Below are 44,143 nucleotides of genomic sequence, written 5' to 3'. Positions count from 1 at the left end.
CTCGACTTAGCGTCTGGGGAGCAAGCTCCTGTGGCTTTGACCGCTCCTGCTGTCAACGGTTAATTCCTTGGTGTAATGCCAACTGAATAATCTGCAAATTGCACTCTCCTTCAATGGGGGGTGCTTTTTGCTTGACTGAGTAATCTTCTGATTGCTGATCTTGATTGCCATCGATCGCCGGGGAGTCCGGGGCAGTTACCATTAGAGAGTCTAGAGAATTAATCCATCTTCGATAGAGGAATTATGGGGGAAGAACCTGTGCCGGCGGATAAAGCATTAGGCAAGAAATTCAAGAAAAAAAATGCCTCCTGGAGCATTGAAGAAAGCGAAGCTCTGTACCGGGTTGAGGCCTGGGGGGCACCTTATTTTGCCATTAATGCCGCTGGTAACATAACCGTCTCTCCCAACGGCGATCGGGGCGGTTCGTTAGATTTGTTGGAACTGGTGGAAGCCCTGCGGCAAAGAAAGCTCGGCTTACCCCTATTAATTCGTTTTTCCGATATTTTGGCCGATCGCCTAGAGCGATTGAATAGTTGTTTTGCCAAGGCGATCGCCCGTTACAATTACCCCAACACCTATCAGGCGGTTTATCCGGTCAAATGTAACCAGCAACGACATCTGGTGGAAGCCCTGGTTCGCTTTGGGCAAACTTCCCAGTGTGGATTGGAGGCAGGTTCCAAACCGGAATTGATGATTGCCCTCGCAACTCTACCACCTCCCTTAGACCGTCAGGACAAGCATACCAAGCCCCTAATCATTTGTAATGGCTACAAAGACCAGGATTATCTAGAAACAGCTCTGTTAGCCAAACGCTTAGGCCATCGTCCCATCATCATCATTGAACAACTACGGGAACTGGAATGGGTACTACACATCTCTCAGCAGTTAAACATTAAACCCATGTTGGGGGTACGGGCCCGGTTAAGTTGTCAGTCGCTCAAATCCTCGGAAATTTCCTCTGGCAACGGCGATCGGGCTAAGCTTGGTCTGACCATGCCGGACATTGTGACCGTAATTCATCGTCTAGAGGAAAATAATTGTCTCGATTGCCTGAAAATGCTTCATTTTCATCTGGGAACGCAAGTTTCGGACATTGCTCTGATTAAAGAAGCTATGCGGGAAGCCAGCCAACTCTATGTGGAATTGGTCAAGCTGGGGGCAAAAATGCGCTACCTCAATGTGGGGGGCGGTTTGGCGGTGGATTATGACGGTTCCAAGACCAACTATCCCGCCTCGAAAAATTACAACATGCAAAACTACGCCAACGACATTGTGGCGGCCATTCAAGATGCCTGTGAGCTTGGGCAGGTTTCCCCTCCCATTCTTGTGAGCGAAAGTGGGCGGGCAATTATGGCCCATCAGTCGGTGCTAGTTTTTGATGTGCTAGGCAGCAACCAAACAGGCTTCAGTGAACCCCATCCCCCCGATGAAAATGCCCATCCCCTGCTAAAAAATCTCTGGGAATGTTACGAAACAATTACAGCGGAACAATACCAGGAGCAATACCATGATGCTCTGCAATTAAAGACGGAGGCTAGTAGTCTTTTTAACTTCGGCTATTTAAGTCTGACGGAACGGGGACAAGCAGAGCAAATTCACTGGGCTTGTTGTCGTAAAATTTTTGAAATCACCAGACAACTAGAGTATATTCCCGAAGATTTTCAAGCGCTGGATAAAATAATGACCGATATTTATTACGTTAACTTATCGGTTTTCCAGTCAGCACCGGAATCCTGGTCTTTAGATCAACTTTTTCCCATTTTGCCCATTCACCATCTCAATGAGAAACCTAGTCAAAGGGTGATTTTAGCCGATTTAACCTGTGACAGTGATGGTAAAATTGACCGTTTTATTGACCTGTGGGATGTCAAGTCATACCTAGAAGTTCACCCCCTAGAAAATGACGGCAATCCTTACTATTTAGGTATGTTTTTAGTCGGTGCTTACCAAGAAATTATGGGCAATTTACATAATTTATTTGGTGACATTAATGTAGTTCACATTGCCACTACTCCCCAAGGTTATCAGATTGAATCGGTGGTGCGGGGAGATACCATGACGGAGGTTTTGGGTTATGTTCAGTACGATTCTGATGATTTACTCGAAGGCCTGCGGCGTCATACGGAGTTAGCCTTGAGCAATGGACAAATTACCCTGGAGGAATCTCGGCGCTTATTGGAAGATTATGAGCAAAGTTTACGGCGCTACACCTATCTAAGTTGATCTGGTAGAAAAAAACAATGGTTGGATTCTAAGCTCTGGAGTGGACTGGGATAGCGCTGAAATTGGATTAATTTTGCTTACTATCCCATCGCAATTTTGCTTAAACTCGACTATTTTTATTTGTTTTGATTGCAGAATCAATTTGGTTTCCTACGGCTCCAACAATTGTAAAAACTCCGCCTCAGATAGTAACTTGATGCCCAAACTTTCCGCCTTGGCGGCCTTACTTCCTGGTTTATCTCCCAAGAGAACATAATCAGTTTTGGTACTTACACTGCTGGTTACTTTACCGCCGCTCTGTTCAATTAATTCCTGAGCTTCTAGGCGACTAAGGTTGGGCAAAGTCCCGGTTAACACAAAGGTTTTGCCCTTTAACTTGCCGCTGTCAGTTTTGGTCTGGTCAATCCCTTGGTTTGCCAATACTAAACCCAACTCCTCTAAATCTTGAATTAATTGTTGATTACCGGGGTTCCTGAACCAATTAACCACGGCTTCGGCAATTTCTGGGCCAATGCCATAGACTCCTTCCAGGTCGGGAATGCTGGCTTGGCTTAGTTTTTCCACGGTGGGAAACTGTTGGCTGAGTAATTTGGCATTTACCTGGCCCACATGGCGGATACCTAAGCCAAATAAAATGCGGCTCCAGGGTTGGCTTTTGCTAACTTCAATGGCGGCAATTAATTTTTCGGCGGATTTTTGGGCAAAACGTTCTAATCCTAACAACTGCTCCACCTGTAAACCATATAAATCAGCAACGGAGTTGACTAACCGATTTTCCAAGAGCGTAATCACAACTTTTTCCCCCAAACCCTGGATATCCAAAGCGTTGCGGCTAGCCCAGTGAATTAAACTGCCTTGCAAAATAGCGGAGCAGGAACTATTGACACAACGGATGACAGCTTCTTCCAGGGGTCGGACCAAGGGGGAACCACAGGCCGGGCAATGGGAAGGAAAAATGTAGGGGGTGGTGTTTTCCGGGCGCAATTCTGTCATTACCCGGACCACTTCGGGGATAATTTCCCCTGCTTTGCGAATAATTACCGTGTCCCCCACCCGGATATCTAATTCTTGGATGCGGTCTTGGTTATGCAGAGTGGCTCTTTGTACCGTGGTGCCGGCTAACTGTACTGGCTCCATCACGGCTAGGGGGGTGACTGCGCCGGTGCGGCCCACATTAACTTCAATGGCTTTGACTACGGTGGGGGTTTCTTCGGCAGGATATTTTAAGGCGATCGCCCAGCGGGGAAATTTTTGGGTGAAGCCTAACTCTCTTTGCAGGGGATACTGATTAATTTTCACCACCACCCCGTCGGTCATATAGGGTAAGCGTTGCCGGGCGCCTTCCCAGTCTTCAAAATATGCCACTACTTCATCTAAACCTTTACAGAGCTGACAATGGGGATTAACCATAAAGCCAGCTTTTTTGAGATATTCCAAAGCTTGCCATTGACTTTGGATTTTGTCTTCTTGCCCTGGTAAATGGAGCGTATAGGCAAAAAATTGTAAGCGTCTTTGGTGGACTATTTTGGGGTCCAACTGACGGAGAGTACCGGCGGCGGCATTACGGGGATTGGCAAATAAGCTTTCTCCCTGGGCTTCCCGCTCGTGATTAATACGATTAAATTCTTCTAGGGGCAAAAAGGCTTCCCCCCTCACTTCCACCGTTGGGGGAGGATTATCTAAATTAAGCTTCACGGGAATGGATCGAATGGTTTTAATATTTTGGCTAATTTCTTCCCCGGTGGTGCCGTCTCCCCTAGTTACCCCCCGCACCAACAAACCATTCTCATAGGTCAGGGCGATCGCCGAGCCGTCAATTTTTAGCTCACAGACGTATTCAGCCTTTTCGATGGTTGGGGCAATGCGTTGCCAGCGTTCTTGCCACTGTTGTAATTCCTGCACATTAAAGGCATTTTCTAGGCTGTAGAGGGGAATATTATGGGCAACAGAGCGGAACTGACTGGCCGGTTGCTCCCCCACTCGTTGGGTCGGACTGTCGGGGGTAATTAACTCCGGATTTTCTGCCTCTAGCCTTTGCAGTTCCCGGTAAAGCTGGTCGTAAACGCTGTCCTCCATGACCGGCGCATCCAGTACATAGTAGGCGTAGCTGGCTTTTTGGAGTTGTTGGCGCAGTTGCAATAGGCGATCGGGGGTGGTCATAACTTCAATACTGTTTATTGTCCAAAAGGCTTACCCTGACAGTCCCCTTAGAAGAGTTCAGGGGATATATTTTGGCGATCGCCTTTCACTCCAAGGGCGATTAACATAGGGAATGTAGCATTTGTGCAACCCAAGCAGAGGGCTGTCCCCATGAGCGTCGCCACTTCTCCGTTAACTCTCAGTGAAAGTCAAAATTTTATCCTCCCCGGTCGTCATAGTTGGGAAGATTTTAAGACGATTCAGGCGGCGATGGAACAACGGTCAGGGCTACGTATCACCTATTTTGACGGAGTAATTGAGTTCATGACCCTGGGAGAGTACCACGAATCCATCAAAACCATAATCGGATTTTTGATTGAATATTATTTATTCTCTCAGGGTATTGAATTTTTTCCAGTTGGTAGTGCAACCCGTGAATCGAGGGAGAAATCGGTATCGTTTGAGCCGGATGAATCCTACTACCTTGGTGAAAAAAAGGAGCATCCTGATTTGGCAATTGAGGTCAATGTCACCAGTGGCAGTCCAAGCAAACTAGCAAAGTATCAACGGCTGGGCATTCAAGAGGTTTGGCTGTGGCAGGACGGAAAATTTTCTATTTACTCCCTAGAAGGCGAGCATTACCAAGAAACTTCAACCAGCAAATTACTTCCAGGTTTAAATTTTGCGCTGCTAGAGGAATGCGTATTGATGCCCTCTCGACTAGAAGCAATCCAAAAGTTTACAGCTCGATAAAAATAAACAGCGATCGCCATGGACAAGGCAGGGAACTATTCCGGTTGCCCCCTTTTATTGATAATCTTTCCTAGTAACTTCACTAAAGTAAAGAACGGAGTCGGGCAATTAGGTTAATCCCTACCTAAAGATCCGTGCCCTTTCTCCAATGCATTATGCGATCGTCCTTGTATTTTCGAGCTAAATCTCCCGGTTATCTTGCCTTGGGCCTTGTCCTGGGGGCAACGGTTTTATTCGCCTGTCTAATATCCAGTATTCTCCTGGGAGCGGCGGATATTAGTCCCCAAACAGTGTGGCAAGCCCTATTTCAATTTGACGGTTCCACTGACCATTTAATTATTCGCACGGTACGTTTACCCAGGGCCATTCTGGCGATCGTGGTGGGAGCTTCCTTGGCTGTGGCCGGGGCCATTACCCAGGGTTTAACCCGTAATCCTCTGGCAGCTCCCGATATTCTGGGGGTTAATGTGGGTGCGTCCTTAGCGGTGGTTCTGGCCACATTTATTGGTGGCGATGGTAGTAACCAGTGGGCATTTGCCTTCATTGGAGCGGCGATCGCCGCTGTAGTTGTCTATGGCTTGGGAACCCTTGGCCGCAGTGGTCTCACCCCAATTAAATTGGTCATTGCGGGGGCGGCCCTGTCGTATTTTTTAGGCTCTTTGACCACCGGCATTCTCCTGCTCAATCAACGTACCCTAGACGATATTCGCTTTTGGTTGGCCGGCTCCCTAGGGGGACAAGATTGGAATGGTTTAACGGCGGTTTTGCCCTACATCATGGTTGGTTTGGTCAGTTCCCTTAGTTTGGGTAGGCAATTAACCTTACTGACCTTTGGAGAAGAAGTGGCCCAGGGATTAGGCCTAAAAACGGCCTGGGTAAAATTGGGGGCGGCAACGGTTTTGGTGTTACTGGCGGGCAGTGCCGTCGCCCTGGCGGGGCCGATTGGCTTTGTCGGTTTAATTGTGCCCCACGTGGTTCGTTTTGGGGTCGGAGTGGATTATCGATGGATTTTACCCTACGCCATGGTGATGGGGGGAATTTTTCTTTCTGTGGCTGACATGGCCGCCCGATTATTGATCAGCCCGCAAGAACTACCAGTGGGCATTATGACTGCTTTGGTGGGGGCACCTTTTTTTATTTATCTTGCCCGCTCCCAAATTAAATAATCAAACCTAACGGGTCAACTCCAAAGACAACCCAAGGCCATTCCAGGCTAATTGATTGAATCCCGAATTTTATTAACTGTTTGTTCCATTTGTGCCATGTTTGCCCCTCGACCTTGGATTGTGGTCCGTCTCCGGTCTTTACCCCTATCGTTTCGCCTCGATCGCCATGTCCCCTTGGTAATGGGATTACTTACTGCTCTAGCATTATTACTATTTATTCTCAATATTAGTTGGGGGGAATATCCTGTCCCTCCCTTGGCGATGCTCCAGGCCATCTTTGGGCTATCTACCGATGCTGACCATGAATTTGTGGTGCGTACTCTGCGATTACCCCGGTCCTTGGTGGCATTGTTGGTGGGTATGGGTTTGGCGATCGCCGGAGGGATTTTGCAAGGCATTACCCGCAATCCTTTGGCAGCCCCTGAAATTATTGGTGTCAATGCGGGGGCTAGTTTGGTGGCGGTTACCTTCATCGTTTTGCTACCGGGTATTTCTCCTTCCTTGCTGCCAGTGGCCGCTTTTTGCGGTGGTTTAACAGCGGCGATCGCCATTTATGTGCTGGCTTGGAATCAGGGCAGTGCCCCCGTCCGGTTAATTTTGGTGGGCATTGGCCTAGCCGCATTAGCCAGTTCCCTCACCAGTTTGATGGTCACCTTTGGGGAAATTAGCGTGGTTAGTCAGGCCCTAGTTTGGCTCACTGGTAGCGTCCATGGCCGGGGTTGGGAACATTTATTGCCCCTGCTACCTTGGCTAGCCTTGTTTATTCCCCTCTCCTTGGCATTGGCCCGGGAGTTGGACACCCTAAACCTAGGGGACAATCTAGCCCGAGGATTGGGTAGCCGGGTGGAATGGATGCGGGGTCTTTTACTAGTTTGCAGTGTGGCCCTAGCGGGTTCCTGTGTGGCCACCGCCGGCAATATTGGCTTTGTCGGTTTGATGGCTCCCCACCTGGCCCGCCATCTGGTAGGCCCCTCCCATGGGGGCATGATTCCCGTTGCGGCCCTAACTGGAGCCTGCATTACAGAACTGGCAGATTTAATTGGTAGAACCGTTTTTGCCCCGATAGAAATTCCCTGCGGAGTAATTACGGCGATCGTGGGCGCTCCCTATTTTCTCTGGCTCCTATACCGAAATCGGAATCAATAGCCCCATGACCTCATTTACTTGTTTTTAGATAACGGTTTCCCGGGGTGAATTACACTGCTCAGTTAGAAAGCAAAAATTTCTTACTATTCCTAATTATTCTTAACAATTAATAGCCACTACAGCAATATTTGCAGGAAAAAGGAAGAATCCCCATGGCGACCAAGCATTTAACAGAGGACTATTCGGCATTAAAACCCATTTCCCTGTCCCCCAGTCCTCTACAATAATCTCTAATCTTATTAGTAGTTAATCTTAATAACTATGTTGGATGTTGCCACTCCCATTGCCCTCACTACCAGGAAGCTCAGCCTAGCCTACGATAGTCACCTAATTATTCAAGGGCTCGATTTGGCAATTAACCAAGGGGAAATCACCACACTGGTGGGACCAAATGGCTGTGGCAAATCTACTCTCCTACGGGGCATGGCACGACTACTCAAACCCCAGGGCGGCACCGTGTATTTAGAAGGAGAGGCGATCGCCCATCTGCCCACCAAAGAATTGGCCAAACGTCTGGGTATTTTGCCCCAAAGCCCCCCCGCCCCGGAAGGATTAACTGTCAGGGAACTGGTGGCCCAGGGCCGTTATCCCCATCAAAACTGGCTACAACAATGGTCAAAACAGGATGAATTGAAAGTAGAAGAGGCGATCGCCACCACCGATTTGCATCAATTTGCCAACCGCCCTCTTGATAGCCTTTCGGGAGGCCAACGCCAGAGAGCCTGGATTGCCATGGCCCTGGCCCAAGACACTGAAATTTTATTGTTAGACGAACCCACCACCTATCTCGATCTAGCCCATCAAATTGAAGTTTTAGATTTACTCCATTGGCTGAACCGGGAAGCAGGACGCACCATTGTGATGGTATTGCACGACCTCAATTTGGCCTGTCGCTATAGTCATCGCTTGATTGCCCTACGGGATGGAAAACTACTGGCCCAAGGACGACCCCAGGCGATCGTCACCGAAGAACTAGTACGACAAGTTTTTGGACTGGAGAGCCGCATCATCGCCGATCCCGTCACTGGCACCCCTCTCTGTGTACCCGTTAGCCGACACCTAAAATGAAAAGTAAACTAATAATTTTTACTTTCTGCCTGGTGCTATTTGGTTGTGCTAAACAAGTACCCGTTGAATTTTCCCCTGGGGAAACCATTCAATCAAACCTAACCCAGCGCACCATAGCCCACGCCATGGGCGTAACGGCAGTCCCCAATGAGCCACAGCGCATAGTGGTGTTGACCAATGAAGCAACAGATATGGTATTGGCCTTGGGAGTCACCCCGGTGGGGGCAGTTAAATCTTGGTCCGGAGATCCTTACTACGAATATTTAGCAAAGGATATGCTTGGAGTCCCCATCGTGGGAGATGAAATGCAGCCTAACCTAGAGAAAATTGTCGCCTTACAGCCGGACTTGATTATCGGTAGTCGGTTGCGCCAGGGACAAATTTACAAGTCACTGAGTGCCATTGCCCCCACAGTTTTTTCAGAAACCATTGGTGAATCATGGCAAGATAACCTACGTCTTTATGGGCAGGCCCTTGACAGAGAAGCCGAAGCGGAGCAACTTTTGAACGATTGGGACACGCGTGTGGCCCAAATGCGTCAAAAACTAAGTGCAAAAGATTTAACAATTTCCCTCGTCCGATTTATGCCAAGGGGAGCCCGCATTTATTTACAAAATTCTTTCCCCGGTCAAATTTTGCAGGCAGTGGGTTTGGAAAGACCGGCGAGTCAAGCTAACCATGGCTTTGCTGAACATGTTTCCTTCGAGCAAATTCCCCAAATGGAAGCTGATGCACTGTTTTACTTCATCTATACCGGAGATAGCGGGGACCAAACCCCCGGCAGCATAACGAATCCTTGGTTAAACCATCCCCTATGGCAGCAGTTGGAGGTTGTTCAATCGGGTAAGGCCTACGCTGTTAGCGATGTGGTTTGGACCACTGCCGGAGGTATCCAAGCCGCCCACCTGCTACTAGATGATTTGGAACGACATTTAGAGCCTTAGAACGTGTTTGGAAAGTTTTACTCCGCCCCCTAAATCTCCTCACTAAAGCTCCGGCAATACTAGGGGGCTTTCATTCAGTTTCCCCCCAAAGTTGGGTGGGCAGGGGGGCTTTTAAAACAGGCTCTTAGCATGGGTTGCCCCCCAAAAAATTGAGGGGAAAGGCATTTACCACTCAAATGCATAGCCAATGCGGAGAAATCGTCCCCGGGCGGCGGCATTACTCAACTCGTTGGGCTGGAGTTGGGACACCACCGGAAAGTAGTCAGTGTTTAACAAATTAGCAATGCCAATTTCCAGTTTCCCAGGGCCAACATTGATCCTACTTATGTAGTCCAGGGTGACATAGCTACTGACGGGGAGCTGGCCAAAAACAGTGTTATTGCTAAACACATCACGATCGCCAGAATAGAGGAGTTGTAGCCGGTTTTGCCAACCGGGGGTGGTTTGGTGTTGTACATAGGCTGTGAGCTTCACCGGTGCAATGCGAAAACCATCGAGGGGAGTATAGTTGCCGGTGTTCAAGCGGTCAATTTCGCCGGCGGACAAGCTAAATGTGCCCCCCAACTGCCAACTTTCCCCCACCCGGGCATCCATGGTGGCTTCCACTCCATAAACCCGTTCCGGTGCTCGCAAAATTTCCCCTGGAGCCGTGAAGGTCGTGCCCAAATCAGAGGAATTATAAAACCCCGCCAAAGAAAAGCGGAGATTTTGCCAATTGCCCCGCACACCAATTTCGTAATTGTTGACCCGCTGGGCTTCCGGTTGCAGAGTGGCTAGGGAAAAGCCCGCAGGGGCATTACGAAGCACTAGGCCCACGTCGGCTAGGGAAAAACCTTGGGCAAAGCTGGCAAACAAACTGATGTTATCGGTGACATCTACTACTCCCCCCAGGTTAAAAAGCGTTGCATCGTAGCTTAAGTCACCCCCTTGGACTGTATTGCCGCCCAGGGTAGTGAAATCATCCACCGACAGGCCCACTTGTTCATGGCGGATGCCCCCCAGTAGGGTGAGCCAATCGTTAGCCCGCCAGTTCAATTGGCCGAACAATCCCAGGCTGTCTTGGTTGAGAGATGGAACCCAAGTCCTTTTACCAGTATTGCGATAGCTTAAACCGCCACTGCTATCAAAAGTAACTGGATCAAAAATGTTCACTGGCTGAGCGGTACTTTCATTGTTGTAGTCCGCTCCCCACAGTAGGCGCAGATTTTTTTCTCCCGTTAGGGGGGTGTCCAGTTGTAGTCTGCCGCCCCACTCGGTGGAGTCAATTTCAGACTGAAAAATACTATTGCCCAAGCTAACGGAGGCTCGGCCGTCGAAAGGGAAAAACCTAGTCAGATAATCACGATAGTAGATTTGTCCCTTAAGGTTGCCATTGAGGACGTTACTGTGGCTGTAATCAAGGCTGACTACGGTGTTATTGCTGGTTTGGGGGGTATCAAGGTCCAGCCCGTCAATCGCTTGGGATCTCTGTCTACCGGCGATCGCCGTAATACTAGGATCAACGGTGAAATCAGTGTTTTGGGTGGCTTGAAAATGATTAATGGTAATTTGCAGGCGCTGTTCGTCAGTCATGTTGATGCCCAATTTACCCAAAACATTAAAGCTATCAGTGTCCGATACTCCTCCTTGGCCATTGGGATCGGGGGGAATGCGATTACCTAAGGCGTCAAAAAATCCCCCAACGGATTCATAGGATGCGGTGAAAGCGTAGTCAGCATAGTCAAGGGTTCCGCCCACATATTGTTCCACCATCCTCCCTAGGCTGTTGGATACACTGTCAAAATCGGTGTTGATGGCTAGGCGGGTGCTGGCTAGGAAGGGCTCAGGGGCAGGACCACGGGTGATGATGTTGATTACTCCTCCAGTGGCACCATCCCCGTAAATGGCCGTTGGCCCCTGGATCACTTCAATCCGTTCAATGGCACTGGGAGCAATGGTTTGCAAATCTCGGAAGGCATTACGGTTGGTGGTTTGGGGCACACCGTCAATCAAAACCAAAACGTTACGTCCTCGCAAAGCCTGGCCAAATTGACTGGCACTCCCGGTGCTGGGGGCTAAGCCTGGCACTAGTTGACCCAAAATATCCGCCAAGGAAGAGTAAACCTGGGTTTGTTGCTCAATTTCTGCCCGTTCAATTACCGTTACCGACCGGGGAATGTTAGCGATTTCCTCCTCTGTACGGGTGGCGGAAACCACAATTTGTAGGGCCTCACTTTCCTCTATCTCGGCGGTTGTCCCGGCAACCCCTGGTCGAATCAGCAATTGTAACCCTTGCGAGTTAGGCTTTACTTCGGCTTCCGGTGGCCCATTTACCCCCGTGATAGCTAAGCGCACTTGGTTATCGGTCATTTGGGTAACACTGACAAACGCAATGTCCGCAGTGGGGCTCACTTCTTCAAACCCCTGGCCCCCAGGTAAGGCCATCAAAGTATTGGGAAGATCAATAATTAAGGCATTGCCCACCGTTTGTAGGTTCGGAGAGGCGATCGCCCCTCCCGCTGTCACCAAAATAATTTCTAACCCTGGCCCCGATGGCTCTAGACGCACTTCCTGCACTTGTACCAACGATGTCCCCTGATCCAGTTCCACTGTCACAGATGGGGATGGCTCACTAATAATTTCTTGAGCCCCCAGGGGCATAGCCATCGTTTCCATCACTATTCCAAGGGCGATCGTCCAGCCAAATCGTACTAATCTTGTTTTCATGTCACGTCCTCCCACACGTCAGTTACTTGTTGCAAATCTTTCTTGATTGGCTAGGAAAATTAGTGTAGATAGTTGTCTCTGGCCTTGTCTATCCAAAAAACGGTCACGTTGATCCAAAAACGGACTTTGAGGCAAAAAAATCCCCGGCTAACGGGAGAAACTCCCCTAATTTTCTTTGTTTGGGTAGATGGAAATCCTCTGGCTTTAACCGGGAGAGACTATCAATTACTCAGCATCCACTGTTTAGGGCTGACACCAAACTGTTTGCGAAACGCCGCGGAGAAGTGGCCTAAGTGGCTATAACCCACGTTGTTAGCGACTTCGGCGACAGTGTAATTGCCCTGGGAGAGCAGATCTTTGGCCTGGTGAAGACGTTGTTGGGTCAGATAACCGATTACAGAGGTGCCAAACAGTTCCCGAAAACCACGGCGGAGGGTACGATCACATAACCCCACCTGCTGGGCCAACTCCAAAACGGAAGGAGGGCTTTCCAGTTGGGCAACTAGTCTGGCTCTCGCTTCGTAGATCTTCTCAATTGTTTTTGGTTTCAAAGTGCCAGAAAATGGAGAAGAATTTTGGTCGGCCATAATGCTATGCAATTGAAGGGCGAAAAGTTCAAACACCTTGGCTTGGAGAAAAAAACGTCGCGTCACTCCGTGAAATGGACATTGGAGCATCTGCTGAGCTACTGTCCGCATTTCAACCGTAATGGAGGGAAACCAAGCCATTTTCCACTCATCCTTTTTGAGTAAAGCTTGGCCTAGGGATAGGGATTGCCCAACTAAAAATTGTTCTAAAATTTGGGGTTCGAGGTGGACGTTAATGCCTTCTAGGTGGCCCAATTGGCCATACCGTGCCACATAACCAGGGGAAAGGCCACTCCCGGATACATAACCCTTCTTTGTCTCCAGAGTTGGATAGGTTTCCTCATAATCAACGGTCCCCGACAATAGGACGGTGAACTGTACTAAATGCTCGTGTACCGGTACTTTCAGTGCCCAGGGCCGGGTAAATTCCTTGTTGATCAAATCCAACCAAACCCCAGGGGAAAGTTCCAAGCAGCGGGTACGGCCATGGCCCAGGCAAGCGGGCAGCCAGCGAATGGTTTCAAAACTGTCAACTGGAGTGGTGGTGTAATACTCAGGTTCAAAGGGAATTTGACAAAGCTCATGGTAGTCGGACTCGGAAAGAAGTAGGGTCATGGGCAGATGGGAAGCTGAATAAGCTGAAGTAGATTGAAAGAATTGATCAATCTATTAGTCTACTCCTAATGCAAATTATTCCTAAATATTTGATGGGTTTAATTTATTGAGCAAAGCCCTAACGGGCAAAATACCAGTGCAGTATATTTGTTGGAAAAATGTGCTGTGGCGATTGGGACAACCTTGTGGATTATCTCAATAACGATGAGAGTTCAATGTCCCATAGGAGATGGTATTACTTGCTAATCATCCCCACGTTGATAAATCAATAGACCCCATAGCCCCAATAGAAATGCGAGCACTCCACAGTTCACCATTAAGAATGCCATGCCGCTGCCTGGGGGAGGTCCAAAAATTTCATTGATAGGTAGGATTAAAAAGTTACTCAAGTGAGTCAGCATTACCGATATCTGATTAGCTAAAATTCCTGCGGCCAATCCAGATAAACTACTGATAACAGTGCCGATCAAATAATCTGCAGCCAATACTCGGCCTTGTATTTCCCGTGCAACTTTCTCATACCAAATTGCTGTATATGAACTGGTGATTAAGGGACTTGGTAGTGATGCACCAACGTTAGCTAGTAGCCAAAATTTTGGTTGGGCAATCAGTCCCATGGCCAATCGACTGAATCCATTGATTATAAAGCCAATAAAAATACCAGTTGTTCTTCTTTTGAAGCCTCCCCAAATACTACAAATAGTTCCTCCAACAATACCCCCCACTCCTCCGATGGCCACAATAATCCCTAAAATCTCAGTGTTTCCTCCAGTTTTTGCTAGAATCATAGGCTGGTAAATTACTTCAGTGATTCCTTCTACAAAGCTAAACAATGAAAAAATGATCAATATCTTTGATAAATTTGGATGGTTATAGATATATTTAAGTCCAAAAAATATATCGTCAACAAAATTTTCTTTCAATCGTACAACAAATAAAGTTTGGTTGGTGATTTTAGGAGATTTAATTCCGAATGCTATTGGTAGAATCAAGATCGTTATAGCGGCGATCATGAACGTTGTCATGTCAATTATTGTGATGCCAGTTAGCCCCATCACAGGAAATAAGATTCCAGCCAAAGCGGGGGCAACAATTCCGGCGCTATATGCAGTAATGGCTCCCATACTACTAGCACGAGCATGGTGTTGATAAGGAACAATTAAAGGGACCAGGGTAATATAACTAAGGGTTTGAATGTTACCAAAACAACCAATAATAGATGCAATCAGATATATATACTTAACATTAAGAATCTGTAAAAAAGCTAGGATTCCCACAGAAAATGTACATACAGCAGAGCCGATATCGCTAACAATTAGCAATTTTTTGTGAGAAAAATAATCAGTAAGGATACCAGATAAAGGTGTAATGATAATTTGCGGGAGCTGATAAAAAACTAAAATCAAAGCCACTGACATAGCAGAATTTGTCTTTTGCCATATCCATATAGTCAGAGAAAAATAAGTCATACCGCTACCAATAGACGACAGAGCCTGTCCCAAGCAAAGAGTGACAAAGGTCTTCATTTATTTTTGTAAATTAATTATTTATCAATTTCTTTTAAGTAGCTGACACTATACTGCTTGACAGAAATAAGTTCATCTCCTGAATTTCTAGCAGTCATCACTGACCCATTGACTTCAACTCTTGCAAAATAAGCTCCTTTAACTTTATCGGGAGAAATAAAATCAAATTGAACCTCTACCCAATTGGGATCATGCTGATTATCATCCATGTTCAATATTTGAGCTGATTTTTGATAATTTAACCATTGCCAACCTCGTTGAGTCCAAATTTCACGCTCAACAATCTGGGCAAATTTTGTTACGCCTACCCAACCTCGATAAAATTTATAAAGTTGTTTAACTTGACCTTCTTGCCTTACCAGATTATCTAAAACTTCAGACTCAAGATGTCCCCAAACTTGCCCATTTGGAAAATCAATTAAAGTCGGAGCAAACTGATGTCCCCCAAAATGAGAGCAGCGCCATATTCTTAAATTTTTTGATGCATATTTTTGTCGTAATTGTTTATAAATAGGATAACCAAATCTCGAACAAGCCACATCAATGTTTCCATGAGTACATACCATCATATCTCGATCAACAACATCTGACAGTTTATAGTTACGAAAATTTTCTAACTCTGGAGATTGATAACATAAATTTTTGATAAGATCCCACCTTTGATCATCAGGAACTAAATATTCTTCTTTTATAAAACTGGAAAAGAGCAAATTAAACTTTTGGTAGTGAATAATACGACTAAATCCTGATTGAGAATACTCGTGATCTGAGGCGATCGCCATTGGAGATACTTTAACTCCTTGATCAGAAAGTTGATGAAAAAGATCATGAATTGGTTTAAGAATGGGGTCATGATGAAAGCGTTCCTCTGTCCAAGGTTGGGGTAATTCCATAATTAACCAACGATCACTTGAATTTGCTGTGCCGATAGGATCTTCCCCGTTAGATTTGGAAATAACGGAACAAAATTGACAATTAATCATGGTTTTTGATTGGTTAAGAGTTGTTTTTTTAATTCATTAAGATAAAGTTTTGTACCGAAAAAACCTGGTAAACCCGTGCATAGATAAGTTGGAATATAATAAACACGATTTTCTCGACTTGCTTTCATTGATTGTGTTATTGCATTTTCTGACCACTGTTGTTGTAAATTAGATAATTGATGCTCAGTAAAATTTTGTCTACTTTTTGATTTATTGAATTCTTGAAAATTATAACCTAAGATAATAATTGAATTGGCATTATTTAACTTAGGAAGAGATTCTAAAGAAAGGGGCAGTCTTGAATTTGTAGATGTACCTGCTCCTGGTAAAGAAACTAATTCAAATCCCAATTCTTCAATTAGAGAGCTACAAAGATCTTCATTATTGGCAATAGACAATTCCTGTAAATTTTGAGCATGAAGTAGAAGCATTTTGGGGTATCCTGCAACAATTTTGGAAAATTCCTGCTTTGCTTTTTCAATTTCTTGCTGAGTTTCTTGTAAAAGTTGTTCGACTTTTTCTTCTTGCTTAACAGCCTGGGCAATCTTCTCTAGATTTTCAGTAGGTTCATTCCAAGATAACATTAAGGTAGGTGCAAGTTGAGAAAATTTTTGATATTCATTTTTATTATGATCAGGACTCAAAATTAAATCAGGTTTTGCTTTAAAAATTCCTTCTAACGAAGGCATGTAAGCAATTCCTACATTGGCAATGGGTTTATTAATATATTGTCCCAAATAAGGAATTTGCTCGGTAGGATGATCATAATCTTCTTTATGAAAAGCAATGTGATCTGCATAGGCAATAGGTTGAATGTTTAACGCTAGTAAAGGTTCTAATAAATAGGGACCAAGTACAACAACTCTTTGAGGAATTCCACAGATTTCAGTTTCTCCCATTTTATGCTCAATTATCCGGCAACCTTTTTTATCTGATTGTTGTAGATGTGAAGATCGATCTATGTTTGTATTACAAGAAGTCAAAAGAGACGTCATAAAAATCATGAGAGTAGAAAAGTAATTTATCTTATATTTTTTCATACAATAATTTAAATATGTAAGTATAAATAGCTCTCCTCTGCTTTTTGACTGGAGCTAAAGAAGAGCAGATTTTTTTGAACTTCCTAAATCATTAAAAAAACAGCAAGTAACTTTTAATGATTTAAAACTGAACCGAAAATGAGCCAATAATAATAAATGGTTCACCAGGTTCAATTCCTGTTTGGTTACCACTGACTGCTCGGACGTAGTTAGCATTAGTAAAATTCCTCAAGTTTAGGGCAACTCGATATTTATCTCGTTGGTAAAAAATCGCTGCGTTTCCGATGATATAATCCCCCACTGTGTAGGTATTAGCTAAATCACCAAAACGATCGCCAACGTAATTAAAGCCAATTCCAAACCCTAGTCCTTGTAATGCCCCCGATTGAATTTCATAGGTCGTCCATAAATTCGCCATATTATAGGGAATACCAAATAGGCGGTTATCGACAAAATTAGGATCTGTATCCTCGGTGACTTTTGCATTGATATAAGAATAGTTACCAATAATTTTCCAGCCGGGTAAAATTTCTCCCACAATATCTAGTTCAATGCCTTGGCTTTGTTGTGTTCCAATGGTAGATAAAAATAGGGGATTAACTGGATCGCTAACCGCTACATTATTTTTACTAATATTAAAATAAGTTAAGGTTGTGAGAAGTTGTTGCTCAAATAGTTCCGCTTTAACGCCAATTTCAAAACCTTCTCCCCGTTCTGGTTCTAGGGGATTGCCACTGATATCTATTCCACTATTGGGAGTGAAAGATTGGGAATAGTTGCTAAAGAAGCTAATTTCCGGAATTGGACGATATAGTAGGCCTATCCTTGGTGTAACTGCACTATCTGTTTGTTGTGTATTTCCCCCTTGGTTAAAATCAGTTTGTAAATTATTTGTGTTTTGAGTGATAGTATCGTAACGAAGTCCTGCAACTAAAATTAGATTTTCTAATAAAGAAACTTGATCCTGTAGATAAATTCCCAAACGATTGGAACTGGTAAAAGTATCGCCAAAAAGAGGTAAATCAGAGCGATTAGGTTTGGGAATTGCATTATAATCGGGATCAAATACGTTAATTGACGTCGGACCACCAAAAAGCGTTAAAATACTCTCTTCAGACCAGTTATAATCAATTCCAGCTAAGAGCTCATGTTTAACTGAGCCTGTAGAAAATTTACCGACAGCATTGGTATAGAAAGAATAGGAGCCCTGTTGTCCGTCCTGGTCAGCAAAGAAGCGGGTAACCGTTGGCCCATTCACAATAGTAGGAAGAGCAATGACGTTATAGTCATAGTTGTAGCTCATATAGCGAAAAGCATTGCGTAACTTCCAATTTTCATTGAAGCGATGCTCTAGATTATATCCAGCGCTAATAAAGTTTTTGTTAACAATATCACTGGGATCATTAATTACCCGCGAGCGGGGTACTGGTGCAACCCCATCTCCGAAGCTACTCAAGCCAAAGTCAGCAGGATTCGTGTCATTAATATATTCAACAGCTAAACTTAAATCTGTGTCGTCAGTGATAGCATAGGTGACAATGGGAGCGTAGGCAAATCGTTCTAACGGTTGATTAAAGTCGCGAAAACTCGCTTCATTACTATAAACGCCGTTTAATCGATAACGTAAATTCCCACTGGGATTTAAACCACCTGAAATATCAAAACGGGGACGAACTAATCCTTGATTACCTAATTGCACTTCGACTTCAGCAAACGGTTCATTAAGTGGTTTTTTCGAGTTTAAATTAATTACACCTCCGGGTTCAATTTGGCCATATAAAATAGAAGAAGGACCTTTGAGCACTTCCACCTGTTGTAGGTGAGAAACTTCCGTAATCCCTTGAAACCCTCCATAAAGTCGAAAACCATCCCTAAGAATAGGAACCGTATCACTAAATTGATTGCCAAATCCTCGAATACCAAAGATAGTTTCTCTTCCCCCTGTAGTACCGCCAAAAGTCACACTGCTAACATTTGTCAACACATCTTCGAGGGTGATGGCTTGTTGGGAACGAATTACTTCTTCTGAAACAACCTGTGCAGAAAAAGGCGTATCCATAATGGGAGTGTCAGTCCCCGTGGCAACCGAAGTGTTGGGAACGAAAAATTCTTGGACTGCTGCTTCTTCTTCTCGGGTAGCAACAATTTCGATTTCTTCTTCCGATTCCACTGTGTTAATTGGAGGCGTTAGGCTCAAAATTAAATTTTCGGATGATGGTATCACCTGAGCGGCGGGAACAGTACCATTGCCAGTTACGGTAATGCGTAGTGAATTTGAACTTGTCTGTACGGCGGTTATTTGACTAATTTGCTCACTGGGATTCTCAACTATAAAATTTTCCCCATCTGGTAGCCTTAAAACTGCGTCTAAAATATCGATGATGAGAATATTGTCCTCACTAATAATTAAGGGTATTAGCTGGGATTGATCGGCCGTTTTTAAAATTAATTCAATGCCAGTTTGCGTATCTTTAAGTTCAATTTGGATAACTTCTTTAATTTGAGCTTGGGATATTTGCTGTTGCCAATTTTCTATCTTTACATTTGCCTTATATTCATTCTGTAACTCCTGATCTTCTAATTTTTCTTTTTCAGATAAATTACTTTCCCCTACTGATCCTAGGGCAACACCAGAATGTAAGGCCGTCAAACCAATCAAAACGGCGAGCGAAGTCTGTTCCAAAATTTTGATCATTTTTTGTGCTCCCCACACTTACTGATAATTAATGGATATATTCTAGGGGAAAGCCAAAATGTATTTCTTTGTAGGACGGACTTTTTTCTTTGTGAAACGGACTTTTTAGATCATAACTTTTCTTCTGTCAGAATGAAAAACTGCTTACTACTATTTGTAGAAAATTGTCTTTTGATGGGTTTTGGGGCTAACTCCAAATTTTCGTCTAAATGCCATGCAAAAAGCTTCTGGATTGGTATATCCTACCCTTTGTGCTACCTGGGCCACGGATAAGTTATTATCTGCTAATAATTGCTGAGCCTGTTGCATGCGATAATTATACAGATAACCAAATACGGTCGTGCCAAATAGTTGACGAAAGCCTTGTTTTAGCTTACGCTCATTTAAGCTAACTTGTCGAGATAACTGTGCCAAGGAAGGAGGATCAAGTACTTGTTTGACCAAGATTTCCTGTGCATATTTCACTCTTTCTAAATCGTCTTTTTTTAATTGAGATGCTTTTTTTTCTGATTTAGTAGCATCCATACAATTAAATTGCCAGGCAAATAATTCTAAAGCCTTACTTTCTAAATAAATTTGTTTAATTATGCCTTGATAGGGACATTGATAAATTTGCTGTAATATCTCAGTGACTTTAAGTGTGTTTTTACCTAGTGATAAGTGGAACTTTAAATCACGATCGCCTGTGATTAATTGGTTAATTAAGCTAGGAGCAAAGTTTTCACTTTGATAAAAACAACTGAAATAATCAACAGGAGCATAAACACTAACTAATTTTATTTCAGTATCACATGGCCATTGCTCGAGTTCTGATAAATTAGGTAAATGATAAAGATAATTTCTGCCCGCTAATTCTGTATATTTTGGCTCAATTTCTTTAGTTTTAAATGTTTCTACTACTGAATTTCCTGTAAGATAAAAGTGAGCAACTAGAGGAAAATTCTTCTTATGATTCCTCTTTAAGTACATAACTTCGGCAAGTTGTACCTGAATAATTTCAATTGTTAAGCCGTCCCTCAACTGGATAGATCGATTATACCCTTTACCCAGTCTTTGCGGTAAATTTATTATGGTTTCATTGTCTTGAAAATGTACTGTAAATTCATCAAAATCAACAATTTGTCTTGAAGTAGTTGGTTGATTTGGTAAAACAATCGTGGTGTTGGGATCAAATACATTAACATCTTTCATTTTTGCTTCGGGGTTTTATGAAATTTATCAAAAAGATACTCTGAAGGTAATACCGAAATTAAAATCATCATTTTACTGTGTATGCCCAGATTTCGAATTGTGCTTGAGACGATAACTCCACCTTTAATGAATCGTAATATTCATAACAAAATACTTCAAATTCCTTTATGGCAAGATTAAATGCTTCATCTGGAAGGAGCCAGCATAATCCATAGGCATGTGATCTGTAAAAATGGAGTAGTTCTTGCACCTGATTGCTTACCGTCCATTCCTTAGCTGTCAAATAATTACACTGATACCCTTTATTTAGTAAATATTCATCTATATTAATTTTGTTAGTTACTTCTAATGATTGTTGTGAAGGCTTTGGCTCTTGATACTTAAGCAAAATAGTTTTGAAATGGTTCTCAAATTCTAGATGTGCAGGGGGAGTAACCCATTGAGCATTTAAATAAAAACCATTTGGTTTTAGGACTCGATCAATCTCATCTAAAAACATACCTAAATTGGAAACAGAATGAAGCATATGAACCGTTAACACTACGTCGAAGCTGCTGTCTGGAAAAGATAGTTGCGATGCATCTTCATGGATCAACCTAAGATTCGGAGGAATACGGGGCAACTTTTGAGAAAATTGGCTAAGCATTTCCTGAGAAATATCAACACCAGTTACAGAATAACCACGTCTGACTAAAGGAATGACATTGAGCCCAGTCCCTACACCAGGCTCAAGAAAAGTAGTTTCTCTTGTTGCCTTCACTAGAGCGAGAATAAAATCTGCAACTTCTTCAGCAATTGGTTCTGTCATCCAGCGAGTTTGATCGTAAATGTCAGCAATTTTGCTGTAGTAAACATTTTTTTTCATCTTTCCAATCCTGGTTTTGGAGCATTAGAAAATTTACTGCTGATAATCTCATCATCAGCAGTCTTAAAATGCCTAGAATGTTACGCCAATTTTTCCTACTACCGTAAAGGGAGCCCCGGGATAAACACTCAGGTCAAAATCATTTGATTCGGCCAAATACTGGGTATTAAACAAATTTTCGATGTTTAATTGTAATTCCCAATTTTCCCGACGATAAAAAATGGCAGCATCGGTGCGGAAATAGCTGGGTAACACAAAGGTGTTGTCCAAGTCCCCCTCCCGTTGATCAACATAAAATAGTCCTAAACCAAAGCCCAAGCCTTGTAAATTTCCCGATTGAATTTCATAGGTTGTCCAGAGGCTAAACTGGTTGCTAGGAACATTAGATAAAGTGTTGTCTACGATATCGGTATTATCTTGGCTTACAAAAGCATCAAGGTAACTATAACCGGTGACAATATTCCAACCAGGCAAAATTTCTCCACCCAGGTAAAGCTCCACCCCTCGGCTAGTTTGTTCCCCTGTTTGAATGGTAAATAATAGATTGGCAGGATCAATGGTAGGAACATTTTGTTTCCTAATATCAAATGCCGAGAAAGTCACACTTAACTTGTCGGTAATGTCTGCCTTAACTCCCACTTCAAACTGGCGACCGGTCTGGGGATCAAAGGTAGAACCATCGGCGTTGAGGGAGGCGGCAAAAGAAGGATTAAAAGAGGTGGTGTAAGAGCCATAAAGGGAAACCGTGGGAATTGGTTGATAGATAATACCAACCCGGGGTGTTAATTGGTTATCGGTTTGGTTAAATTCTTCCCTTGGATCTGTAATAGACTGGGTCGACCGATTTTGGGTAGCGGAATCGTAACGGAGTCCCACCAATAGCTTCAGGTTGTCAAATAAATCCATTTGATCCTGTAGATAAACCGCAAAGCGATTGACTTGATCATCACGGAAAAATTCTGGCGCGATGGGGAAAGGGGTATTGGTGTAAACCGGGTTGAAAACATTAATGGGAGCAAAGGTGTTGCTGAATTGAAATTCTGGAGTCTCTGTATCGTTACGATACTCCAATCCAAATAACACCCGATGTTTAACCGGCCCAGTGTAGAATTCTCCTATCAATTCTGCATTGGTGAAAAAACGCTGATAATTTCCTCCCCCATAATATTCAAATCGATTTAATTCCCCAGTATCTTCGTCAAAAAAGTCAAAGAGGGGCGCATAGCGGACGGGGGCGTAGGCCAAGTATTGCATGGCATGGCGTAGCTTCAGATTTTCGTTAAAATCGTGGTTGAAGGTGTAGCCAATTAGGTATTGATCTTGCTCAAATTTACTAAATCGCTCTCCTAAAAATCGATTCGATGGCAAGTCTGCGATATTTGGTGCTGGGATGCCTTCATCTAAGGTTTCCCGATTGGTTGTGTATTGTCCATAGATATTCAACTTCGTGTCTGGACCAATATTCCAAGTTAAAGTTGGTGATACAACCCAGAGATCACCGTAGACGAAATCTCGAAAACTGCCGGAGGTTTCATAGGAAACATTGAGACGATAATTAACTGTATCAATGGCTTCCGGTAGGAGGGGACCGGATAAATCCACATCTAAACGATAGTCATTATAATTACCAAGGGACACAGCCGCATTGTAATAGGGTTCATCCAAAGGTTTTTTGGAAATTAGGTTGATTGATCCCCCGGGTTCTCCAGCACCAAACACAATGGAAGAGGGGCCTTTGAGCACTTCTATTTGTTCGATGTCTGTGGTATTTAAGGGGGCTAAGGATTGATAGGGAATGCCATCACGAAAAATACTGTTATTGACGGGAAATCCACGGATTAGAAAGCCGGGGCCAAAAACACTAGTTCCCCTGCCCCCGGCGGGGCTAACCCCTGGCACTGTTTGGAGGGCTGGTCCCAATTCGGTTACGTTTCGGTCTTGTAAGACCTGTTGGGGCACAACTTGAATGGACTGGGGGATATCGAGTAAAGGGGTATCTAATCCTGTGGCGGTGGAAGCACTGGGCACAAAGTAGCTAGCTTCCCCCTGCCCTTCTTGGGTGGCTACCACTTCAATTTCTGATTCTGGATTCTCAGGGGCGATCGCCGTGGAGGACGAAGTTAAGCTAAGCACTAAATTTTGGTCAACAGAACTCACTGTCACTTCAGGAAGATTATTATCAACGCCCGTCACCGTAATGCGGACTATGTTGTTTTCCCCTTGGGTAATGGCGATCGCCGCAATTTGGGGACTAGGATTTTCCTGGTTAAATTCTCCTCCGGGAATGTCCAAGAGGGCATCGGTCAACTCAATAATGAGCAGATTCCCTTGGGGATAAATCAGGGGTTGGACCGGGATGGGGGAATTGTTGGCCAGTTCCAGCTCTAGACCCTTTTCTGTGGACTTTAGATTAACTCCGGTAACCAAGATGGAGCCAACTTGAGCTTGTATTTTGGTTTGGGCCCCAGAATTATTAATTTGGGCCAGTATGGGCAAGGGGGCTACTAGCCCCGAACATAGGCAACATATGGTTAAGCCTAAGCTTATTTTGGTATTCACAATTGCTCCTCACACAAAAGTTAAAAAGTTTTATTAATTAAGCAAATGCTTAATTCTTTTTCAGTTTTTTTAGTTCTTGGGCGTGGCGGCGATCGCCAGGGAAACCCCCTTGATTTGGCGTACACCATCCATAACCTGTACCACTAAACCATGGTTAACCTGTTCATCGGCTTTAATTACCACCAAACTATTGGCGTTATTTTTAGCCTTAGCCAGGATATTTGTTTGCAAATCTTTTAGGGGTATTGCCTGGCCATCCAAAAACAGTTCACCAGTCTGTTTAACGGTTAAAATAAATTGCGGATTGGGCTTGCTTTCCGTGGTTTGGGCCGAAGGTAAGTTGACCGATAAACCGTCGGAGCGGCTGAGATACAAACTGGAGATGATGAAAAACGCCAGGATAGAAAAAATCACGTCAATCATCGGAATGATATTGATTTCGCCCTGGGCTTCAAACTCATCGGGAAGTCGCATACTCTTTTTCCTCCGGTTGGTCATGGAAACGGCGATATACCAATTCGATTTGCCCCGTTTGCTCCTGTATGAGGGCGAATTGGCGCAGATAGAGGGAACGGAACACGTTGGCAAAGAGGAGAGTGGCAATGGCAACTACCAAGCCCATCACGGTGGACACCAATGCTTCACTGATCCCCCCGGTGACCCCCGAGGCATTGGCGGCGGTGGTACTGCCTAAACTCATGGAAGAAAAGGAACGCATTAGTCCCAAAATTGTCCCCAGTAAGCCCAGGAGAGGGGAAACGGTGATAATGGTCTGAAATAGGGTGTTAAATCGTTTTAAAAGCGGTAATTCTGCTTGGGTAGCGCTTTCCAGGGCCAGGCGAAACTCCGTTGGTGTGGCCCCCTCCAAACACAGGGCTTCGAGAAAAATTCGTGCCATGGGTAAATCCGCATTTTGTTTCAGCTTGGCGATCGCCCCTGGGGGATTACTGCGATAAAGCTTGAGCACATCATTTACCAACCGATTTTGCCGTAACTGGATCTGACTCCAAAAATAGGCACGCTCGATAATCAGGGCCACAGCTAACAGGGAAAAACCGAGGAGGGGCACCGCCACTATGCCCCCGGCCATAAAAACTTCTACCAACGTGATAACCTCTTGTGTTCACTCAACACAGTTAAGAGTAATTCTCAATTAATCCCCTTGCCTAGCCATAATAGCAATTGATAACTATTTTCAATAAATTAAATGGATAAGCAATAAGATTTGCTTAAGTGCAAACGAGTTTTCTAGGCTTTAAGGGCCTATATTCACGGTTGCAGAGAAAAAATTTTGGAATAAAAGAGTCAGTGGAGGTGTTTAATGTCGCAACTAAACGTCTATAATGCTATAGCTATTAATAATAATATTTCACATAATAGATGCAGTTCAGCCTAGGCTAGGGGCCACAATAATTGCCTGTCAATGCAAGAATTCCATGTCAATCTCTAATTTCTGCCTGACCCAAAGATCCCAGCAATACCAAAACAGCCAAAAGATCATCCTGGCGGGGGCGACCTGTTCCTTGTTAATCCACGGGGCGATCGGAGCGTTCTGGAGATTTCCCCTGGATGGTGATACTCCCGCCGTAGAGCCGATTGAATTTATTGTGGTGGACCCTTCTCCCATCCCAGAAGTCACACCGCCACCAACGGAGCAGAAAACTGAGCAGAAAAAAGTCGAACCTCTGCCGAATATCTCCCCACCACCGCCCACTCCGGTAACTCAAGCAGTTTTACCGCCCCTGCCCCAAGCCATTATTCCCCCCGTCCCATCAGTCAATTCTCTGCCCAGTCCGGTGGTGGAAAATCCAATTTCCTTGCCCAATTCATTGCCCCCACCCCCTGCGGCTCCAGTCCCCAATGCAGTGTCTCTCCCGGTGGACCAGGCCATTACTCCTCCTACCCCAAACCTCAATCCCCTCCCTAATCCAGTTACAGAAAGCCCCGCTTCTTTGACTCAGCCGGCCCAGAGTGCCTTTCGTTTGCCCTTTTCTTCCCTCCAGACTCCGGAATTTGCCCCGATTCCTGAGCAGGCCCCCGCTGTTTCCCCGGGGATTCGCCCAGCTACGCCCCAAAGTTTAGCCAACGCCCCAAGCCGACAGCCCGTATTTGGTCGCATTAGTTCCTCTGCCCCGTCCCAGGGAAATCCGTTAACCAACCAGGATTCATTTACGGCGATCGCCAATGGCAATGCAGTTAGTCAGGGGGCCCCGCCGATGAAACCGGGGACAGCTACTAAACCCATTGCCAGTGGTGGTGGTAGCTCTGGCCCTAGTCTGGGCTCCGGCCAACCCAGAGCAGAACGGCCCGGTGGCGGCAATGCAGGGGCAAATGTTGGTCCCATTGCGGCCAATCCCGTTGCTAGTAGTGCTCCCCCTAAACCGAAACCAACTCCCAGTTCCCCCGCTAAGCCAGACCCCTTAAAGTGCGTTAGCCAATGTAAACCCAGTTATCCCTCCATCCTCCAGGGGGAAGAAGGTAGTGCTACAGTATTAATTTCAGTAAATGATAGTGGTGGTGTGACCAGCGTAACCATCACCAATGCCCACGGCAACAGCGAGGTCAACCGCCAGGCCCTATTGGCAGCCAGAAAAATGCAGTTTACGGCCCCCGCCAGTGGTCAATCCAAATCAGTCCCTGTGGTGATTCACTTCACCGTTGCTGGTTCAGACTTTGATCGTCAGGCGAGGGAGCGTCAGCAACAGCAGGAAGAGTTGCGTCAGGCCGCCCGCAGAGCAGAAGAGGAAAAGGCAAATCAAGCCCGTCAGAGACAGTTGGAAGAGGAGCGTCAAGCCCGCCAACGGCAATTAGAGAAAGAACGGGAAGAACGACTGAAACAATTCTCCGTAGAATCCCAGCCCAGTCCCGTGCCAGCCGTGAAAGTTTCTCCTTCCCCCAGTCCTACCCCGGCGGTGAGAGTTTCCCCTTCTCCTAGTCCAGAGCCACCTCCCACTCCCGCTGCCGCACCGAAGACCGAGCCAGCAGTAGGGATAGATGAATTGGCGCCCGATCTGGAGCAGTCATCCGATTCCTAAATTTCAACTCAATTGGTTAATTAGGTAAACCTTGACTGTGAAATTTATTTAACGTTAAAAATTAGCCGTTTTAATAATGTTTAAATTTGCTCAAATTATTTTCCTAGCTGGCAGTATGGTCTGCTTAAGTTCCCTGGGTCATCAATCCCTGGCGGGCAATTTAACCCTGCCGGATGGTTCTAAATGTGAAGGACAGATTAGCAATGGTGCACTCAATGGCCAGGGTACCTGTCAATTTACCAATGGCGATCGCTATGAAGGTCAATTTGTTGAGGGTGAAAAAAAGGGGCAAGGGAAATATATTTTTGCTGATGGGGGCTATTTTGAAGGGGTTTTTGAAGATGATCAAATGGGTAGTAAAGGGGTGCGAGTCTATGCCAGTCAAGACCGTTACGAAGGGGAATTTGTTGACGGTCAACCCCACGGTCAAGGGATTTATACAACGGCGGCGGGTCTACGTTATGAGGGAGAATTTGTTGATGGTCAACCCACGGGCAAAGGTACCTTTATTTATACCAATGGCGATCGGTGTTCCGGCACTGTTGTTCAAGGAGAATTGAACGGGTCAGGCAAGTGCGAGTACAACAATGGCGATCAATATGAAGGCACCTTAAAGAATGGCCAACCCGACGGTGAGGGAATTTTTCGTTTTGCCGCTGGAGGAGAGTATGAAGGGGAATTTCAGAGCGGTGAATTTTCTGGGCAAGGCACCCGTATTTTTGCCAACGGCAATCGTTTCCAGGGACAATTTAAACAGGGGTTACCCTCTGGGCAAGGACAATACAATTTTGCCGATGGGGCCAGCTACCAAGGGGAAATCCGGGACGGACAACCGGCAGGGGAAGGCATCTATACCTTTGCTAATGGTAATCGTTATCAAGGTCAATTTGTTGCCGGTAAGTTTGCAGGGGAAGGTGCATTTATTTTTGCCAATGGCGATCGTTGCCAAGGACAATTTAGCAATAATCAACTCCAAGGTATGGCCACCTGTGACTATGTCAATGGTGATACGTTTGAAGGGATTTTTGAACAGGGTAAGAAAAATGGCAAGGGCGTTTATTCTTTTGCTGATGGTACCCGCCTAGAAGGGGTATGGAAGGACGATCAATACCAAGAACGAGGTTAACCTTAACCCTGATTTTTTTTAATTTCAGAAAAGTTTGTCGGGAATTGTGAGGTCAAGAAATTAGCCATTATTACCCTTGTGTTCAGGTCTCCATCATCTTGATTTATGCTCCTTTCGCCCCAGTCTAATCGACAAGTTTTAATGGCTTATCTAAGTCCCCAGTGGGGGCAAGTGCTGGCTTTGGCGATCGCCTTGGGGGGAAGCATTATCCTACAAGTGCTTAATCCCCAGATTTTGCGCTATTTCATCGACACAGCCATGGCCGGAGGGCCCCAAACCATACTGGTGTGGCTAGCATTGGGCTTTATGGCGATCGCCGTTGTACGTCAAGGATTGGAAATCGTTGCCACCTATTGCAGTGAAACCGTTGCCTGGACTGCGACCAATAATCTCCGCTTGAACCTAGCTCGTCACACCCTCAATCTCGATCTAACTTTTCACAAAAATCATTGCCCCGGGGAACTAGTGGAACGCATTGATGGAGACGTGGACGCCCTGGCCCGCTTTTTCTCCCAATTTGTGCTCCAAGTACTGGGCAATGGCTTGCTAGTGGTGGGTGTTCTAGTCGTGTTGTGGTTCGAGCAGTGGCAGGCGGGATTGGGTTTGACTCTTTTTGCCCTAGTAGCCCTGGGTATTCTCAGCCGGTTGCAATCCTTGGCGGTGGGGCCATGGCAAGTTTACCGTGGCATCAGTGCTGATTTTTACGGTTTTATCACTGAATATTTAGCCGGATTGGAAGACATTCGGGGCAATGGAGCGGTGGACTATGTCATGAACCGCTTTTATACATTGATAAGAAACTGGCTAAGGGCGTTTCATCAAGCACGGTTGCAGAGCACCCTACTATGGGGCAGCACCGTTGGTCTATTCACGGTGGGCAATGCTATCGCCCTGGCCTTGGGCGCTTACCTGTGGCGTGTACAGGGTATCACCATTGGTACAGTCTATCTTTTGTTTTACTATGCCAGTCTTCTCCAAGATCCCATTGAACGGATACGGGAAGAACTAGAACAGTTTCAACAGGCCGTTGCCAGTCTTTATCGCATTCAAGACCTCATTCGTCAGTCTCCGTCACCCCGATTGGGCAGATCCCAAGCTTTGCCATCGGGGTCACTTTCCGTCGAAGGAAAAAATGTGTGGTTTAGTTATCCAACCACAGCGAGTTTAAAACCTGGGGACGGCAACCACGAATTACCTGAGCACCGCCAAGGTCACCACCACGAAGATGCTGATTACGCTCTGCAGAATTTAACCTGGCATCTACCCGCTGGAAAAGTGCTTGGGTTGCTGGGGCACACCGGCAGTGGCAAAAGTACATTCGCTCGACTCTTGTTGAATTTTTATGCCATTCAGCAGGGCCAAATTCAGCTTGGCGGCATCAACCTTGGGGAGATATCTCAGCGGGAGTTACATCAGCGGGTCGGTTTTGTCACCCAAGACGTGCAACTGTTCCAAACTTCCATACGCAATAATCTGACATTTTTTAATCCCCACATCCCAGACCGATTGATTTTACAAGCCCTGAACGACCTTGGGCTGGAGCCTTGGTTGGCAACATTACCCCAGGGTTTAGATACGGAACTAGGCACGGATGGGGGAGGATTATCGGCGGGGCAAGCCCAATTGCTAGCTTTTGCCAGGGTATTTCTCAAAGATCCTGGGCTAGTTATCCTCGATGAAGCTTCGTCACGGCTTGATCCTTTGACAGAACAGTTAATTGAGCGGGCTATCAATCGATTACTAGAGCATCGGACGGGAATTATCATTGCCCATCGCCTCAAGACGGTGGAACGGGCCGATCAAATTCTGATTCTAGACCGGGGCAAAGTGCTGGAATACGGCGATCGCCCAGCCCTGGCCCACAATCCTGCATCTCGTTTTTCTCAGTTACTGAGGACTAGCTCTGCGATCAAGTTAACCTAGCGTGATGGCTTGACGCATCGGCTTCACTACTTGAAAATATTTATCATTAAAATTTATTGACTGTCTAGCAAGGATGCTAGGCAGTTTGTCGTTGCATAGGGCATTATGTCGATCTTTTTTTCTCAATCTGATTACTTGGCCATGTTCAGGGAAGGAGGCAATCAACAGCAATCTAATGCAGATGGCTCGGATAAATATTGGTATTATCCAACGCATTTAGGGCGTGGATCTATACGGGAGATAAAACTTCGAGAAGGCTTAGAACTGACGATAGCTAGCTATCAACTCTATCAAAATCTTATTGTTGAAATTCCCGAGCGGGAACACCCATTGGAATATGAATTTACGGTTATTGGAGAACACCACCGTCAGTTAACCGGGGCTGATGCAGAAAATTATTTCTTTTCCGGTAGTGGCTTAGCAGATAAAAGTGTGAATGAATATCTGGCGGGATGGCAGGTTTTAAATGTTAGTTTTCATCTAGAGCCTGATTTATTTCGTACCTGGATAGGCGATCGCCTAGAGCAAGCTGAAACCATTATTCAAGAATTGCTCAAAGACCTAAACTCAGTTCGCTACACCCACACAGCCACACCTACAGTTAAGATGCAGACGGCATTGCAGCAGATTTTATATTGTCCCTACAGGGGAATTATCCAACAGATTTATCTAGAAAGTAAAGTCTGGGAACTCATGGCTCTCCACCTTGAGCAGATGCTACAAAATTCCTCTCCCAACTTGACCCAACCAACCCTTAAACCAGATGATATTGAACGAATTCACCATGCCAGAGAAATTTTATCCCAGTGCCTCTGTAACCCACCTTCCTTAAAAGGATTGGCTCGTCAGGTGGGCTTGAATGAATTTACTCTTAAACAGGGTTTCCGCCAAGTTTTTGGAACTACCGCATTCGGTTGGTTGCACCATCACCGTATGGAAAGGGTCAAAGAATTACTAGAAACGGGCCATTACAACGTCACTGAAGCTGCTCGGGAAGTGGGGTTTTCCAATCGGGGACATTTTGCCGCCTCGTTCCGCAAAAAGTTTGGCGTTAATCCTAAAGCCTATTCATTGTTTGCCAAACAACCTAAAGACTAAAAAATTCCAATTTAGGATCAAAATATTCCCTCCACTGATCAAAGTGATTGCCCGCCGTCCCCGTCTTACCGGTAAAGTATTTGAGAATTAGTTGCAGTTAAGGTTGTTCCTCCTGTGTTATCAGATGCCATGGCCGGCTGTCTCAACTAAGAATTTCAAGCTTTGGTGCAAGGAGTGATTATGAATCAAGTACAGTGGTCGGTTTTGTTGATGGGTATAGTTTCGCTACTATGTGCTCCCAGGGCGTGGGCCGAAACTAATCCGAACCAATTGAACAGGACGAATATTTTAGAATCTGGTAACTTAGAACGCACCAAAGCCGGTGATTTGCTCCCAGTTGCAACCACTGTTGATGAGTGGATAACCCAAATTGCCCAAGCTTCGATCATCGAAATCAAGGAAGCCCGGATCAATTTGACCGAAGCTGGACTGGAACTGACCCTGGCTACCACGGGCCGCTTATCAACACCAACCACTTCCGTAGTGGGCAATGCACTAATTGTAGATATTCCCAATGCCATCCTAGCCTTGCCGGATAGTGACGGACTGCAACAGGAAAACCCCACCGAAGAAATTGCCCTAGTGAGCGTTACAGCATTACCTGATAATATTGTTCGCATTGCCATTACCGGGGTCAATGTGCCGCCGACGGTTGAAGTTAATGCCACAGACCAATCCCTGGTACTGGGGTTAAGTCCAGGGAAAGGGGTGGCAGATGAAGAGGATGGCAATGATGCTATCCAGGTAGTGGTGACCGGTGAACAGGATGAAGGCTATGCGGTGGACGATGCCACAACGGCGACTCTAACCGATACTCCCTTACGGGACATTCCCCAATCGATTCAAGTGGTACCCCAACAGGTGTTGGAGGACAGGCAAATAATTCGTGCTTCGGAAGCACTGCAAAATGTCAGTGGTGTGCAGAGAGGAAATACTGTTGGTGGTACATCCGAAATATTTAATATTCGCGGTTTTCAACAATTTGGCGGAACTCTCCGGGACGGCTTTAAGTTCAGAGATAATTTTTCTATTCCGGACACGGCAAATCTACAACGGATAGAAGTCCTCAAAGGGCCGGCTTCCGTACTCTACGGCAATTTAGATCCTGGCGGCGTTATTAATTACATTACCAAACAGCCCCTTTCAGAACCTTTTTATGAAGTTGCTATGCAGGCAGGTAATTTTGGTCTGGTGCGTCCAACCATTGACTTGTCAGGGCCGTTAAACTCACAACGAACAGCTCTTTATCGATTAAATGCGGCTTATGAGGGGGGGGGAAATTTCCGGGACTTTGACACGGAAGTTGCACGCTTTTTCATTTCACCCGTAGTTACCTGGCAAATTAGTGATCAAACAGATTTAAGATTCGAGTGGGACTATCTCTATGATCGTCGTCCCTTTGACCGGGGGATTGTGGCCTTTGGTACGGGAATTGCCGATATTCCCTTTGATCGAGTTTTGGGGGAATTAGACGACTTTGATGCAAGGACAAATTTTTCGGCCGGATATAGATTAGAACATCGTTTCAGCGATAATTGGAAACTCCGCAATCGGTTTCGGTTCTCCTACCTCGATCAAGCGGCCGAACAAACTGAATTGGTTAGATTAGATGAAACTACAGGTAATCTGAGCAGGCAATTTTCCCGCAATGAACAGCAGATAAGAAATTACGAACTGCAAACTGATTTGATCGGCAAGTTTTCTACAGGTCCCATCCAACACACCCTATTATTTGGCGTTGATTTATCGTGGCAAAGCGCCCCTTTTATCTTCCGAGGAGGTGTTGCGGCTCCCACTATTAATATTTTTAACCCCGTTTATGGGACTGTAGCTCGACCTAGTATAAATGACTTTCCAGATGTATTCTCTTCTGAGGGGCAAACCAATACGCTGGGGATATTTCTGCAAGATCAAGTGACACTGACCGACAACTTAAAATTACTCATGGGAGGGCGTTTTGACACCATTGACCAGAGCTCCTCTTCCAACGGGGAATCTGACGAACGTTACGATCAAGCTTTTAGTCCCCGTTTGGGCATTGTTTATCAACCCATTGAACCAGTGTCTTTGTATGCCAGCTTTAGTAGATCATTTCAGCCTAATTTTGGGACTAGATTTGATGGCTCGTTGCTCGAACCAGTTTTTGGTACCCAGTACGAAGTGGGGGTCAGAGGTGAATTCCTCGATGGTAGGTTGATCGCAAATTTAGCAGCATATGAAATCACAGTAAGTAATCTGGCTGTAACAGACCCTGAAAATCCCAACTTCTCCATTCCATCCGGAGAGCAAAGAAGTAAGGGGGTTGAATTCGATATCGCGGGGGAAATCCTACCGGGCTGGAATATTATTGCTTCCTATGCTTATACCGATGCCAGGGTCACCAAGGATGACAATCTGGAGCCTGGTAATTTGCTTGAGGGGGTTCCCTTTAACTCGGCCAGTTTGTGGTCAACTTACGAAATTCAAGCCGGTGATTTACAGGGTTTGGGATTTGGCCTGGGATTGTTTTATGTGGGGGAACGCCAAGGTGATTTAAATAATTCTTTTCAAATACCGAGCTATCTACGTACTGATATAAGCGTATTTTACCGCCGCAATAACTGGAGGGCCGCCATTAACGTTAACAATCTTTTCAATATAGATTACATCGAAGCGACCCAACGCCGGACTCGCGTTGATCCTGCGGCGCCCCTAACGGTAAGGGGAACAATTTCGGTGGAATTTTAAACTTTTCCGTAATTTTGTCAAAATCAAAACAACATTTTAGAATGCACAGATCGGGTCGTAGATTTAGACTATTTACACTAACAATCCTGACGATTGTATTTTTTTCTGCCTGTGTTGGTAGCACCTCACAAAATCTGGATCAATCTACAGAGTTATTGTCCGTAGATTGCAGGATTGTCGAGCATTCCTTGGGAAAAACTTGTGTGCCCCTGGAGCCGCGTCGAGTGGTGGCCCTAGATGGTGCCACGGTGGGTAATTTACTAGCCTTGGGGATGATGCCCGCTGGGGTGGCCAGCAATCTTTTACCCGAAATAACCCGTTTAATTCCCAATGTGCCCCGTTTAGGACAGAGTAGTCAGATCAATTTAGAAACCCTAGCGGTTCTACAGCCTGACTTGATTATCGGGGCCGTCTGGGAAATGAAAGGCATTTATAACAAATTATCGGCGATCGCCCCCACTGTTGCCTTTGAGATGCAAACCCCCGCTGACTGGCAACGTCCATTCCGTTTCGATGGTCAGGTACTGGGCTTAGAAACCCAAGCGGAAAAGGTGCTGGAGCAGTATCAAATGCGTGTAAATAAGTTGAGGGCCCAAGTTAGTGACTCCCCTCTACAGATTTCCTTGGTACGGATTAGGGCCGAGTCGGGACAGATGAGTTTATATCTGAAGAATTGCTTCGGCGGGGCCATTTTGGCTGATTTAGGCTTTGCTCGTCCCCCGTCTCAGGATCAAGGAACTCCAGACCAACCGCCCTTTGCAAAGTCCATTAGCAGAGAATCGATGACCGAAGCTGATGGAGATGTAATTTTTCTGTTCACTTTTGGTCATACTCCACAAATTGCTGCCGCCGCCGAGGCCCAGTTAGAACGCTTGGACACCGACCCCCTCTGGCAGTCCCTTGGGGCGGTGCAGAAAAACCGAGTGTATTCGGTGGGGCACTATTGGGGGGCTGGTAATAGTCCTCTGGCAGCGGACTGGGTATTGGATGACGTGGAGCAGTATCTGTTGGAGGTTCCTGGCAATGGAGTATAAAACAAAACAGATCAGGTTTTGATTTTGGATCGGGGATAGGGGAGGAAGTATGGCATTCCCCGCTTGCGCTTTGCTCAGTTACTCAAGTTGTCGGTAAAACGAGGGTTAGTAGATTGACATTACGATTGTTAAAAAACCAATGGCTTTTCTTTGTTTTTGCCCAACTGCTCCTGATGTTAGTGGTGGCCTGTCAAAATCCCTCTCAACGGGAAGCAGTAAAAAATTCTGAAGATTGCGTCATCGTTAACCAGCCTGAGGATCAAGCCTGTGTCCCAAAAACCATTGATCGTCTCGTTACCTTAGATGGAGCCGCCTTTGAATATGCGATCGCCCTTGGCCTGGAGCCGATCGCCACAGTGCCCAGCAATTTTCAGGCCCAACTGCCAGCCCTAATGACCAATGCTGAAAATATTCAAAATATTGGCAAGGGGGAACAACCCAATTTAGAAGCAATTTTGGGAACAAATCCCGACTTGATTGTGGGGCTAGATTCCCACCAAAGTATTTACCCCCAACTTAGCCAGATTGGGCCGACAGTGCTGTTTCCTTTTGAACATAGTGGACAGTGGAAAGAGGTTTTTGCTTCCGTGGGCAATGCTCTCCACCGGCAGGCCGCCACCCAGTCAGCCTTGGCCGCCTATCAAGCTCGCTCGACGGATTTTCGCACTCAAATGGGCGATCGCCTTGATAATCTGCAAGTTTCCGTCATTCGCCTCTATCCCGATGGCATTAACTTATACCTGAAGGACTCATTTGCCGGTACAGTGCTGCAGGATGCGGGTTTAGCTCGTCCCCCTTCCCAGAATATTAGTGCGGTGGAAGCCCAACAAAAATTTGGCAATCCTATCCAAACCAGAATTAGCCGTGAAGTATTGGAGCAAGCCGACGGAGATGTGATTTTTCTTTGGACAGGGGAAAACACTCCCCAGGGCAATGAGGAAGCGAAAAAACGACTGCAACAACTACAGCAAGATCCCCTCTGGGGTCAACTGAGGGCCGTAAAGGCAGGCAAAGTGTACGAAGTACCAAGCTATTGGATTGGCAGTGGACCGATCGCCGCTAATGCCATCCTCGACGACCTATATAAATACCTTCTTGGAGAAAATTAACCCCATGGCAAAGCATATTTTAGTGGTTTGTAAGGCTTGTGGTGCTAAGGCAGAAAATGACAATTCTAATTCCCCAACAGACGGTATTTGTTTGCTAAATAAGCTTCAAGAATTACATCAAAGATGGGTACGCAAAGATGAACTAAAAATTGAGACCACTTCCTGTTTATGTATTTGTGACAGACCCTGTGCGATCGCCTATGTGGGCACCCATAAACCCACCTACCTTTTCGGGGATTTAGATCCAATCAATGGCGGTAAAGATCTAATCAGCGCCGCTGAACTTTACCTCGACAGCGAAGACGGCATGGTTCCAGCCTACAAACTCCCCGAAGGATTGCGTTCTTGCCGGGTTGCCCGCATTCCCCCTGCCCCCTAGCTGTATTCCCAAGTCTTTTTACCCACACTTTTTAACCCCTATGTCTTAATTTTTTTGCTTCTATGCCACCTATCTATCAACTGCTTTGGCAGATGATCCGCTATGCCCAGAAACTTTATTGGTTGGATACCATATTGTGGCTATTTATTCTGGGAATACCCATAGTACCGGGACTGCTAATTCGTCAGTTTTTTGACACCTTAACCAGCCAAACCCAAATTAAGGAATCTCCCTGGGTCTGGATTGGCCTATTTTTAGCGGTGGGACTAGGCAGAATGGCGGCAATTTTTACTGGGCGGATCACAAAAACCCAACACCGCTTTTTGATGAGTGGATTGGTGCGCCACAACCTGTTCCAGGGATTATTGCATCGCCCTGGGGCAGAACTAGCCAGCGGAGCAGTGGACGGCCAGAAGGTTTCCCCTGGGGAAATGCTGAGCTATTTTCGCGATGATGCTCTACAGATTGAAGACACAGTGGTGGGCACTAATGAAATCTTTGCCGCTGGGGTGTTTGCGGTGGTTTCCGTGGCCCTACTGTTGAGCGTCAACAGGGAAATGACCTTACTGGTTTTTGTGCCCCTATGTCTAATCACTGCCCTGGCCCACCACGCTGAGCATCGCCTGAAACGTTATCGCCGAGCCAGTCGCCATGGAACTCAACAGGTAACCGGATTCATTGGGGAGATGTTTACCGCTGTGCAGGCCATCAAGGTGGCCGGGGCCGAAACTGAAATGTTAGAGGAACTAAGAAAAAGAGGCGATCTCCGCCGTCGTTTAATGGTGCGAGACCAGGTTTTTAATGCCATCCTCAATTCCGGCTTTGAAAATACTGTCAGCATTGGTACCGGACTAATTTTACTTTTAGCGGCCCAAAGTCTTGGTCCCCAAGGTAACTTCACTGTGGGAGATTTTACCCTCTTTGTTTACTACCTCTCTTTTGTGAGTGATTTTTTAGCTTTTTTTGGGGTTTTTCTTGCTTCTGTGAAACAAAGTGAAGTCTCCTTTGAGCGCATGGCAGTTTTAGTCAACGGTGGTGAATGCCCTTCTCCTAGCACAGTTAATCCCACCTCCTTTCCCCTCACCTATCCCCATCATCTCTATCTCAAACCTATTTTGGGCTCCCAACCGGCCTTACCTCCCCTCTCAACCCCAGCCCAAACCGATCCTTTACAAGAACTAAGAGTAGAAGGATTAGTTTACCATTATCCAGGCAGTGACAATGGCATTGCTGATATCAGCTTTAGCTTACAACGGGGCAGTTTGACGGTAATTACGGGACGGGTGGGGGTAGGTAAAACAACCCTAATTCGCACGCTACTAGGGCTACTGCCCAAACAATCAGGCAAAATTATTTGGAATGGCTTGGAAATTGCCGAACCAGCGACTTTCTTCGTTCCGCCTCGGGCCGCCTACACTCCCCAAATTCCCCAATTATTCAGCACTTCTCTACGAGAAAATTTGTTGCTGGGACTAGCAGATGATGTTTCACCGGAGCAATTAAACCAGGCGATCGCCACCGCTGTTTTTGAGCAGGATTTGGCTCTGATGCCCAAGGGTCTTGATACCCAAGTAGGAACAAGGGGAGTTCGACTTTCCGGTGGCCAGAAACAACGGGTAGCGGCGGCCAGGATGCTCGTTCGTCAACCGGAATTACTGGTGTTTGACGACCTTTCCAGCGCTCTGGATCTGGAAACTGAACAAAAACTATGGCGGCGCCTATTTAGCACTGGGCACCAACGTCATTCTGCTGTTTACACCCCCACTTGCTTGGTAGTTTCCCATCGTCCATCGGTCATAGAGCAGGCTGATACGATCGTTTTGCTAGAAGCTGGAAGGATTGTTTTTTCTGGCACTCCAGCTCAGTTTAATCGGGAAATGATGGGAAAAAATATTGTTTTTTAGTCTCTATTTCTAAGTCCATGATGAGACTTCAGTCAAGGCTATGGCCTGGGCAACTCGCACTCTAATTAATGGTCTGGAGATTCACTGCGGAAAGTCTAACGAGGAATTACCTATGGGATCGCCATGGCAAACCTGCCGACGAAATTGGCGATCGGGCTAAATAAGAGTTAGATAACATCTAATTATTCGATATAAATAAGACGATGCTCAATTTCAACTAAAGTTGCATATACACAAGCCAATATAACGGCAAATTTTCCTTTGTTGAAATCGTTTTTTTGCCGGTATCATGAGAAAATTCATTAGAAAATTTTGCTACTTTTGCAAGTAAATCTCTAATGTGACTTTCGCGCGTATACTTAACTATTGCAATTAGATCACCAAGGAAGACTTGAGAATATTCCTTAGATATTTTAAGACCTTTTGAACAACACTCAACCTTAAGAAGGTACTCCATAGCTCTTCTCACAGAATTGACCTTTTCTGATACTTCATCATGGGAGAATTCATCAATTTCATCGAAAGAATCTAGGATTTTTCTAATACGTATCAAGGCTACATGAACATTCTTCCAGTACAAAAATCTCTTGGAATGAGCGGATGATATTCCAGAAGCTTTTGGCATCATTACTAGCGAATAGAGTGGAGTACAATGGAAGTCTATTACCTCGTAGTGACCACTAACTTTTCGAATAACTCTCTTCTTAAAGAAACCATTGTCATATATCTCAATCTCATCTGTACCAAATCTATACAAATTTTTTATTTCTTTTGATGTTTTTGCATACCCATTTATTATAAACAAGGCTGATTCTTTTGCTGGCACTGGAAGAATTGTATTTATTTGTAATGCACATGAATATAAAGATGCGGGAAACAAGGACTGCCTAAGCTCACGCCGCCTCTCTGTTTCGACTAGCTTTCTGAAATCATGCCATACAAGGGTAAGAATCTCTGATTTTTCATCAAAGGAAAAACTTTCAATAACATCCCAGTTTTCCATGTCTAAAAAATCAACAATTATTAAACCTCCTGTTGCTTCAAGAAGATCTTTAAAAAAATCTGCGACTTGAACTCTATTAGATATATTCTTGTTTCCATATTTTTCTGCAAGACCTTTAAAAATCTTATGGCTGTCTTTTATTGGATCCATGCAGATTCTCCTTGGGCGGATAACATACAAATAATGAGGGTAAAATGGACTTTCTAGATCCACCTTATATCTCATTATAGAGAATGATTTATTATTCGTGGAATTGTTGGTTGAGAACTATGTACTAATCTGGCCATGAAAGAGCAAGCAAAGACGAATTTTTATCTTCATAAAATAATTGGATCATCCTAAATTCTCGACGCAGTAAATTTTCAACCTGTGAAGTAGAGCAGTTTCCTAATCGAAGCCAAATAACTTTGGGAGGGCTACCAAACACCAGACTAAGATCGTGCATGTCTGCATCTTTAGAGACAATCATTAAGTCATTATTTTTTGCATAATCCCAAACGATAGGATCAATTGTTGCCTCCATTCCAACATTTCGCACATGAAGGGAATTAGGAAAAAGATCGCCCAATTGAATGGGCAATTTAGGAGAGAGATTTTCGTCAAACAATAATTTCATGCAGACAGGGGAGAAATCATCAATCGACGTTCACGGTCGGCTGCATAAGCAATACAAGCCTTCAAATCTTCTTTAGTTAAATCTGGAAAATCTTCGAGAATTTCCGCCTCAGTCATCTCAGACGCTAAATATTCGAGTACTTCATAAACAGTGATACGTAAACCGCGCACACAAGGTTTACCTCCTCGTTTATTGGGTTCAATCGTAATGTAGTTTCTGTAGTTCATTGTAAATCCTCGCTAATTTTTTATAGTTTATTCACGTTTACTAGTCGGTGGTGGGGTGATGCGCCAACGTACCAGGAATTGGTCAATGCGTTGCAGAATTTGCCGATCTTCTTGGGGTAATGACTCTTCATTGTCAGAGAAAGACTTTTGTAAAAAGCTAAAGGCTTGGCGGATTTGCTCTCCATTGGTAGCCACTGGGGCAGAAAAGTGACAGGGAATGAGGGTTTCCACCGGCCAGCTAGTAATTTTTTCTACCCATTGCCATACGGCTTCCGGTTCCCGGTTGAGAATTAGCTCTTGCAAAATGGGAGCCACCCGTACTTTGCCGCCGCCCCACAGGGTTTGAAAAGTGTTCTGCCAATCCCTGCGCCACCGAAATGGGTACAAACCAAAATAATTTTCCCGACGGCGATCGCCAACTTGTTTTGCTTCTTGCCACACCTGGTTCCAATTAGGTACTTCTAGGGTACTAGCTTGGAAATAGAGAGCAAATAAACAAATGCGTTGCCACCCCTTGGCTCGATTGGCGAGATTATCTTCCGGGCGATCGCCAGCCTTATCCCTGGCATGGAACATTAGGGGAGTGGGGTCTAGTTCCAAGACCGGGGGGGGATTTTCCGACAAAACCAACAGGGTATCCGTCACCAGTAAAGTATGACTAGACCAATGGAAAAAAGCCACTTCGCCAAACTTGCCCAGGCGTAAATCCAACGGCCCGAGGTAAGCGTAATCAAATTCCCCGGCAAAGGGAGTTTCGCTACTATCAGCGGGCAAAATTTTCGTTCGATCGCCTGGAAATCCCAACCAACTGAGAGGTAAATTAAGGGGAAAACTCCATTGGCCTGGGGCTACATAGACCGTTGCTTCTGGACAATGGCGAGCTAGAGACGGTACATTAGCCTTATGTTCCAACCCGGAAATGGTGGGTAGGATAATATACTTCACTGGGCCATATTTGGCCGTTAGTTGCCCCAACAATTGCAAACATTCTGCCGTGGGGGCAATGGGAGAGTAAATTAGCAATCCCCCCGTGTTCAGGCGCACCACCGTCATGCGGATGGGTACTACCACATAAAAAATTCCCTGTACCTGCTCCAACACCCAGATAGTGTCCGGTACCACTTCCCGCACCAAAGTTTGCCTTTGACTGTAGGGATAAATGGGCACCAGATACCAGTAGGGCCAGGTCTGACTGGGCTGGGAAGATCGGGAAAGGGACTGCCGCATCGTCACCGAGGAGGATGAAAAATTGAAAAATTATTCAGATTTGGAAAAACCTAAGCCATTTTCTGCGCCGTAGCGCTCCATAAAGCGCATAAAACGGTCCCATTCCGGTTGGGAATTGAGGATCACCGTGGCCTCGATCGCCGTAGGACGGCCATTGATAAATTTGCCCTTTACTTCCCTGGTGATAATTTCCCCTTCGTCGTCGATTAAATACATGCCGGTAATATCATCGGTGCTTTCTTTCGCTAGAATTGTCGGTTCCAAGAAATAGAATTTTGCCATGCCGGACTGCCCATTCTTCGACTTGCTGAGGCGCACTTCTGGGACAACGGTTTCTGCAACTCCCTTGGAAAATTGAATTTCAGCCATGTTTTTTTACCTTAATGACATTAATTTCGTTAACTCCCCATCATGGCATAGATCCCGGTAGTGGCCGAAAAAACACCCCCATGGGACTACTCGAAACCCAAGTTCACCACCTGCTCAAAGCCCAACAGCGCCAACAAACCATTCCCCCCTGGCCCCATTCGTTAACCATGGGTCGTTTGGTATCCCGGGCCCTGCGACTACGGCGATCGGCCTTGATTCAAACTGGTTGTTTGCCCCCCACCTACGGCCCCAGTTATCTATTGCCCTGTTTACTTAGTGATCAGCCCATTCGCCTGGTCACCACCCCCAAACGTAAGCAAGATTTGGAAACGGCTATTTTGCCCGCTTTGCAAATGGCCCTACAAAGTAATGATCCCGATTTGGTCATCACCTGGCCGGAAATTGTTACGCCTGACCAATGGCTACAAGAGAATTTAGGGCCATTGCCCCATATTGCCCCCGCCTTAACGGCGATCGAGCAGGTAGAACATTTAGAAGATTGGACCAGGGATTTTCTTTCCCATCACCTAGATTGGAACACCCTCCAACCCCTTTTTGCCCAAACTCCCCAGGGCCAAGACCAAGTTCTAACCCATTGGAGCCGCCTCAGTCAGTCCCTCTTTGCCCGCCCCATCAACCCCCATGGTTTTTATCCCTTGGATGGAGAAGAATTAAAGGAGTTAAATCAGGCGGTAACGGAACAGTTGACGATTAGTCAGGGTGAAAATGCCATTAAGCAAGAAAATATTCAGAAAATTCAGCAGTTTTGGCAGTTTTGGCAAGAACAAACCGATAACCATCTCCTCTGGGCCGAAGTGGACCGACAGCAGGGCAGAATCAGTCTCCACGTCAGTCCGGTCAATGTACAGCCCTGGCTACAGCCGATTTGGCAAAGCTCCGATCAAGGTCAGGGAGATTTTATTGATGGAGGCCAAGACAGCGATCAAGCCGCCTTTGTCCTCATCGGCAGTTTTTTAGACGCTGAGAAAACCGCCCCCACCTATTGCAAAACTTTGGGTTTGGGAAATTTACTCTGCTTAAAGTTTTCTCCCCACCGTCTCCAGGATGCGTTAACCATTTACCTCCCCGATCGCCTACCCTTACCCAATACCCCAGCCTTCCAAACCACTTTGCTAACGGAAATCGAACGCATTTTGACAGAAATCATGGCGGTGCAACCGGACACCTTTGTGGTGATTTTGCTTGACGATTTACCGCTCAAAGCCCAATTAGGCAGTCAACTAGCGGCCAAATTAGGCTCTGGAGTGAAAGTGGAACCGACCCCCAACTTTGCTCCTGGTATTTTGGTGGCGGGCTGGCAATATTGGTGTGCTCAAAGAGAAAAGTTTCCCCCGCCGGCCCTGCTAATTCTGGGCACTTTGCCCATTCCTTCCCTGGAAAATCCCCTGGTGGCCAAACGAGTACAACACCACAAACGCCACCATCAAGACTGGTTCCGGGACTATTTACTACCAGTGGCATTGAAAGATTTACAGCAGGCAGTGTTACCCCTACGAGAGTCCGGCGGTTGGTTAGCTATCTTGGATGACCGGGTCAATTCCCGCAGTTACGGCCGGGAAGTGCTCAAAGCCCTAGCGCCCTACGGCAAAAGGAATTATTTTGATCCCCAGGATTTGCCCCAGGTGACAACAGCTCAGAAGTGATTTCTAAAAAAAATATAAAGAAAAGAGGATAGAAGAAATCTATTTTTGAGAGTTTCACAAGCATTTCTCCTCACTGGAGGTGGTCTATGTAGACCAAGGGTATTGAGAGGAAAATTTTGCTTGGGCAATGAGGCAATTGTGTGGAGATTCAGTGCGAATTGGGGTCGTTAAGCGTTCATCCAAAGAATTTGAACTTTTAGCCAAGCGTTGGGTGATAGAGCGTACTTTTGGTTGGTTAAATCGCTATCGGCGATTAAACAAGGATTGCGAACTTTATACCGAAATAAGTGAAGCAATGATTTATGGTGTCCTCATCCGTATAATGCTTTCTCGTATTATAGTAGTTTCAAATAAAGCTGAGACGCTAAACGCCACAGTAAGAACGGATAATTTCATCAAGAGACGTGTCAATAGGAGCGTACATTCTAGCTCGTTTCAAGGCACTAAAGTCATGCTCAATATCATTTAAATCAGGAGAATATTTCGGCAAAAAAAG

35 protein-coding genes are annotated in these 44,143 nt (G+C 45.5%); 16 read left to right on the top strand and 19 right to left on the bottom strand.

Features of this window, described 5'->3' with window-relative positions:
• Positions 1–52: 52 nt before the first annotated feature.
• On the bottom strand, positions 53–202 hold the full coding sequence (locus tag H6G46_RS15755; RefSeq protein ID WP_158299063.1) for a hypothetical protein: 150 nt from the start codon (positions 200–202) through the stop codon (positions 53–55).
• A gap of 41 nt (positions 203–243) precedes the next feature.
• Between H6G46_RS15755 and speA the strand changes: the two genes are divergently transcribed.
• Positions 244–2,223: a biosynthetic arginine decarboxylase gene (gene speA / locus H6G46_RS15750; RefSeq protein ID WP_010871215.1), complete on the top strand. Its 1,980-nt coding sequence runs from the start codon at positions 244–246 to the stop codon at positions 2,221–2,223.
• Positions 2,224–2,373: 150 nt separating this feature from the next.
• On the opposite strand, the gene ligA is transcribed toward speA, so the two are convergent.
• Positions 2,374–4,383, bottom strand: coding sequence for an NAD-dependent DNA ligase LigA (gene ligA, locus H6G46_RS15745; protein WP_010871216.1), 2,010 nt, complete (start codon positions 4,381–4,383; stop codon positions 2,374–2,376).
• A gap of 123 nt (positions 4,384–4,506) precedes the next feature.
• Here ligA and H6G46_RS15740 point away from each other — a divergent pair, with 123 nt between their 5' ends.
• The 5 genes from H6G46_RS15740 (at position 4,507) to H6G46_RS15720 (ending at position 9,439) form a co-directional block, all read left to right on the top strand.
• Entirely contained in the window at positions 4,507–5,115 is a 609-nt protein-coding gene (locus tag H6G46_RS15740; RefSeq protein ID WP_010871217.1) for a Uma2 family endonuclease, read from the top strand.
• A gap of 155 nt (positions 5,116–5,270) precedes the next feature.
• Positions 5,271–6,281, top strand: a complete 1,011-nt coding sequence (locus H6G46_RS15735) for an iron ABC transporter permease (protein WP_048908418.1) — start codon at positions 5,271–5,273, stop codon at positions 6,279–6,281.
• 96 nt (positions 6,282–6,377) lie between these two features.
• On the top strand, positions 6,378–7,427 hold the full coding sequence (locus tag H6G46_RS15730) for an iron ABC transporter permease (protein WP_010871219.1): 1,050 nt from the start codon (positions 6,378–6,380) through the stop codon (positions 7,425–7,427).
• A gap of 261 nt (positions 7,428–7,688) precedes the next feature.
• Positions 7,689–8,495 carry an ABC transporter ATP-binding protein gene (locus H6G46_RS15725; RefSeq protein ID WP_010871220.1) on the top strand — a complete coding sequence of 269 codons (807 nt, stop codon included), beginning with the start codon at positions 7,689–7,691 and terminating at the stop codon, positions 8,493–8,495.
• Complete coding sequence (locus tag H6G46_RS15720; RefSeq protein WP_010871221.1) at positions 8,492–9,439, top strand: iron-siderophore ABC transporter substrate-binding protein; 948 nt, start codon at positions 8,492–8,494, stop codon at positions 9,437–9,439. Before H6G46_RS15725 ends, H6G46_RS15720 begins: the two co-directional genes overlap by 4 nt.
• Positions 9,440–9,604: 165 nt before the next feature.
• On the opposite strand, the gene H6G46_RS15715 is transcribed toward H6G46_RS15720, so the two are convergent.
• From H6G46_RS15715 to H6G46_RS15665, 11 genes are all read right to left on the bottom strand, one after another.
• Entirely contained in the window at positions 9,605–12,145 is a 2,541-nt protein-coding gene (locus H6G46_RS15715) for a TonB-dependent receptor (protein ID WP_020861329.1), read from the bottom strand.
• Positions 12,146–12,366: 221 nt separating this feature from the next.
• Positions 12,367–13,347, bottom strand: a complete 981-nt coding sequence (locus H6G46_RS15710) for an AraC family transcriptional regulator (RefSeq protein ID WP_010871223.1) — start codon at positions 13,345–13,347, stop codon at positions 12,367–12,369.
• A gap of 242 nt (positions 13,348–13,589) precedes the next feature.
• Positions 13,590–14,873 carry an MFS transporter gene (locus H6G46_RS15705; RefSeq protein WP_010871224.1) on the bottom strand — a complete coding sequence of 428 codons (1,284 nt, stop codon included), beginning with the start codon at positions 14,871–14,873 and terminating at the stop codon, positions 13,590–13,592.
• Positions 14,874–14,890: 17 nt separating this feature from the next.
• On the bottom strand, positions 14,891–15,856 hold the full coding sequence (locus H6G46_RS15700; protein WP_010871225.1) for a sucrase ferredoxin: 966 nt from the start codon (positions 15,854–15,856) through the stop codon (positions 14,891–14,893).
• Positions 15,853–16,755 (bottom strand): iron-siderophore ABC transporter substrate-binding protein, encoded by a 903-nt coding sequence (locus H6G46_RS15695; RefSeq protein WP_020861330.1) that lies wholly within the window; start codon positions 16,753–16,755, stop codon positions 15,853–15,855. The genes H6G46_RS15700 and H6G46_RS15695 overlap by 4 nt, the downstream gene beginning before the upstream one ends.
• 262 nt (positions 16,756–17,017) lie before the next feature.
• On the bottom strand, positions 17,018–19,591 hold the full coding sequence (locus tag H6G46_RS15690) for a TonB-dependent siderophore receptor (protein ID WP_020861331.1): 2,574 nt from the start codon (positions 19,589–19,591) through the stop codon (positions 17,018–17,020).
• A 150-nt stretch (positions 19,592–19,741) separates the two neighbouring features.
• Complete coding sequence (locus tag H6G46_RS15685) at positions 19,742–20,782, bottom strand: AraC family transcriptional regulator (protein ID WP_010871228.1); 1,041 nt, start codon at positions 20,780–20,782, stop codon at positions 19,742–19,744.
• Positions 20,783–20,849: 67 nt separating this feature from the next.
• Positions 20,850–21,647 (bottom strand): class I SAM-dependent methyltransferase, encoded by a 798-nt coding sequence (locus tag H6G46_RS15680; protein WP_010871229.1) that lies wholly within the window; start codon positions 21,645–21,647, stop codon positions 20,850–20,852.
• Between the two features lie 72 nt (positions 21,648–21,719).
• Positions 21,720–24,206: a TonB-dependent siderophore receptor gene (locus H6G46_RS15675; protein WP_010871230.1), complete on the bottom strand. Its 2,487-nt coding sequence runs from the start codon at positions 24,204–24,206 to the stop codon at positions 21,720–21,722.
• Positions 24,207–24,275: 69 nt separating this feature from the next.
• Positions 24,276–24,680, bottom strand: a complete 405-nt coding sequence (locus tag H6G46_RS15670; RefSeq protein WP_020861332.1) for a biopolymer transporter ExbD — start codon at positions 24,678–24,680, stop codon at positions 24,276–24,278.
• Entirely contained in the window at positions 24,664–25,296 is a 633-nt protein-coding gene (locus H6G46_RS15665; RefSeq protein WP_010871232.1) for a MotA/TolQ/ExbB proton channel family protein, read from the bottom strand. The genes H6G46_RS15670 and H6G46_RS15665 overlap by 17 nt, the downstream gene beginning before the upstream one ends.
• Before the next feature lie 346 nt (positions 25,297–25,642).
• Here H6G46_RS15665 and H6G46_RS15660 point away from each other — a divergent pair, with 346 nt between their 5' ends.
• The 9 genes from H6G46_RS15660 (at position 25,643) to H6G46_RS15620 (ending at position 38,541) form a co-directional block, all read left to right on the top strand.
• The gene (locus tag H6G46_RS15660; protein ID WP_010871233.1) at positions 25,643–27,241 is read left to right on the top strand and encodes an energy transducer TonB; all 1,599 of its coding nucleotides are present in this window, start codon (positions 25,643–25,645) and stop codon (positions 27,239–27,241) included.
• Positions 27,242–27,317: 76 nt separating this feature from the next.
• On the top strand, positions 27,318–28,367 hold the full coding sequence (locus H6G46_RS15655) for a hypothetical protein (protein WP_010871234.1): 1,050 nt from the start codon (positions 27,318–27,320) through the stop codon (positions 28,365–28,367).
• 141 nt (positions 28,368–28,508) lie between these two features.
• A complete protein-coding gene (locus H6G46_RS15650; RefSeq protein WP_020861336.1) occupies positions 28,509–30,290 on the top strand; it encodes an ABC transporter ATP-binding protein in 1,782 nt (593 codons plus the stop codon).
• Positions 30,291–30,395: 105 nt separating this feature from the next.
• Positions 30,396–31,388, top strand: a complete 993-nt coding sequence (locus tag H6G46_RS15645) for an AraC family transcriptional regulator (protein ID WP_010871236.1) — start codon at positions 30,396–30,398, stop codon at positions 31,386–31,388.
• 180 nt (positions 31,389–31,568) lie between these two features.
• On the top strand, positions 31,569–34,115 hold the full coding sequence (locus H6G46_RS15640) for a TonB-dependent receptor (protein WP_199303644.1): 2,547 nt from the start codon (positions 31,569–31,571) through the stop codon (positions 34,113–34,115).
• Positions 34,116–34,318: 203 nt separating this feature from the next.
• Positions 34,319–35,149: an iron-siderophore ABC transporter substrate-binding protein gene (locus H6G46_RS15635; RefSeq protein WP_223211317.1), complete on the top strand. Its 831-nt coding sequence runs from the start codon at positions 34,319–34,321 to the stop codon at positions 35,147–35,149.
• Positions 35,150–35,262: 113 nt separating this feature from the next.
• Positions 35,263–36,258, top strand: coding sequence for an iron-siderophore ABC transporter substrate-binding protein (locus H6G46_RS15630; protein ID WP_020861340.1), 996 nt, complete (start codon positions 35,263–35,265; stop codon positions 36,256–36,258).
• 4 nt (positions 36,259–36,262) lie between these two features.
• Positions 36,263–36,637, top strand: coding sequence for a DUF1636 family protein (locus H6G46_RS15625; RefSeq protein WP_020861341.1), 375 nt, complete (start codon positions 36,263–36,265; stop codon positions 36,635–36,637).
• Positions 36,638–36,699: 62 nt separating this feature from the next.
• A complete protein-coding gene (locus H6G46_RS15620; RefSeq protein WP_010871241.1) occupies positions 36,700–38,541 on the top strand; it encodes an ABC transporter ATP-binding protein in 1,842 nt (613 codons plus the stop codon).
• 217 nt (positions 38,542–38,758) lie between these two features.
• Here the strand turns inward: H6G46_RS15620 and H6G46_RS15615 are convergent, their stop codons facing one another.
• From H6G46_RS15615 to psb28, 5 genes are all read right to left on the bottom strand, one after another.
• Complete coding sequence (locus H6G46_RS15615) at positions 38,759–39,694, bottom strand: hypothetical protein (protein ID WP_020861343.1); 936 nt, start codon at positions 39,692–39,694, stop codon at positions 38,759–38,761.
• Between the two features lie 124 nt (positions 39,695–39,818).
• Positions 39,819–40,160 (bottom strand): DUF5615 family PIN-like protein, encoded by a 342-nt coding sequence (locus tag H6G46_RS15610; RefSeq protein ID WP_010871243.1) that lies wholly within the window; start codon positions 40,158–40,160, stop codon positions 39,819–39,821.
• Positions 40,157–40,387, bottom strand: a complete 231-nt coding sequence (locus tag H6G46_RS15605; protein ID WP_010871244.1) for a DUF433 domain-containing protein — start codon at positions 40,385–40,387, stop codon at positions 40,157–40,159. The genes H6G46_RS15610 and H6G46_RS15605 overlap by 4 nt, the downstream gene beginning before the upstream one ends.
• A 27-nt stretch (positions 40,388–40,414) precedes the next feature.
• A complete protein-coding gene (locus H6G46_RS15600) occupies positions 40,415–41,620 on the bottom strand; it encodes a DUF4336 domain-containing protein (RefSeq protein WP_010871245.1) in 1,206 nt (401 codons plus the stop codon).
• Positions 41,621–41,644: 24 nt separating this feature from the next.
• On the bottom strand, positions 41,645–41,983 hold the full coding sequence (psb28, locus tag H6G46_RS15595; RefSeq protein ID WP_010871246.1) for a photosystem II reaction center protein Psb28: 339 nt from the start codon (positions 41,981–41,983) through the stop codon (positions 41,645–41,647).
• A 14-nt stretch (positions 41,984–41,997) separates the two neighbouring features.
• Between psb28 and H6G46_RS15590 the strand changes: the two genes are divergently transcribed.
• Positions 41,998–43,647, top strand: a complete 1,650-nt coding sequence (locus tag H6G46_RS15590; protein ID WP_010871247.1) for an ATP-dependent DNA helicase — start codon at positions 41,998–42,000, stop codon at positions 43,645–43,647.
• Between the two features lie 364 nt (positions 43,648–44,011).
• On the opposite strand, the gene H6G46_RS15585 is transcribed toward H6G46_RS15590, so the two are convergent.
• A partial coding sequence (locus H6G46_RS15585; RefSeq protein ID WP_190759818.1) for a transposase occupies positions 44,012–44,143 on the bottom strand: 132 nt, incomplete at its 5' end.

The sequence above is a fragment of the Synechocystis sp. FACHB-908 genome (assembly GCF_014698595.1).
Classification (GTDB): Bacteria; Cyanobacteriota; Cyanobacteriia; order Cyanobacteriales; family Microcystaceae; genus Synechocystis.
Note: the sequence above shows the minus strand (reverse complement) of the source record. Positions and strands in the feature narration are given on the sequence as shown.

Coding starts and splice junctions, on each gene's coding strand:
- H6G46_RS15715 (WP_020861329.1), bottom strand. CDS start 12,145: ATGAAAACAAGATTAGTACGATTTGGCTGGACGATCGCCCTTGGAATA.
- H6G46_RS15615 (WP_020861343.1), bottom strand. CDS start 39,694: ATGGATCCAATAAAAGACAGCCATAAGATTTTTAAAGGTCTTGCAGAA.
- H6G46_RS15625 (WP_020861341.1), top strand. CDS start 36,263: ATGGCAAAGCATATTTTAGTGGTTTGTAAGGCTTGTGGTGCTAAGGCA.
- speA (WP_010871215.1), top strand. CDS start 244: ATGGGGGAAGAACCTGTGCCGGCGGATAAAGCATTAGGCAAGAAATTC.
- ligA (WP_010871216.1), bottom strand. CDS start 4,383: ATGACCACCCCCGATCGCCTATTGCAACTGCGCCAACAACTCCAAAAA.
- H6G46_RS15670 (WP_020861332.1), bottom strand. CDS start 24,680: ATGCGACTTCCCGATGAGTTTGAAGCCCAGGGCGAAATCAATATCATT.
- H6G46_RS15620 (WP_010871241.1), top strand. CDS start 36,700: ATGCCACCTATCTATCAACTGCTTTGGCAGATGATCCGCTATGCCCAG.
- H6G46_RS15720 (WP_010871221.1), top strand. CDS start 8,492: ATGAAAAGTAAACTAATAATTTTTACTTTCTGCCTGGTGCTATTTGGT.
- H6G46_RS15640 (WP_199303644.1), top strand. CDS start 31,569: ATGAATCAAGTACAGTGGTCGGTTTTGTTGATGGGTATAGTTTCGCTA.
- H6G46_RS15725 (WP_010871220.1), top strand. CDS start 7,689: ATGTTGGATGTTGCCACTCCCATTGCCCTCACTACCAGGAAGCTCAGC.
- H6G46_RS15705 (WP_010871224.1), bottom strand. CDS start 14,873: ATGAAGACCTTTGTCACTCTTTGCTTGGGACAGGCTCTGTCGTCTATT.
- H6G46_RS15610 (WP_010871243.1), bottom strand. CDS start 40,160: ATGAAATTATTGTTTGACGAAAATCTCTCTCCTAAATTGCCCATTCAA.
- H6G46_RS15680 (WP_010871229.1), bottom strand. CDS start 21,647: ATGAAAAAAAATGTTTACTACAGCAAAATTGCTGACATTTACGATCAA.
- H6G46_RS15690 (WP_020861331.1), bottom strand. CDS start 19,591: ATGATCAAAATTTTGGAACAGACTTCGCTCGCCGTTTTGATTGGTTTG.
- H6G46_RS15735 (WP_048908418.1), top strand. CDS start 5,271: ATGCGATCGTCCTTGTATTTTCGAGCTAAATCTCCCGGTTATCTTGCC.
- psb28 (WP_010871246.1), bottom strand. CDS start 41,983: ATGGCTGAAATTCAATTTTCCAAGGGAGTTGCAGAAACCGTTGTCCCA.
- H6G46_RS15660 (WP_010871233.1), top strand. CDS start 25,643: ATGTCAATCTCTAATTTCTGCCTGACCCAAAGATCCCAGCAATACCAA.
- H6G46_RS15650 (WP_020861336.1), top strand. CDS start 28,509: ATGGCTTATCTAAGTCCCCAGTGGGGGCAAGTGCTGGCTTTGGCGATC.
- H6G46_RS15755 (WP_158299063.1), bottom strand. CDS start 202: ATGGTAACTGCCCCGGACTCCCCGGCGATCGATGGCAATCAAGATCAG.
- H6G46_RS15695 (WP_020861330.1), bottom strand. CDS start 16,755: ATGGGAGAAACTGAAATCTGTGGAATTCCTCAAAGAGTTGTTGTACTT.
- H6G46_RS15710 (WP_010871223.1), bottom strand. CDS start 13,347: ATGACCCTACTTCTTTCCGAGTCCGACTACCATGAGCTTTGTCAAATT.
- H6G46_RS15655 (WP_010871234.1), top strand. CDS start 27,318: ATGTTTAAATTTGCTCAAATTATTTTCCTAGCTGGCAGTATGGTCTGC.
- H6G46_RS15645 (WP_010871236.1), top strand. CDS start 30,396: ATGTCGATCTTTTTTTCTCAATCTGATTACTTGGCCATGTTCAGGGAA.
- H6G46_RS15590 (WP_010871247.1), top strand. CDS start 41,998: ATGACATTAATTTCGTTAACTCCCCATCATGGCATAGATCCCGGTAGT.
- H6G46_RS15730 (WP_010871219.1), top strand. CDS start 6,378: ATGTTTGCCCCTCGACCTTGGATTGTGGTCCGTCTCCGGTCTTTACCC.
- H6G46_RS15685 (WP_010871228.1), bottom strand. CDS start 20,782: ATGAAAGATGTTAATGTATTTGATCCCAACACCACGATTGTTTTACCA.
- H6G46_RS15665 (WP_010871232.1), bottom strand. CDS start 25,296: ATGGCCGGGGGCATAGTGGCGGTGCCCCTCCTCGGTTTTTCCCTGTTA.
- H6G46_RS15605 (WP_010871244.1), bottom strand. CDS start 40,387: ATGAACTACAGAAACTACATTACGATTGAACCCAATAAACGAGGAGGT.
- H6G46_RS15700 (WP_010871225.1), bottom strand. CDS start 15,856: ATGATTAATTGTCAATTTTGTTCCGTTATTTCCAAATCTAACGGGGAA.